This window comes from Microcoleus sp. MON2_D5 (genome assembly GCF_036701905.1).
Lineage (GTDB): Bacteria > Cyanobacteriota > Cyanobacteriia > Cyanobacteriales > Microcoleaceae > Microcoleus.
In genome coordinates, this window is record NZ_JAUBRM010000067.1 from 1 (window position 1) to 40452 (window position 40452).

30 protein-coding genes, 1 tRNA gene and 1 pseudogene are annotated in these 40452 nt (G+C 44.3%); 18 read left to right on the forward strand and 14 right to left on the reverse strand.

Annotation, left to right across the window (positions count from 1 at the left end; translation table 11 throughout):
* From QUA47_RS22205 to QUA47_RS22225, 5 genes and pseudogenes are all read left to right on the forward strand, one after another.
* A pseudogene (locus QUA47_RS22205) lies at positions 1-181 on the forward strand (ISAs1-like element ISPlr1 family transposase); the annotation flags it as partial.
* A 420-nt stretch (positions 182-601) separates the two neighbouring features.
* Positions 602-988, forward strand: coding sequence for a hypothetical protein (locus QUA47_RS22210; protein ID WP_333432349.1), 387 nt, complete (start codon positions 602-604; stop codon positions 986-988).
* Positions 989-1066: 78 nt separating this feature from the next.
* Positions 1067-1285, forward strand: a complete 219-nt coding sequence (locus tag QUA47_RS22215) for an EAL domain-containing protein (RefSeq protein ID WP_333432365.1) — start codon at positions 1067-1069, stop codon at positions 1283-1285.
* Between the two features lie 119 nt (positions 1286-1404).
* Entirely contained in the window at positions 1405-2283 is an 879-nt protein-coding gene (locus QUA47_RS22220) for an alpha/beta hydrolase (RefSeq protein WP_333432350.1), read from the forward strand.
* A 14-nt stretch (positions 2284-2297) separates the two neighbouring features.
* Positions 2298-3905 carry a diguanylate cyclase domain-containing protein gene (locus QUA47_RS22225; protein ID WP_333432351.1) on the forward strand — a complete coding sequence of 536 codons (1608 nt, stop codon included), beginning with the start codon at positions 2298-2300 and terminating at the stop codon, positions 3903-3905.
* A gap of 70 nt (positions 3906-3975) precedes the next feature.
* Here QUA47_RS22225 and QUA47_RS22230 read toward each other — a convergent pair.
* Positions 3976-4048: transfer RNA gene (locus QUA47_RS22230), tRNA-Arg, on the reverse strand.
* 368 nt (positions 4049-4416) lie between these two features.
* Here QUA47_RS22230 and QUA47_RS22235 point away from each other — a divergent pair.
* From QUA47_RS22235 to QUA47_RS22250, 4 genes are all read left to right on the forward strand, one after another.
* Positions 4417-7284, forward strand: a complete 2868-nt coding sequence (locus QUA47_RS22235; protein ID WP_333432352.1) for an ATP-binding protein — start codon at positions 4417-4419, stop codon at positions 7282-7284.
* On the forward strand, positions 7277-8713 hold the full coding sequence (locus tag QUA47_RS22240; RefSeq protein WP_333432353.1) for a response regulator: 1437 nt from the start codon (positions 7277-7279) through the stop codon (positions 8711-8713). Before QUA47_RS22235 ends, QUA47_RS22240 begins: the two co-directional genes overlap by 8 nt.
* Positions 8714-8840: 127 nt before the next feature.
* Positions 8841-9236, forward strand: coding sequence for a response regulator (locus QUA47_RS22245; protein WP_333432354.1), 396 nt, complete (start codon positions 8841-8843; stop codon positions 9234-9236).
* Positions 9233-11839 (forward strand): PAS domain S-box protein, encoded by a 2607-nt coding sequence (locus QUA47_RS22250; RefSeq protein ID WP_333432355.1) that lies wholly within the window; start codon positions 9233-9235, stop codon positions 11837-11839. Before QUA47_RS22245 ends, QUA47_RS22250 begins: the two co-directional genes overlap by 4 nt.
* A gap of 102 nt (positions 11840-11941) precedes the next feature.
* Here the strand turns inward: QUA47_RS22250 and QUA47_RS22255 are convergent, their stop codons facing one another.
* From QUA47_RS22255 to tkt, 6 genes are all read right to left on the reverse strand, one after another.
* The gene (locus QUA47_RS22255; protein WP_333432356.1) at positions 11942-13030 is read right to left on the reverse strand and encodes a response regulator; all 1089 of its coding nucleotides are present in this window, start codon (positions 13028-13030) and stop codon (positions 11942-11944) included.
* Between the two features lie 124 nt (positions 13031-13154).
* Positions 13155-14657 (reverse strand): ATP-binding protein, encoded by a 1503-nt coding sequence (locus tag QUA47_RS22260; protein WP_333432357.1) that lies wholly within the window; start codon positions 14655-14657, stop codon positions 13155-13157.
* A 91-nt stretch (positions 14658-14748) separates the two neighbouring features.
* On the reverse strand, positions 14749-14898 hold the full coding sequence (locus QUA47_RS22265) for a hypothetical protein (protein ID WP_333062812.1): 150 nt from the start codon (positions 14896-14898) through the stop codon (positions 14749-14751).
* 305 nt (positions 14899-15203) lie between these two features.
* Complete coding sequence (locus QUA47_RS22270; RefSeq protein WP_190660988.1) at positions 15204-15650, reverse strand: response regulator; 447 nt, start codon at positions 15648-15650, stop codon at positions 15204-15206.
* A gap of 48 nt (positions 15651-15698) precedes the next feature.
* On the reverse strand, positions 15699-18497 hold the full coding sequence (locus QUA47_RS22275; RefSeq protein ID WP_333432358.1) for a PAS domain S-box protein: 2799 nt from the start codon (positions 18495-18497) through the stop codon (positions 15699-15701).
* Between the two features lie 506 nt (positions 18498-19003).
* On the reverse strand, positions 19004-21019 hold the full coding sequence (tkt, locus tag QUA47_RS22280; protein ID WP_333432359.1) for a transketolase: 2016 nt from the start codon (positions 21017-21019) through the stop codon (positions 19004-19006).
* Between the two features lie 34 nt (positions 21020-21053).
* Between tkt and QUA47_RS22285 the strand changes: the two genes are divergently transcribed.
* Both QUA47_RS22285 and lysS read left to right on the forward strand, forming a co-directional pair.
* Positions 21054-21191 (forward strand): hypothetical protein, encoded by a 138-nt coding sequence (locus QUA47_RS22285; protein ID WP_333405778.1) that lies wholly within the window; start codon positions 21054-21056, stop codon positions 21189-21191.
* Between the two features lie 318 nt (positions 21192-21509).
* Entirely contained in the window at positions 21510-23063 is a 1554-nt protein-coding gene (lysS, locus tag QUA47_RS22290; RefSeq protein WP_333432360.1) for a lysine--tRNA ligase, read from the forward strand.
* 144 nt (positions 23064-23207) lie between these two features.
* On the opposite strand, the gene QUA47_RS22295 is transcribed toward lysS, so the two are convergent.
* From QUA47_RS22295 to QUA47_RS22320, 6 genes are all read right to left on the reverse strand, one after another.
* On the reverse strand, positions 23208-23807 hold the full coding sequence (locus QUA47_RS22295) for a TerD family protein (protein ID WP_333432361.1): 600 nt from the start codon (positions 23805-23807) through the stop codon (positions 23208-23210).
* Positions 23808-23888: 81 nt separating this feature from the next.
* Positions 23889-25343, reverse strand: a complete 1455-nt coding sequence (locus QUA47_RS22300) for a TerD family protein (RefSeq protein ID WP_333432362.1) — start codon at positions 25341-25343, stop codon at positions 23889-23891.
* 99 nt (positions 25344-25442) lie between these two features.
* Positions 25443-26015, reverse strand: coding sequence for a TerD family protein (locus tag QUA47_RS22305; RefSeq protein WP_190660974.1), 573 nt, complete (start codon positions 26013-26015; stop codon positions 25443-25445).
* A gap of 187 nt (positions 26016-26202) precedes the next feature.
* Complete coding sequence (gene def / locus QUA47_RS22310; RefSeq protein ID WP_190660972.1) at positions 26203-26736, reverse strand: peptide deformylase; 534 nt, start codon at positions 26734-26736, stop codon at positions 26203-26205.
* Between the two features lie 94 nt (positions 26737-26830).
* Positions 26831-28072 (reverse strand): HhoA/HhoB/HtrA family serine endopeptidase, encoded by a 1242-nt coding sequence (locus QUA47_RS22315; RefSeq protein WP_333282830.1) that lies wholly within the window; start codon positions 28070-28072, stop codon positions 26831-26833.
* 149 nt (positions 28073-28221) lie between these two features.
* The gene (locus QUA47_RS22320; protein ID WP_333282826.1) at positions 28222-29322 is read right to left on the reverse strand and encodes an RNA-guided endonuclease TnpB family protein; all 1101 of its coding nucleotides are present in this window, start codon (positions 29320-29322) and stop codon (positions 28222-28224) included.
* A gap of 211 nt (positions 29323-29533) precedes the next feature.
* On the opposite strand from QUA47_RS22320, the gene dnaA reads away from it, so the two are divergent.
* The 3 genes from dnaA (at position 29534) to dnaN (ending at position 32769) form a co-directional block, all read left to right on the forward strand.
* The gene (gene dnaA, locus QUA47_RS22325; RefSeq protein WP_333282823.1) at positions 29534-30901 is read left to right on the forward strand and encodes a chromosomal replication initiator protein DnaA; all 1368 of its coding nucleotides are present in this window, start codon (positions 29534-29536) and stop codon (positions 30899-30901) included.
* A 316-nt stretch (positions 30902-31217) separates the two neighbouring features.
* The gene (locus QUA47_RS22330) at positions 31218-31391 is read left to right on the forward strand and encodes a hypothetical protein (RefSeq protein ID WP_190734896.1); all 174 of its coding nucleotides are present in this window, start codon (positions 31218-31220) and stop codon (positions 31389-31391) included.
* A 238-nt stretch (positions 31392-31629) separates the two neighbouring features.
* On the forward strand, positions 31630-32769 hold the full coding sequence (gene dnaN, locus QUA47_RS22335; protein WP_190660964.1) for a DNA polymerase III subunit beta: 1140 nt from the start codon (positions 31630-31632) through the stop codon (positions 32767-32769).
* A gap of 108 nt (positions 32770-32877) precedes the next feature.
* Here dnaN and QUA47_RS22340 read toward each other — a convergent pair whose 3' ends face one another.
* Positions 32878-34317: an ATP-binding protein gene (locus QUA47_RS22340; protein WP_333432363.1), complete on the reverse strand. Its 1440-nt coding sequence runs from the start codon at positions 34315-34317 to the stop codon at positions 32878-32880.
* Between the two features lie 1115 nt (positions 34318-35432).
* Here QUA47_RS22340 and QUA47_RS22345 point away from each other — a divergent pair.
* The 4 genes from QUA47_RS22345 (at position 35433) to QUA47_RS22360 (ending at position 40056) form a co-directional block, all read left to right on the forward strand.
* A complete protein-coding gene (locus QUA47_RS22345; protein ID WP_190660960.1) occupies positions 35433-36512 on the forward strand; it encodes a permease in 1080 nt (359 codons plus the stop codon).
* 186 nt (positions 36513-36698) lie between these two features.
* Positions 36699-37487 carry a TIGR03943 family putative permease subunit gene (locus tag QUA47_RS22350; protein WP_333432364.1) on the forward strand — a complete coding sequence of 263 codons (789 nt, stop codon included), beginning with the start codon at positions 36699-36701 and terminating at the stop codon, positions 37485-37487.
* 185 nt (positions 37488-37672) lie between these two features.
* Entirely contained in the window at positions 37673-39049 is a 1377-nt protein-coding gene (locus QUA47_RS22355) for an oligosaccharide flippase family protein (RefSeq protein WP_333405768.1), read from the forward strand.
* 20 nt (positions 39050-39069) lie between these two features.
* The gene (locus tag QUA47_RS22360; protein WP_333405767.1) at positions 39070-40056 is read left to right on the forward strand and encodes a hypothetical protein; all 987 of its coding nucleotides are present in this window, start codon (positions 39070-39072) and stop codon (positions 40054-40056) included.
* Positions 40057-40452: the final 396 nt, after the last annotated feature.

The following is a 40452-nucleotide window of genomic DNA, read 5'->3' on the forward strand; positions in this document are numbered from 1 at the left end:
AAAGGATGTAATTTTTCGAGAAGATATGTGGCCGAGACACAATTATAAAGCCGTCACTAACTTATCGATTTTAAGTACGATAGCCCTCAATTTTTACCGAGTTTTAGGCTTTTTGTCACTAAAAACAGGACAACGATGGTTGGGTTATAACTTATCCAAGCTGATACTTATCAGCATTTAACACAGTATTCGAGCGGTTTATTGTCGATCTAATTTACAACATTTTATCAGTTAAACCGTTGCTCGGCAAGGCAGACGGTTAATTTTCATATTAAATATGAGCGAGTTTTGAGGGAGCGCAAAAATCTGGGCGTTCCCTAAACTTAATGATGTCCCATTCTCAAATTTTAGCGCTGCTAAAATTTGAGAATGAAACCGCCCTGCTAGATTAGGGAAACTAGGGGGGATTACCTCTACAAAAATATTAAAAATAATTTTCTTCTCAAAAATCATTATTTACACCTCATCACCAGTATAGGCGTGTCCCTAGATCCACAAGATGAAATGAAGTTCGATAGCTTGCTCAAAAATGCAGATATTTCCCTATATTACGTTAAGAAATCGGGCCCAATACCTATAGTTTTTACACAGCCACAATACCTTGGGCGAAATCCAATACCCTGGCGATCGCAAATCTCTTGAATTGTGCTTGGAAAGCCAATACTTGCTGTACGATAAACCTCAGCTCGATTGGCAAACAGGTAGCCTTGCTGGTGTTAAAGTTCTAGTAGGAGGATATTCTCCTGAACTAGGTTGGATTCATCGCCATCGATGTATTCCCATCGCCGAAAAAACTGGATTGATTTTACCCGAAGAGCAAATGGATTTTAGAGCAAGCTGGCTGGAATATCAGCAGTGGCTAGCAGCAAAACTAATTCTTCCTAATATCGGGGTGAATCTGTCGGCACGTCAACTCAGCCAACCGACTTTAATCGCTAAGAGCGATCGCCTCCTTGAGCGCACCGATATGAAGCCAAAATATCCATAGCTAGAGATTACGGGAACGGCAATAATGCTTAATGTTGACATTACCTACAATCTTTTGAGGCAATGATCGGAGCATAATATTGAGATTTATGTCGATGATTTTGCGACTGCCTATGCTGCTTTCAACAACCTGAAAAATTTTCTGGTGAAGTCGCTCAAAATTGATCGCTCATTTGTCCGCGATTTAGCCAACGCTCCGATCGCTCGCGGAATTGCCCAACCCATAGTTGTAATCCCACATGGCTTAAATGTGAGCACAATTGCCGAAGGAATTGAAACCCCAGCGCAATTGCAATAGTTACAAGCGATCGATCGCGTGTGAAATTGGGCAGGGTTATATGTTTAGCCAGCCTGTTAGTGCTGAGGTTGCCACTCAATTAATCCGACATCCTAAATTGTTGTCTACCACTATTTGGGATGAGCAATCCTCATAAAAGCGCGCAAAAGTCTTATAATCAATTTAATCCTCGTGTCGAGCAAATGACTCATAAAATTTTACGACGGAATAATATAAAAATGTTTGGACAAGGCACCCAGACGATGATGTTTGCTCATGGATTTGGGTGCGATCAAAATATGTGGCGTTTCGTAACACCGGCCTTCGAGAAGGACTACAAAATCATCCTATTTGATTATGTAGGTTCTGGACAGTCTGATATTAGTGCCTACAGTTATGAACGGTACAGCGACCTCAATGGCTATGTTCAGGATGTCCTCGATATCTGTCAAGAATTGGCGTTGACAAATGTGATTTTTGTCGGTCATTCGGTCAGCACTATGATCGGCCTTCTGTCCTCTATTCAAGCTCCTAATTACTTTGATCGCCTGATTTTCGTAGCACCTTCACCCTGCTACATCAATGATTTACCAAATTATTACGGAGGGTTTGAGCGCAAAGATATTGAGGATCTCCTCGATATCATGGATAAAAATTACATTGGTTGGGCAAGCTTTCTGGCGCCAATGGTGATGCAGAATCAGGATCGTCCTGAGTTAAGTGAGGAACTTGAGACAAGTTTTTGCTCCACCGATCCGGTGGTTGCAAGTCGCTTTGCCGAGGTGACTTTTTACTCTGACAATCGCACTGATTTAGCGAATGCCTCAGTACCTTCACTGATATTGCAATGCACTGATGACATGGTAGCTCCCACCGAGGTAGGGCATTATCTCCACCGCCACCTGCCTAAAAGTACGCTACGGCTGATGAAAGCTACGGGACATTGCCCGCACCTGAGTCATCCACAAGAGACGATCGACCTGATTAAGGAGTATTTGAGTGAACCTCATACTACCTGATTTGTATGGCAAATATGACCTACCAGATAGACGAGCTACTCAACAATTCACCCTGTGGATTCCTCTCGTTTGCTGACGATGGTACGATCCTAATGGTCAACGCCACCTTACTGCAATTACTCGGATACGAAACCGATGAACTGCGGGAACGGAAAATGGACTTTATTCTGCCAATGGCCAGCCGGATTTTTTTTCAAACCCATTTCTTCCCCCTGTTGAAGCTTGACGGTAAAGTAGAGGAAATTTACTTCTCATTAAGGTCAAAGCCGGGTAGTGATATACCTATGCTGATCAACGCTGTGCGTCGGGAGAAGGGAGGAAGCTCCGTCAACGATTGCATCTTGCTCTGTATCCGCCAGCGTATCCTGTACGAAAGTGAAATTATTAAAGCAAAAAAAGCAGCAGAGGCAGCTATTATCGCCCAAAAGCAAGCGGAAATAGCTCTGCGGAAACAGTACGACAAGGCGATATTACTTCAAGAAATTACTCTACACATTCGTCAATCTCTTGATTTGTCTACAATTTTTGAGATTGCTTCGCAGGAGATTCGCCTGTTTCTTGATGCCGAGCGCGTCGGCATATTTAAGTTCGCTCCTGACAGTAAATTTGGATATGGTGAGTTTGTTTCAGAATCCGTAGGCGAAGGATGTAAATTGGTAAGCAGAAATCAATTTAACGACCCATGTGCTGGTGAACAAGCTCCTGATTCATATCAAGAAGGGAGAATGCAGGTAGTTCAAGATATCAATAAGATTGACCTTCAACACTGTTACCGCGCTCTTTGGAAACAATTTCCTGTTCGAGCTAATTTAGTTGCGCCGTTGCTCAATGGACAAGATTTGTGGGGGTTGTTATGTATTCATCAATGTTCTGCTCCTCGGCAATGGGAAGAATTTGAAATTGACCTTGTTAAACAGATTGCTAATCAGTTAGCGATCGCCATTAAACAAGCGGATATTTTTCATAAGTTGCAGAAGGAATTGGCAGAAAGGCAGCAGGCCCAAGCGCGAATGAGAGAAATTAATCAACAACTTGCACTCTCTAACGAAGAACTAGCTCGCGCTACTCACCTCTTAGAACAAGTGGTCAATATTGATGGATTAACTCAAATTGCTAATCGCCGCTGTTTTAATGACCGCTTAGAGCATGAATGGCAGCGGCTATACCGGGAACAAAAACCTCTTTCTCTTTTGTTGTTTGATGTGGATTATTTCAAACGTTATAATGATTGCTACGGTCATCTAATGGGGGATGATTGTCTGTTCAAACTTGCTCAGACTGTGCAAGAGGTAGTGTACCGTCCGGCGGATTTGGTGGCGCGTTACGGCGGAGAAGAATTTGCCATCATTTTGCCTAATACTGATATTGAAGGAGCGAGTTCGGTGGCCCAACGGATTCACGCTGCTATTAAAGCTTTACATATTCCTCACAAAACCTCTGATGTGAGTGATGTAGTTACTATTAGTATGGGTATCGCCAACTTGATTCCGATTTCGGAACTATCATCGGCTGACTTGATTGCGATCGCCGATCGTTCACTATACCGGGCCAAGCAACAGGGGCGCAATCAGTCTGCGATATGCGAGTACAGTGGCGATTCGATTTTTGACACTGACGCTTAAATCACAATAATTAAGACCGAGGACAAAAATTTGTCCTCGGTCTCAAAGTCAGTCATTCACTAAATTTCAATGAGCACGGAGGGATTTGAACCCCCGACCCTCAGGACCGGAACCTGATGCTCTATCCACTGAGCTACGTGCCCTCGACTGTTTACAGTATAACACGTCTTGCGGAAAATGGCGAGTGCCGATCGCAAATTTCCTGACCAGCCTCCAAACCGCTTGACCCCTGCGGGTTCAACTCGCCCGCGCGATCAAATATCAGGCTGTTCTCGAACCCAGAGACTGCAACTTTTACCTAAATGGTAACAATAATACGACAATGGATAAAATAATAGATTTTAATCGAGTAAACATTAGGTGCACATTCGATCGGGATCGAGCATCTACCACAGCTAAAATAGCCCGCATCAATTCCCCCTACCTAAGCGGGAGTAAATAAATGGTGCTGCTATTAAGACCGGTGGTGCAAATACGGTTCTAGACTAAGTTCACCAAACCTCTCAATCTTATGGTTTCTAAACTTTTAGACAAATTACCGCTGCGAACTGTTCTCATATTTCCATTTGTACTGCAAATCGTGGGAGCCGTGGGACTCGTAGGATATCTGTCTTTTAGAAACGGACAAAAAGCAGTTAATAACCTTGCCAGTCAGTTAATGAGCGAGGTGAGTTTGCGTGTCGAGCAAAACCTGCAAGTTTACCTGACAACTCCCCATCTAATCAATCAAACCAAGCTGGATGCTGTCAAGCTCGGCTTGTTAAAGATGGAGAACTTATCAGCTTGGGAGAAATATCTTTGGCGACAAGTACAATTATATCCCTATATCAATTTTACCTCGGTTGGCAACGAGAAGGGAGATTATAGATCGGGTGAACAACTTTCTAACGGCTCCCGCACGATGAATGTGATAGAAAAATCTACTGGGTTAAATTTTTATTCTTACAACACGAACGAGCGAGGCGATCGGACTACAGTTGCCACCGTTGTCAAAAACTTTGACAATCGGCAAAATACTGCGTACAAAAAAGCCGTAAAAGTCGGTCAACCTACTTGGAGTTCGGTTTATATTTCCTTACTAGAGCCGACCTTAATTATCAGCGCTCTCCAACCCGTATACAGCGACAAAAATCAGCTAGAAGGAGGATTATTTGCTGCCTTGCGTCTCGACCATCTTGGAATATTTCTCCACAGTCTCAAAGTCGGCAAATCCGGTCAAACATTTATTATAGATCGCCAGGGTACTTTGTTAGCAACTTCCACCCCAGAAAAACCGTTTCGCACTAAAGGTAATGAAAGGCAATTGTTTAAAGTGGAAGAAAGCAGCAACCCTTTTACTCGATCTACAGCTAAATATTTAACTGCACAGTATCAAAAATTCGACCTAATTAAAAAATCGGAGTTATTGAGCTTTGAAATAAATCACAAGCGACACTTTTTAAAAGTCCTGCCGTTCCAAGACGGCAAAGGTTTAGACTGGCTGATTGTCGTAGTTGTTCCCGAAGCTGATTTCACCGCAGAAATTGATGCCAATACTCGCACAGCGGTTTTGCTTTGTTTCGCAGCTTTAGGAGTAGCGGTGGCCATCGGCATTCTGACTTCTCGGTGGGTAACAAACCCTATTTTGCGCTTAAATGCAGCCGCAAAAAATATTGCTAAAGGTGAATGGGACACAACCGTAGAAAGTGAACGCTCCGACGAATTGGGGGAATTAGCCAAGTCATTTAACAGCATGGCTCAACAACTGCAACAATCTTTTGAAACTTTAGAAAACCGAGTGCAAGAGCGGACGGCAGAATTGGCTGTAGCTAAAGACAAAGCAGAGGTAGCGAATCAAGCTAAAAGCACATTTCTTGCTAACATGAGCCACGAATTGCGATCGCCTCTCAATGCAATTCTGGGCTTTTCCCAACTCATGACTCGCAGCCGAACTCTATCCCCAGAACATCAAGAAAACATTAGCATAATTAGCAGCAGCGGAGAACACCTGCTCACCCTGATTAATAACGTACTCGATTTATCTAAAATTGAATCCGGGCGTACCACCCTCAATCCCAAAAAATTTGACCTCTATCGCCTGCTAAACGACTTGGAAGATATGTTTGAACTCAAAGCAGATGACAAGCAGTTGCAGTTAGTTTTTGACCGCAGTCCCGACGTGCCGCAATATGTAGAAGCCGACGACGTAAAGTTGCGACAAATCTTAATTAATCTGCTCAACAACTCTCTTAAATTTACCCATGAGGGGAGTGTAGCCGTCAGAGTTAGCAAGCAGTCATTAGGCAGAAATCAGCAGGTAGAAGGAGGAAAATTTGCTCACTCCGAAGTATCACAAAATACAGAAATTCCAGCAATTTATGGTCTTAAAATATCTCAACTCAGTCACTCGAACAACCAGATTATTGCCACGCCAAGTGACGATTCAGCGTCTGCCTTTTCCTTCTTCCTTCATTTTGAAGTCGAAGATACTGGTTCCGGTATTGCTACCAATGAATTAGACGCTATTTTTGAACCTTTCGTGCAAACCAAGACAGGGAAAGATTCGCAAGAAGGTACCGGCTTGGGATTGCCAATCAGCCGCAAATTTGTGGAATTAATGGGCGGCAAAATGAGCGTCTATTCTGCTGTGGACAAGGGAACTAATTTTAAGTTTGACATTCAAGTTATTGCGGTCAATGCGGCTGATATTGAAAGCCCAAAACCCAGCCGGAATGTTATTGCACTGGTTCCCAACCAACACACCTATCGAATTTTGATAGTAGACGATAAACCGCTCAACCGCCAACTGTTAATTAAAATCCTCTATCCTCTGGGTTTTGAACTAAAAGAAGCTACTAACGGTCAAGAAGCTATTGAGATTTGGAATAGTTGGGAACCGCATCTAATTTGGATGGACATGAGAATGCCTGTGATGGACGGCTACGAAGCTACGCAATACATTAAAGGTACTATTAAAGGTCAAGCTACTGCGATTATTGCGCTGACAGCGAGCGTTTTGGAGGAAGAACGGGCAGTTATTTTATCGGCGGGTTGCGATGCTTTTATGAGGAAGCCTTTCCGGGAAGCCGATATTTTTGATGCTATGCACAAACATATCGGAGTGCGCTATATTTATGAAGATCCGGGTCAAACTAATTTATCGGCAATCAAAGAGGGCGATCGCGCACTGACTGCGGCTGATTTCGTGAGATTGCCTGAGTCGCTGGTAGCAGATTTAAAGCTGGCTATACTAAATGCAGATATGGATGTAATTGATAGCTCGATCGAGCAAATTCGCTTAAAGGATGCAGTAACGGCTGGTGCGATCGCCAATTGTATAGAAAATTTCGAGTACGACAAAATTTTAAAGTTAATATCTCAAGCAATATCACATGAATAACGACCTTGCTAGCACCGATCGCGGTAATATTTTAGTAGTTGACGACACCCCAGCTAATTTGCGACTGCTAGCCGGAATTTTGAATGGCAAGGGCTATAAAGTCCGCCCCGTACCTAGCGGTGAGTTAGCGCTTTCTGCGGCAAAAGGTATGCCTCCTGATTTGATTTTGCTGGATATTATGATGCCCGAAATGAATGGGTATGAAGTTTGCGAAAAAATCAAAGCTGATGAACGCACTCGCGACATTCCGGTGATTTTTATTAGCGCGATTAATGACGTACTAGATAAGGTCAAAGCCTTTGCGGTGGGCGGCGTAGATTATATTACCAAGCCCTTTCAGGTGGAAGAGGTTCTAGTTAGGGTAGAAACCCATTTAGCAATGTGCCAGTTGCAAAAAAAACTCCAACAGAAAAACAATGAACTTACAGTTACTTTAGACCAACTGCAAGCTACTCAGAATCAATTAGTGCAATCAGAAAAAATGGCGGCATTAGGGCAACTGATTGCGGGCATTGCTCACGAAATTAATACGCCCTTGGGCGCGATTCGGTCGTCAATTGGAAATATTACCAGCTTTTTGGATAACAATCTCGAAAGTTTGCCAGTTTTTTTTAAAGAACTGTCAGCAGAACGCGAGCACGATTTCTTGCGTTTGATGTACAGTTCCAGCCAACAAACTTACTCTTTATCTACGCGAGAAAAACGGGGATTGAAAAAAACCGTGAAGCAGCAACTAGAGTCGGAAGAGATTGACAATGCTGACAGCCTTGCTAGCATTTTAGTCAATATCGGATTGCAGGGAAATTTGCAAGAATTCTTGCCGTTGCTCAAAGACCCGGACTGCGAAAATATTATAAAAACAGCCTACGACTTTGCTAGCATTCACAGAAGCGCCCGAACCATCGCTACCGCTACTGAACGCGCTGCCAAAGTCGTCTTTGCCCTGAAAAATTATGCGCGTTACGATGTAAATGGGGAAAAAATACAGGGGAAGATTACGGAGGGAATTGAAACTGTATTAACTCTTTATCAAAACCAAATCAAGCAGGGTGTGGAAGTGGTCAGAAATTATCAAGATCAATTGCCTGTGGTACTGTGTTATCCCGACGAACTCAATCAAGTTTGGACAAATTTAATTCACAATGCCTTACAAGCGATGGACAATCAAGGAACTTTAACAATTGACGCGGTACAACAAGATACCAGCGTCTTGGTAAAAATTACTGACAGCGGTAAGGGGATTCAACCGGAGATTATTCCCAAAATTTTTGAGCCTTTTTTTACTACTAAACCTGCGGGAGAAGGCAGCGGGTTGGGATTGGATATTGTCAAAAAAATAATTGAAAAACATCAGGGTAAAATTGATGTGGAGTCAGCACCCGGTAATACAGTATTTACAGTTTCTTTGCCGATTAATTTAACTGAGTAGGTAAAGCGTCGCAGACTGAAGTCGGGGGCTAAAAATTTGCAGTCTACCCGCGCGGAATGTAGAATTTGGAAAACGGTGTGCTTACCCATCGGGCTTCACCCTCCCAAACTAAAGAAGGAAACTAGCGATGTCTAAACCAGCAATTTTGTGTGTTGACGATGAAGTAGGGGTGTTGCAAAGTCTGGAAATTGAACTGCAACAGGCTTTTAACGGTAAATATCTTTGGGAATTTGCTGAAAGTGCTGCCGAAGCCCTAGAGATTATTGAAGAGCTATCTGAAGCTGAGGTTAAGATTCTAGTGATTGTCTCTGATTGGTTGATGCCCGGAATGAAAGGAGATGAGTTGCTAATTAAAATTCATCAAAAATATCCGCAAATTGTGACAGTGATGCTGACGGGACAAGCAGACCAAGAAGCCATCGAACGAACAAAAATTCAAGCAAATCTTCATGCTTTCATAGAAAAACCCTGGCAAAATCAAGAACTAATTGAAGCGATTAAGTCTGGTCTAGGAAATTTATGAAAAAACCAGTCATTATTTGTGTCGATGATGAGCAGACTATACTCGATAGTCTGGAAATAGACCTGCTAAAAGCTTTTGAAGATAAATATTTAATTGAAACGGCCCAAAGTGGCGAAGAAGCTTTAGAGTTGCTGTCCGAACTTTTAGCAGAACAGTATGAAGTTCCTTTGGTTATTTCGGATCATATCATGCCTAGTATGAAAGGAGACGAACTATTAAGGAGCGTTCATGCTATCTCGCCGAACACTCTCAAGATTATGCTGACGGGGCAGGCAGATTTGGAGGCGGTAGCCAATGCTATTAACTATGCTAAATTGTACCGATATATACCTAAACCTTGGCAATCTGATGACTTAAAGTTAACTGTTACTGAGGCAATCTATAGATATTTTCAAGATAAAGAGTTAGTTCAAAAACAAATAGAACTTCAGGAAATGAATCAGGAGTTGGTAAAATTAAACCGCAAGCAGGCAATGCTGATTGCCAAACTCCATGAAAACGAAAGTCGCTTGACCCAATATCTAGAAGCTATGCCATTGGGCGTATGTGTACTTGATGCAAACGGGCAATCTTTCTACGCTAACCAGAAGGCGCGAGATGTATTTGGCAAAGGCACTGTGCCGCATATTAATTCAGAGCAAAAAGCAGCAATTTATCAATTCTATAAAGCCGGAACTAATCAGAGATGCCCCGTGGAAGAATTGCCAATTATGCGGGCGCTTCGGGGCGAAAATGTGCGGACTGAAAGTGTAGAAATTCGTACAGCTAATAAGATTATTCCTGTAGAGAGTTGGGCCACTCCAATTTATGATTCTACAGGCGACATTTCCTATGCGATTATTGCTTTTAGTGACATAACTGAACGCAAGGAATCTGAAGCGGCGCTAATTCAAGCTGAAGAGAAGTATCGCGGGATATTTGAAAATGCTCTAGAAGGTATTTTTCAGACGACGCCGGACGGACATTTTATCAGTGCGAATCCTGCTCTGGCGGAAATTTACGGCTACGATTCTGCGTCAGAATTGATAGAAAGTATGAATAATACTCAGCAGCAATTGTACGTCCAACCCAACCGCCGTCAAGAGTTTCTGGCGCTGATGAAACAGCACGGTACTCTGTGTGAGTTTGAGTCTCAGGTTTACTGTCGAGATCGCAGCATTATCTGGATTTCTGAGTATGCACGCACAGTTTATGATGCTAACGGTGAAGTGCTTTACTATCAGGGTTTTGCTAAGGATATTAGTTTGCAAAGACACGTGGAAGTGGAACGAATCAGGTTTACTAATGATTTAGAAAAAGCTTTGGCAGCCCAAGAAAAGTTAAATGAGGCACTGTTAGAAAACGAAAGCCGATTGACTCAATTCCTGGAAGCGATGCCCGTGGGAATATTTGTTGTCGATGGTAAGGGTAAACCTTTTTACATGAATTCTTGGGGGGAAAGGATACTAGCCCAAGGTTTAATTTTTGATGGGGGTACTGACGAATTTCCGGAAGCTTATCATTTTTACGACGCTGGAACTAATCAATTGTATCCGAGGGATAGCCAACCGATTGTTCGGGCGTTGCGGGGAGAATTTGTGCGTATGGACGATCTAGAAATTCATGGCTCGGATCGGATTGTGCCGATCGAGGTTTGGGCGACTCCAATCTACGACGAACGGAAAAACATAGTTTACGCGATCGCAGCTTTTCAAGACATCACAGAGCGTCAAGAGGTAGAAACCGAGCGCCGGCAATTCACAGACGAGTTACAAAAAGCTTTAGCAGCGGAAGAAAAATTAACAGATGCTTACGGGCGGTTTGTGCCGCACGAATTTCTCCACTTTCTGGGATATGAAAGTATTGTGGAAGTAAAATTAGGGGATCAGGTACAGAAAGAAATGTCGGTGCTGTTTTCAGATATTCGCGATTTTACTTCGGTTTCTGAAACGATGAGTCCCGAAGAAAATTTTCAATTTATTAATGCTTATTTGTCGCGGATGGAACCGGCAATTACTAACAATTTTGGTTTTATTGATAAATACATTGGCGATGCGATTATGGCGCTGTTTGATGGCAGTGCGGACGATGCTGTGAAAGCTGGAATTGCTATGCTAGAACAGCTTAACGAGTATAATATTAGTCGGCATCAACCCGATCGCCCGCCGCTGCAAATTGGCATTGGAATCAATACGGGTTCTTTGATGTTAGGCACGGTGGGCGGCCAAAGTCGGATGGACAGCACGGTGATTAGCGATGCGGTAAACTTAGCCTCCCGCGTGGAAACTTTGACGAAAGAGTATGAAGTTTCGATGTTAATTACTCACAATACTTTTATACAGTTAAACGATATTTATGATTTGAGGTTGATCGATCGCGTAGCAGTTAAAGGCAAATCGCGAATGGTAACACTTTATGAAGTATTTGCGGCCGATCCGCCAGAGTTACGACAGAAAAAGTTAGAGACAAAGACAATGTTTGAGCAAGCTTTGGTACTCTACAATAGTGACAAGTGTGGCGAAGCTATAAGATTGTTTTCCGCCTGCTTGGAAATCAACCCTAATGATAAGGTAGCTCAAATTTATCTGCAGCGGTGTCTGAAAGGAGCGATCGCTCCTGCATAATACAATTTTAAATTTTAGAGTTTAGAATTGGGAATGATTTATTCCATAACGGTTGGGAGTTTGCCTACAGTTACATTTTTTTGAAACTGGTATAATCATTGTTTAGACAGGCAGGGAAACGCAAACTATGGTTTCTTGCTGCGGCAAACTTTCTATTTTAAATTCTCCTCCGTGCAATTCGACCAGGCGTTGAACAATAGCCAGGCCCAATCCCAAACCTGCTTGTTGGTAAAGTTTGCGATCGAACTGCCTGTAAGCTTCTAGCTGTGCAATCTGATCGGTAGTCAGGCCGCGGCCTTTGTCTTTGACAGACAGAATAAAAGTCTGATTTTCGACGAAAGTGCTTAATAAAACCGGCGTTCCTTCTAATGAAAATTTGAAGGCATTGTCCAAGAGTTCTTCAACAATTTTTGCGAGTCTGACAGAATCCATAGCTACCGACGAATCTTGCAAGTTTAATTCTAAATCTTCTGTTCTACTCGCGTGTTTTGCTTGCTGCCGCGCTTTTTGACTCAGCAAAGATTTTACACAGCTAAATTCGCTATTTCGCATCTCCTTTAGCAGTTCGGGATTTGTGGCTGCTATCTCCAGTTCTGCATACAGCAAAAAGTTCTGAATCAGTCGATACAAGCGATGACCGGAAGTTTGAATTTGACCGATCATCTCTAAGATATCTGATTCCTCTAAGACGTGATATTCTGACAAAATCAGCTCAGAAAAACCTAGAATTGCATTCAAAGGAGTCCGCAATTCGTGGGGCAGCGACATACTAATATTAGTGCGTAATTCGTCTAACGTCTTTTGAGATTGTCGGCTAATTGTTTTTTGTTTTTCAAGTCTAATAGCAATGGCTTTTAGCAGTTCTTGGGGCGTACACGGCTTAGTAATGTAATCGTCAGCTCCCAGTTCCATGCCCGTGCGAACGTCAACTTTATCGGCTTTGGCTGTGAGGAAAATAAACGGAATTGTGGCAGTCAAGGGTTCGGAGCGCAAAGCTTTGATGACGCCGTGACCGTCTACTTCCGGCATCATCATGTCGCACAAAATTAAATCCGGGATTTTTTCGATCGCCAATTTGATGCCCACTTTGCCGTTAATCGCTCCTATTCCTTCAAAATTCTCGGCTTCCAGCAACTCTAAAATATTCTCTCTAATCGCTTCTTCGTCTTCTATTACCAAAATCTTAGCCACGGTGATAGCTCCTTTTAGTCAGTAGTTTGTTGGAAAATTCTGGGTTCAGACACTTGATAAGTTTGTTTGTTATGCGCTTAATTAATCGTTAAGTAGCGGATATGTATAGTTGATAATTCAGTTGTTATTGATTGGGAGGGCAAATTAGAGGCAAGGTAATAGTGAAAGTTGTGCCTTTTCCTTCTTGACTGTCGATCGCGAGTTGGCCGCCGTGAAGTTCCACAGCCCTCTTCACAATTGCTAAACCGAGACCTGTTCCCGAAATATTGCCGACATTTGTAGCTCGGTAAAAAGTTTCTAATATCCGCTCTCGATCGGCTTGGGGAATGCCGATGCCCTGGTCTTGAACTTGGAAAACAGCTTCTTTGTTTGGACAGTTGAGGTGCAAGGAAACTGTACTGCCGACCGGGGAATATTTGATGGCATTTGAGAGGACATTTCCCAAGATTTGCTGCAGCAGTTTTTCATCCATTTGAGCCTCGCAGTTGCCGCCTTCATATTGAAAGGCGATCGGGTGTTGGTTGCTGTCGTTGAGCTGCTGCTCTTCTACCAGTTGACGGCAAAATTTTTCGAGGTTTAAGGAAACCGGTTGAAACTGCAAGGTATTGGCTTCGATTTTGCCAATTACGAGGATATCTTCTAATAACTCTGTCATGCGTTTAATTGCTAATTGAATCCGCACAAAATGAGTAGATTTTTTATCTTGGGACCACTGAGAACTGTAATCTTGCAGCAATCCAGCGGAAAATTGGATGGTTGTCAAAGGTGTGCGGAACTCGTGGGAAACCATTGTGACAAATTTAGCTCGCAGTTCTGAAAGTTCTTTTTCTCGTGCAAGGGCTTTGAGAATTTCCGCTTCTGCTCGTTTGCGATCGCTAATGTCACGGGCTTCCGCAATCAGCAGCAAAACTTGTCCTGTTTCATTTTTAACAGGTTTCAGTGAGAAATCAACTGTCATAATTTGGCCACTTTTGCCTAACAAGTCGATTTCGCTGCGGAAAAACTCGCCGCGACTTGCTTTGCCGATCGCGCACTGCAATTGTTCAGAAACCTGTGGCGACTGGGCCCAAATCGCCATTTCCCACATCGGGCGGCCCACAATACCCTCCGATCGCAATCCGGCAAAATCGAGGGTTGTCTCGTTCACTTCCAGCACAATTCCTTCGGGAGTCAGCAGCTTGGTTAGCTGAAATGATGAGTCAAAAATCGCCCGAAAGCGGCGCTCGCTTTCCCGCAGCATTTGAAAGGTTTGAGAACGTTCGATCGCGTAGCGGATCGTCCGCACTAATAATTGAGTAGTAATTTGACCTTTAACAATATAGTCTTGAGCTCCCAAGCGAACTGATTCTAGGGCGATCGCCTCATCGTCCAAGCCTGTCATTACCACCATTGGCACATCAGGAGCAACTTCTCGCAGGCGAGTTAGGGTTTCCAAACCGCGGCTGTCGGGCAAAGAAAGGTCGAGCAAAACTACATCAAAGGATTGTTTGCACAGTTGTGCGATCGCCTCATACAGGAACTCAACAGACACCAGTTCCCACTCGACACCCACAGATACTTCTAACAGTTCTGCAAGCAAATCAGCATCAGCAGGATTGTCTTCTACTAACAGAATCTTAATCCACATAGCTTAGACGTTTTTGACTGTAAAATTTTTACTCTACCAATCTTAGGTTAAACTTTTCCGCTTTCCCATGCCATTTTAAACTTGAAAATTATTATTTGGGAACTATCACCACCAGCCACCAATCCTTAATCGATCTCACCAGCTTAGCGACTTGACTAAAATCGATAAGCTTAGTGATGTAGCACCGGGCTGACAGGGCATAAAACTTGAGCATCTCTTCATCGACTGCTGAGGTTGTCATAATTACCACCGGAATCATTTTTAACTTGAGTGCTGAGTTGATTTATATCAATATTTTCTACTGTTTTTTTTAGGCCTAATCAAGTTAAGCAGAATTAAATTAGGACGAGACTGCGAACAGAAAAGCCTGCTTATTCAATAAAATTCTTGCCTATACCATATCTTATACTATTTGCAAATGGTTAAAAATTGGCTGGTCGCCCGCTTTTATAAAGTCCATTCAGCCTCGCTGAGCAAATCATCCACCAGCAGAATTTTCATAGGTTAAAAGTTTTTAGAAGGCTCATAAGCAAACCATCTGTTCGTTTAATTTAGAGGAAGTTTGACGACTGCCAGCCAGAATTCCTCAATTAACCTGACTACTTTAGTAAATTCTACGAAGTCTACCGGCTTGGTTATGTAACAGTTGGCGTGGAGCGAGTAGGACTTAAAAATATCTTCTGGAGCTGCTGAAGTGCTGAGAATCACTACAGGAATTAATTTTAAGGTTGGGTCAGTTTTAATTTCTTCTAGCACTTCAATACCGCTTTTTTTGGGCAGATGCAAATCGAGCAAAATCAAATCGGGACGAGGTACCCTAAGATAGGGTTCTTTTCGGCGCAAAAACTTGATTGCTTCGACTCCATCCTCCACAAAATGCAAGTTATTCAATATTTTACCCTGATTGAGGACTTCTATTGCCAAATCGGCATCGCTGGGAGAATCCTCAATCAGCAGAATCTCTATAGGTCTAACAGTGCTTCGATCGCTCATAACCGGCGTATCCTTTAAAGTATAAAAACAAAATTGAACTTTGAGGCTTCAGGTACTAATTATAGGAATAGTGAAGTAAAAAGTCGCTCCTTTTCCCTCCTGAGATTCCACCCAAATCCGACCGCCGTGGCGTTCAACAATGCGCTTGCACATCGCCAAACCTATACCAGTACCGGAATATTGGCGGCGGGAGTGCAGGCGCGCAAAAATGATAAAAATGCGATCGGCATACTGCGGATCGATGCCAATGCCGTTATCGCGGACACTGAACACCCATTCACTCTCTTGCCTGCAGGCAGCGATATGAATCAACGGGATATCTTGGCGACAAAATTTGATGCTGTTGGCGAGCAAATTTTGGAATAATTGCACCAGTTGAAATTCATCCGCCATCACGGTTGGCATCGCGTCGCAGGTGATTACAGCTTTTGTTTCGGCGATCGCAATTTGCAAATTGCACATAGTTTGCTTAACCACAGCGTGGCAGTCCGCCTGCTCAAACTCCTGACCCCTCGTTCCCAGGCGCGAATACGCCAACAAATCGTTAATTAACTGCTGCATTCTGGTGGCGCCATCGACAATATAATTAATATACTTATCTGCGCGATCGTCCAAATTTCCTTGATAGCGCTGGGCCAGCAATTGAGTGTAACTGGTAACGGCTCGGAGCGGTTCTTGCAAATCGTGGGAAGCCACATAAGCAAATTGTTCTAATTCCTCGTTGGAACGCTTCAAATCTTCTGTAAGTTGCAGCATTTGCTGCTCTGCTTCTTTGCGGTCTGTAATGTTGTAAACCAAGGCGCAACAAGACAGCAGATTACCCTGAGAGTCCATGACTGGACTGGTAGACATATGAGTCCAAATATCTTTGCCGTCCTTGCTTTTGAATCTAAATTCGTGTTGTTGACCAATACCTTGCTTGCGCCGATCGACATTATCAAGAGCTTGTGGTTTTTCCGGTTCGTCCATGAAATCAAAAAGCGACCGCCCGAACATTTCTACTTCACTATAGCCGAGCATTCGCGCCATTGCATGGTTCACGTAAGTAGTGAGGCCATTTCTGTCAATTACCCAAATACCTTCTTCTGCTAATTCAACTATTTGCCTGTACTTGAATTCGCTTTCCTGCAAAGCTGTTTCCGTTAGTTTGCGCTCGGTGATATCTTTCATAAAACAGTGGTGGCCGTTAAATATCCCTTGTGCGTCGCAAGCTTTTACCATCGTTAATTGCTTGTAAAAAAACGAGCCATTTTTCCGAACGCCTCTAGCTTCAACTTCTACTTTGCCAGAAATTAGCATTTCCTGATAAGCTGAGATCATCATCTCAAGATCGCTCGGATGTACGGTGGGCTGCCATTCCATGCCAAGCATTTCTTCCGGTTCGTAACCGCATTTATGAGCGTAAGCTCGGTTAACCTTCACGTAGCGTCCCTCAATGTCCAGCCGCGAAATGCCTTCCACCGCATTTTGCATGGCACTGGTTAGGTCGCGCAGCTCTTTTTCAGCTTGTTTGCGATCGCTAATATCCTGACCGATACCCAAAAAACCGTTAATATTTCCGTTACTGTCAAATAAGGCAGTCACCGACAGCAGTACCGGAAACCGCGAACCATCTTTGCGAATGTAAGTCCATTCATTTTCGTCAGCGATTTTCCGGGACGGCAAGGCAAAAAACGCTTCCATCCCCGGCTCTATTTTCACTCCCAATTCTTGAGAAAGAACTTCAGCTCTTTTAGCGACCTCCAGAGGATCGTGAATTATTGCTACCGTGACTTTCCCCACCACTTCTTCTTGCGAATAACCTAAAAGTTGCTCTGCCGCCCGATTAAATGTTTTAATTGTACCGTCGGGATCTGTAGAAATAATTGTGTAGTTAGCGCTATTAAGAATTGCATTTTGCAGTTGCGTCAATTCCAACAAAGTGAGTGCTATTTTTTCGCGGTAGGCTATTTCTTTTTGCAATGTCTGGTTAGAAATTTCAATTTGAGCAGTGCGCTCAGCAACTCGATGCTCCAGAGTTTCATTGAGCCGTCGATTTTCCTCTTCTACCTGCTTGCGTTCTGTAATATCAGTAATAGTACACACATAACTTTTAACCTCCCCATTTTCTCCGATTTGACCGACAGCTTGACCGAATACCCAAATGATTTGAGAGTGATTAATGCCTTGGAAGCGGTACTCAGATTTAAACGGCAATTTCTCCTGCGTGGGGCTATACCATTCAGTAAAAACCCGCTCGCGGTCGTCTGGATGAATGCCTTGCAACCACCCTTTGCCCAAAGCTTCATCGCAGGTAATTCCCGAAATTTGACACCAGCGCTCGTTGACATACAAGCAGTCTCCTACAGCATCTGCATAAAATATTCCCACCGGCGAAGCTTCAGTTAAAGTTTGATAGCGAGCTTCCGTTTCTCGGCGCTCCATAATTTCTTTTTGCAGTATTGAATCGATCATCCCTAATTGAGTTGGACTGAGGAGAGTTAATGCTTGGGGAACTAAAGGAATTAATGCAAAAGCGGTGTAAGCAGAAATCGCGGCGGTAATAATTTTCAGACTGCCAGAAACCCAATAAACAGGATGCCAAAGCGTCCAAACTTCCATTATATGAGTAGTGCCGCAAGAGATAATAAACGCTGCAAGCAGCCAAAAGATGTTACGGAAGGGCAAGTCTTTTCGCTGACCGATAAAATAAATTAGGGATAGCGGTATTGAATAGTAGGCCAGGGCAATTATAGAGTCTGACACTATGTGGAGCGCGACTAGCTCTCGCTGCCAAAGGTAACAGTAGCCTTGAGGAATATAATTCCCGGTGAATAACAGGTGATTTAAAAATTTCCAAATCATCATAAATGGAATGGGTAATCGAGAATTGGTAATTGGTAATTGGTAATTGGTAATTGGTAATTAGTAATTTAACCCAATGACTTATAACCTATCTCAAATTTTTGAAAGATACAGTCTTGAACGCACCGGGGGCTAAAAACCCGGTTTCTGGTTAGATGCCTTGTTGCCAAACCGAATATTGTCGTAGAAACTGGTTTTTCTTCCGTAACTCTTAATATAGCAATTCTCAATGATGCGCGAGCTGTAGCGAGCTCTAGGTTGGGTAGAACGAAGCGAAACCCAATATTCCCATTTTAGATTTTAGATTTTAGCTTTTCCTTCCTTCTTCCTTATCTTCTAGATAACTAAAGCCTTCTCTCCTAGATAACTAAAGCCTTCTCTCCTAGATAACTAAAGCCTTCTTCCATCCATCTGTTACATCTGTTACATCCGTTGCCGAACTTCTTCCTTCTTCTATAAAAAATGGGGCGAGCCAGAAGCCCGCCCCACCAAAAATTATGCTGCTGCTATTAACCCAACAGCGCCTGAGCCTTAGCTACCACATTATCAACGGTGTAGCCAAACTTTTCTAAAGCAACGGGGCCCGGTGCAGAAGCGCCGAATGTGTCGATGCTGATGCTGTCGCCTTCGGAACCTAAATAACGTCCCCAGCCGAAGCTACAAGCTGCTTCAACTGCCAACCGTTTAGTAACAGCTTTCGGCAGTACAGATTCGCGGTAAGCGGCATCTTGTAAGTCAAACAATTCCCAGCAAGGCATCGAAACTACGCGCACTTTATTGCCGGCGGCGCGCAATTTTTCAGCGGCATCAACGCAGAGGTATGTTTCGCCGCCGGTGCCGATTAAAATGATGTCAGGAGTGCCGCCGTCGTCAGACAAAACGTAAGCGCCTTTGGCAGTTCCTTCGATCGAGCTTCCAGCCAAGTTAGGCAAGTTTTGGCGCGACAAAGCCATTAAAGTTGGGCGAGTGCGGCTTTCAACTGCCACTTTGTAAGCGCCGGATGTTTCATTACCATCCGCAGGGCGCATTACCAACAAGTCGGGAATTACTCGCAGAGAAGCGATGGTTTCCACGGGTTGGTGAGTGGGGCCGTCTTCGCCCAAGGCTACGGAGTCGTGAGTCATTACGTAAATAACTCCAGCTTCCGATAGTGCAGAGAGGCGAATTGCTCCCCGCATATAGTCAGCAAATACCAAGAAAGTGGCGCAGTAAGGAATTAAACCGCCGTGCAGAAGCATACCGTTGGCGATCGCACCCATGCCGTGTTCCCGCACACCAAAGCGCAGGTTACGTCCTTCGTACTGACCTTTTTGGAAGTCTTTTTCACCCTTGAGCAAAGTCATGTTAGAAGATGCCAAGTCAGCGGAACCGCCGATCAATTCAGGTAGGACACCTGCCAAAGCATTCAAACATTTTCCAGAATGATTCCGAGTTGAATCGGCCTTATCTTCCGGCTTGTATGTCGGCAAAACTTTATCCCAACCTTCGGGCAGTTTGCCGGCCACCGTGCGCTCATATTCTGCAGCTTCTGCAGGATATGCTGCTTTATAAGCATCAAAAGCTTTCTGCCATTCTTGCTCAGCTTGAGCACCGCGATCGACTGCTTTGCGGAAGTGTGACAAAGCATCCTCAGGAATCTCAAACGGTGCGTGTTCCCACTTCAAGAAATCGCGAGTTGCTTGCACTTCATCGGTACCCAAAGCAGCACCGTGAGCGCTGTAGGAATTGCGCTTGTTTGGAGAACCGTAACCAATGACGGTGCGGACTTTAATCATGGACGGTTTGTCCGTGACTTTTTTGGCTTCTTCAATAGCTTTGTGAACTGCTTCTAGGTTAGTATCTTCGTCTAGAGCGGTATTGTCTACTGTAATAACGTGCCAGTTGTAAGCTTCAAAACGCTTGCCCACATCTTCAGTAAAGGCCAAGCTTGTGTCGCCTTCAATAGAAATGTGATTGTCATCGTACAAGGCAATTAATTTGCCGAGTCCGAGGTGTCCGGCCAAAGAACAAGCTTCGGCAGAAACACCTTCCATGTGGCAGCCGTCACCCAAAATTACATAGGTGTAGTGGTCAACTATTGTGTGGTCGGGCTTGTTAAACTTAGCAGCGAGGTGAGCTTCTGCCATTGCCAAACCGACGCCATTAGCAATTCCTTGTCCCAGGGGGCCGGTGGTAACTTCTACGCCTTCGGTCATGAAGTTTTCGGGGTGTCCGGGGGTTCTGGATTCCCACTGGCGAAATTGCTTGATGTCGTCGATGGTGACGCTATCGTAGCCGGTCAAATACAGGAGGGCGTACTGTAGCATACAGCCGTGGCCGGCGGAGAGGACGAAGCGATCGCGATTAAACCACTTGGGGTTTTTGGGGTTGAACCGCATGAACCGATCCCACAGCACAAAGGCCATAGGGGCAGCGCCCATCGGCAGTCCCGGGTGTCCTGATTTTGCTTTTTCTACCGCATCGATGGCCAAAAAGCGGATAGAGTTGATGCAGAGTTCTTCGAGTGATTGGGTTGCAACAGCCATAATTCTGGTTTTTATACGTTAAGAGAGAGTGTGTGTGGTCGATTCTGACAGAGGTGCGATGAGCCGAATTCGATCGCTCGCGTTTCTGCTGTTCAGTTTCTATGGAACTGCCGTGAGGCTGCACTACATATCATCTCACCAGTTGCGATCGACAGACAACTTAATTTTTTAATGTTTCGGTCGCTTTGTGCACTCGATCGCAAATTGTTATCGGAGATATTTCTGGGGCGAGTGCGGCTCTGTGCGATCGGGTTACGAGAGGGTGTAACTTATTATTTGGCAAATTGGCTCTCAAAACCACCCTGTTATGATAGAGTTTGGTGTTTCTGACATCTTGCAGCTTTGTCACGAACAGGCAAGATGCCTGTTCCACAAAGAGTGAATTTTCTTGTGGGGAGTAGGGGTTGGGCTCTTCTAGCCCACCCGATCGCACGATCGCCAGAATAGTGCAAGATGTCAGATATTTGTAATTTTAATCAGGCAATAACTAATGACTCTCAGTGAAGCCGAAGTCCGCAGTCAAAAAGTAGACGAACTGCGATCGCAAGGCATAGAACCGTATCCCAGTGAATCCTACGCGCGATCGCACACAGCCAAGCAAGTTCGCGAAATATTTAGTCAGCCGGGAAAAGAACTCGAAAACGGAGAAAGCGACCCCGAAGAAATTCCCCTGCGATTAGCCGGCCGCATCACTTCCAAACGAGACAGCGGCAAAATTGGTTTCATCGATTTAAAAGACGCCACAGACAAGATTCAACTCAAAATCGAGAAAGCAATCGTCACCGGCGAAGTCGGTTTGAGCTTTGAACAAATTAAAAAATTGCTCGATGTCGGCGATTTTGTCGGCGTCGAAGGTATCGGCTGCCGCACCCCCAGGGGAGAACTTTCTATTTTAGTGAGGGAATTAAAGCTTTTATCAAAAGCTACCATTCAATTTCCCGATGCTTATTACGGAATTAACGACCCCGAAGTTTGCCGCCGTCACCGCGAAATGGATTTGGCAAGCAACCAAGATGCGCTCAACCGTTTTATGCTTCGCAGTCGCATCGTTCAAAGCATCCGTTCCTATCTCTGGCAAGCCAATTTTTACGAAATAGAAACGCCAACACTGCAAGCTATTTACGGCGGTGCTGCTGCTAAGCCCTTCATCACTCACCACAATGCTTTGGATGTGGATTTGTATTTGCGAGTTGCTCCCGAATTATTCTTAAAGCGGGCAATTTGTGGCGGTTTCGAGCGAGTATTTGAACTAGGGAAAGCATTTAGAAATGAGGGAATTGACAGCACCCACAATCCCGAGTTTACCTCCTTAGAAGTTTACCAAGCTTATGCTGATGTTTTCGACATTTTAACAGTTGTCGAAGATGTGATATGTTTCGCAGCGGCGGCGGTATTTGGGGATGTCAAAGAAATTGAAAATCAGGGGGAAACGATTAGTTTAGAACGCAAGTTCGACTACAGCGAAAAATATCCCGGTTTTAGCGGCAAACACTGGCAAGTGAAAACGATGGTAGAAGCTGTCAGAGACGAGTTTGAGCTGGATTTTGACAGTTTGGACTTGGAAAGTGCGCTCGCCTCTGCAACCAAGCTAGAATTGCACCTGTCTAAGTTAGAACAACAGAGCTTAGGCTACGTGCTGTATGCAGTTTTTGACAAATTAGTTGTTCCCAAACTAATTCAACCTACATTCATCATCGACTATCCTGTCGAAGTCAGTCCCTTAGCAAAAGGACATCGCAGCAAGCCGGGATTTGTAGAACGTTTCGAGCTATTTATCAACGGTACAGAATACTCGAACGGCTTCTCAGAATTGAACGATCCGAAGGAGCAAAGAAAGCGGTTTGAGGAACAGTTAGCGCAGAAAAATGCCGGCGATGACGAAGCGCATCCAATGGATGAAGACTTTATTCAAGCGCTATCTTTGGGAATGCCTAACTGTGCGGGAATGGGCATCGGCGTAGACAGATTGGTGATGCTTTTAACTAATACTCAAAGCATCCGCGATGCGGTAATGTTCCCGACAATGCGGCCGATTAAAGATTGATTGGAGTAGCTTTTTTGCAGATGTCTAATAAGTAAATGGGGATTTGTTAACCACAGATATCAGCGGAGTAACACAGATAAACGCAGATGGAATTTCATCGGCGTTTATCTGCGGTTATCTGCGGTTAAAAAAACATTTTTGATATCACCGCATAAACGAACCGACAACACCGTTTAAATCTTCAGCCAAAGGATTTCCCAAAGCCTTAAACTTCCACTCGCCGCCTTCTCGATAAACTTCTCCCATCAACATATTTAATTTTCCTTCATAAGAAGGGTCATTTGACAAGCGATAACGAGCGATTTCTTTCCCAGTCGCATCTACAGCCCTCACAAAAGCATTTTCTACCAGGCCAAAATGCTGTTTTCTCTCTTTCCCATCGTAAATATTCACGCCCAAAATTATTTTGTGATATTGTTCTGGCAAAGAGCTCAGTTTTACCAAAATTTGTTCGTCGTCTCCATCTCCAGCCCCCGTGAGATTGTCGCCTGAGTGAACAACTGTTTTGTCCTTTGACTCCAAATGAGAGTAATAAATTACATCTTCTTTGTAGTTCTTTAATTTGCCATTTTCTCCCAGCAGCAGAGCGTAGGAATCTAAGTCAAAATTTGCACCGCTGCTGCGGCCGAAAAGACCTTTTTTAGCTTGCGCTACATCCCAGCCCAAAGCCATTGTTAATCGGGATAAGTCGTATTCGCTTTTGCTGAGAACGATCGATTGTCCTTTTGTCAAGTTGATAGCCATAGTTTTGTGATTGTGTAAGGTTTATTGTGAAGTTGAATGATTGCCCTAAGCTAGCATTTTGTTGGCCGGCCAAAGCTGTTTCTAGGGTAAGAGATTTTTGATTCGTGCTGATTTTACCCAATGCGGATATTCGGCGGTCAACAAATCGTATAATTCCTCATCGGCAATATGTTCCGGGTCTTCTAAACTGAAGAAATCGGCGTTGTCTAGGTAGCGAGCGCCCATTTCGTCAAGCTGTTCTAAAAAGCTAAAATCGCTGGCTACGGATCTTGCTAACCACCCTCGAACTCCCTTACTTTTGACATCTTTCTGCGACGTGCCGATCGCCATAAACTGCCAAAATATCGGCTCATAGGACGACCATTGTAGCTGCTGCTTGCTTTCCGACTCGTCAGCCGTTTCTCCATCAGTTACAAACATCACGTAGACAGGTCGATCGGCTTTAATAGCTGCGTAGCGCCTGCTACCGCGACCATCTGGAAAATAGAACTTTCTAATTTCCTTCATCACTTTACCGTAGTAAGTACCTCCTTCTAAAGGATACTGTTGCAGTATATGGTGAATGAAGTTTGAGAAATTGTCGATCGACATTTCACCGGGATTGTGGGGGTTGACTCCAAACAGAAATATGTCGATCGATCCGTTGTCATCAAACCGACATCCCAAAGCCAAAATCTTCTCTGCCAAACGCTGAATTTTTCCTGAACGGTATAGGGAAGACATAGAAGCAGAAATATCGAGGCAAAGCGCTACTTGAGCATCGTGATTTGTGAGATTTGCCTTTTTTAGCGAGATATCGGCTTTCTTAGCAAGATTGAAAATGTGCGGCGCTTTCTCCTGAAGCTTTTTGTCTAATGCTATAGCTTTCTGACTTTTGTGGCTATCTTCAATAACTGGTAATTTAGGCAGTTCTACTGTAATTTTTGCTGGCTTTTCTTGCTGTTGAATCTCAGAATGATACTTGTCAACAAAACTCTGCAACCCTGCTTTATATCCTTGTCCTACGGCCTGAAATCTCCAAGCTGCATCTTTTTTATACAACCGTCCGAACTCGACTGCTGTTTCTTCAGAAAAACCTTCTGTTAAATCATAGCGGGCTAGTTCGCTGCCGGTTTGGCGATCGTACAATCGGATAAAAGCATTTCTGATTTGGCTAAAATTTTGATGTTTAGCTTGTGCGTCGTGAATCGTGACCACAAAAACCATTTCCTCAACAGCAGCCGTTACTTTTTCTAAGTCTACATAAATTGTCTCGTCATCCCCTTGAGTTTGACCAGTTTGATTATCTCCCGAATGGGCGATCGCTCCGTCCGGCGACTGCGAGTTATTGTAAAATACAAAGTATCTTTCATCGGGAATTTTGCCGTCCGAACCTAATGCAAAAACCGAGGCATCGATATCGCAGCTTTGCTGGTTTGAGTCCGATAAACTTCGTTCAGTTGCTATTTCCCATCCCAGGGCGATCGCAACTTTTGTTAAAGTTGGAGATGTTTTAGAAAGATTAAATCTTTCGCCCTTCTTTAATTGAATTCCCATCTGGTTTATCACCTCATGAGTCTGATTGCTTAAAATCGAGGGAAACATTCCTGCTTCCGAATTTCCCCTCGATTTATTTAGCTAGGAGCGATCGCCTTTTTATGCGGCATACTTGTCTACAAAGCTTTGCAAGCCGGAATTGTAGCCTTGTCCTACAGCTTGGAACCTCCACTCACCGTCTTTCTTGTAAAGTCTGCCAAACTCTACCGCTGTCTCCCTAGAAAAATCCTCGTCCAAATCGTACTTCGTTACCTCTGTATTAGTAGTAGTGTCGTAAATCCTGATAAAAGCATTCCGCACTTGACCGAAGTTTTGCCTTCTCGATTCTGCTTCGTGGATAGTTACCACAAACACAATTTCTTCCACCGCCGGATCGACTTTAGTTAAATCGACGGTAACTGTTTCATCATCGCCAAATCCTTCTCCGGTTCTGCTATCTCCCAGATGTATTACAGAAGTGTCCGGCGACTCCTTGTTGTTGTAGAAAACAAAGTATTTTTCGCCAGGAATTTTGCCAGTAGCCCCCAACATAAACACGGAAGCATCTAAGTCAAATGCTGCGCCTGTGTCTGTAGCATTGGTATCCCATCCCAAACCAATCCCGGCATTTTTCAGCCCGGGTGCTTCTTTAGAGAGATTGATTCTCCCGCCTTTTTCCAAATTGATAGACATTCGCCCTCCTGCGTGCAAAATCTGTAATATTACTGATAACAATTATACAAACTGTCTGAGCAGCTTGACAAATTGCTGCTGGTAATCGTCCTCGGTCAATCGATTTTAGATTTTGGATTTTAGATTGGATAATTGAAAAATTGGCCCTGCGGATGAATCCGGGGGCTTGTACGCTGGATGCTTTTGCTTAGAGTAGCTTGACAAATTGTTGCTGGTACTCATCTTCTGTCATCAGTTCGTGGGTACTTTCCACTCTGTCTAAAAACACGATTCCATCTAAATGGTCGTGTTCGTGTTGAAAAATTCGAGCCACAAAGTCTGTCAATTCTTGTCGGTGAAGTTTGCCGTCTCTACTGGTGTATTCTATCTCGATCGCCCTACTTCTGGGCACCAATCCCCGAATCCCTGGAATGCTCAAACAGCCTTCCCAGTCTTTGACTGTCTCTGTTGATGCAGCCACAATCCGGGGATTAATCATCGCTGTGGGTTCCATGTGGGGTGCTTGGGGATACCGCAGGTTGGGACGGGATGCGACGATGAACAGGCGATCGGACTGAGCCGCTTGAGGAGCGGCAATCCCCACTCCGTTTGCCTGCTGTACTGTAAAGATTAAGCTGTCAATCAACTGTTGAATGCGATCGTCCTTAATATTCTCGACAACTTGCGACTGGCGGCGCAGTACAGGATTTCCTAATTGTGAGATTTGTAAGAGTTCTGCCATAGTTATTGGTTAGTCGTTATTGGTTAGTCGTTAACTACTGACAAATTATTATTTCCTTCTTCCTTCTTCCTTCTTCCTTCTTCCTTCTTCCTTCTTATCTAACTTTTTGAACCGGCAAACTCCCCGTTTTAACAGTCAAATTAACTATTTGCCCGTTGCGGTTGATTTCCATTTGCAACAGCCCGCCAACCTTAGCATTTTGCACGAACTCCTGAACAGCTTCCGACTGAATAATTGGCTGATTGCTAATTTTTTGAATCACATCTCCAGCCCGCAAACCGGCTGCTGCTGCCGGAGAATTAGGAACAACGCTAACAATAGCCACACCCCGATCGACTGCAACTCGCAGGCTGCTGTTAGCGTTGCTGTTAATTTGCTCCTTAACATCGGGAGTCAGCGTCGCCATTTCAATTCCCAAATAAGCGTGTTCGACTTTCCCCGTCGCAATCAGTTCCTTCGCCACCTCTTGCGCCGCCTGAATGGGGATCGCAAAGCCCAATCCTTGAGCACCTTGAATAATCGCCGTATTCATACCAATAACTTGGCCCGAAGCATTCAGCAGCGGGCCGCCGGAATTCCCCGGATTAATTGCAGCGTCTGTTTGAATAAAACCGACCCGCTTGTCGGGTACGCCCACATCAGAGCTCGATCGCCCCGTAGCGCTAATAATCCCCGCAGTTACGGAATTGTCCAAACCCAAAGGATTGCCGATGGCGATCGCCCATTCCCCAGACAACAGCTTATCCGAATTGCCGATCGCCACCACAGGCAAATTATTCGCCTCAATCTTCACCACAGCCACATCCGTTACCTTATCCGCCCCCAACACCCGCCCCTGATAGCTGCGGCCGTCCTTGAGAGTTACATTTACCGTATCGGCTCCCTCTACAACGTGAGCGTTAGTGAGAATCACGCCGTCGGCACCGATGACAAAACCCGAACCAGTGCCCCGTTCGATCCCGCCCCGGCCACCCGAATTCGGTTCTATGCCAAAAAAATCTTCCGGCGACAGGCCTCTATTTCCCGGTTTCACCGGGCGCGAAGCATCGATCCGAACCACTGCAGGGCCAACTTTTGCCACGGCAGCCACAATAAAATTCACATTAGTCCCGTCGCCCGACAAGGAAGCCGGCGGCAAGACTTTGCTAACTCGATCCTTTGTATTAGGAGGCAGTTGCAATTTAGGTTCCAGCGCCCTTTGTCCCGAATCGCCAGAATTTGCACGAAATTGAGAAACCGTCAGACGATCGCCCAACATGGCGGCCCCGGCTCCCGTTACCAGCAGCAATATGTAAATTGCCGGTTGCTTCCAAAATTTGCCAGTAGAACTCTTCATTGCCATGTTTTAAGGCTTTCCTGCCAAATCTAAATATTTGCCGAGCAGCTGCTGCGTAAAACTTACCTAAACTTATCTAAAGCCATCTTTAGTTCATCCGAGTTTACTTCCTACGCTATTGGGTAGTCGGCTATCCCAAGATCAGTAGGCTATCCCCCTCCAGCCGAGGGTTCCCATTTTAAAATGTTCAGGCTCGCATTTAAATCTCGGTCGATAGATATTCCACAAACCGGACAATCATAAATCCGAACGCTTAGCGGCATATCTTTTTTGCTGCCACAATTAGAGCAAGTTTTAGAACTGGGAAACCACTGGTCTACCAAGACTAAAGTTGCTCCATACATAAGACATTTGTAATTGAGTTGACGTTTAAACTCATAAAACCCAAGGTCGGATATTGCGCCCGCCAGCTTGTGATTTGCCATCATCCCTAAAACATTCAAATTTTCAATCTTGATTAACTTGAATGTTTTGGCTAAGTAAGTTGTTAACTTGTGCAGGAAATCTTTACGAATACAAGCTATTTGGGCGTGAAGCCGGCTAATTTTATTGTAGGTTTTGCGCTGGTTATTGGAGCCTTTTACCTGCTGGGACGCTTTTCGCTGTAAAGTAGCAAGTTTGGTTTTCGCTTGCTGCAGCGGTTTTGGTGCCTCAAAAACTTGCTGGTTTGACAGGGTTGCCGCATATTTAATACCTACATCGATTCCTACAGAGCTTTTGGGCTGTTGAACTGGTAAACGTTCTGCATCAACACAGAATGAAATAAACCAGCGACTTCCTTCTTTTGAGATAGTGAAAGTTTGAGACACGTAACCACATTCTAGTGGCTCATCAAGCCGAAACGTTCCCAATGTAGGAATCTTAATGGTTTTGCCAGCACTTAGCAGAACTTTCCCATGGGATGAATCTACTGTAAAAGATTGACCATTGCGACGGCTAGCGAATTTTGGATGACCTGCTTTCCCGGCACGATATCGACTAAACGCATCTTTCAAGTCAATTAAAGCGTTTTGGTAGACTCGGCTAGACAACTGGTTCATCCAAGCGAATTCAGGTTGCTTCTTGACGTGGTTGGTGAGAACTTTTTTAACTTCGTTGATCACCTTCGAGTCCGAAAGCTTGCCCTCACTATACATTTGAGTCCGCAAGCTTAACCCGAAATTGAAGACGACCCGCCGAAATCCTGCGTGTTTTGCCATCAAGGTCGCTTCGTTGTTATTCAATTTTAGCGCTCGTTTGACGGCAAACATAGTTAAGCTTACTTAGAGTTTATTGTTTGGTGAATTATAGACAAGTTTAGCCAACTATTTGGCGATTTAGTCTAACTCCCCGATACCTGGTTTGGGCTGCAGAGCCGCAAAAATTTTGGCGATCGGCAGACTCCCTTAAACTTTAGCATCTGAGGACTAAACTCTCTAGAGTAGAATTAATATCTTGAATGCCGATCGGCAGAGGTGAGCAGTGGACATTCCCCTCGAAAGTCTGTGGAATCAGATACTTGAACGTCTCCAGGTACAACTGAGCAGACCTAGCTTTGAGACGTGGATCAAAACTGCCAGGGCGGAACAGCTCGAAAATAACTGTTTGATTGTCAGCGCCCCCAACCCCTTTGCTCGCAATTGGTTGCAAAAATATTACGTCAAAACCATTGCCGATGCAGTCTACGAAATTCTCGGCTATCCCGTGGACATTTACTTGACCATTGCCGGAGGAAACGAAACAGGCGGCAGCAGCGATTCCGCCATGATTTGGCCCTCCCCCATCGCCGATATGGAAAGCCACTCGCTTCACCCCCCCAAACCGGCCAATTTAAACCCGAAATACGTATTTTCCCGCTTTGTCGTCGGTTCCAACAACCGCATGGCCCACGCAGCCTCCCTCGCCGTAGCCGAGTCTCCGGGCCGAGAATTCAATCCCCTATTTTTGTGCGGTGGCGTCGGTTTGGGCAAAACTCATTTGATGCAGGCGATCGGTCATTATCGCTTGGAAATTGACCCCAACGCCAAGATTTTTTACGTTTCTACTGAGAAATTTACTAACGATTTAATCGCCGCCATTAGGAAAGATAGTATGCAAACTTTCCGCGATCATTATCGAGCAGCCGATGTTTTGTTAATAGATGATATCCAATTTATTGAAGGCAAAGAATACACTCAAGAAGAATTTTTCCATACTTTTAATACTTTGCACGAAGCCGGGAATCAAGTAGTTTTAGCTTCCGATCGCCCGCCGCAGCAAATCCCACGCCTGCAAGAGCGTTTGTGTTCCCGATTTTCCATGGGATTAATTGCCGACATTCAATTGCCCGACTTGGAAACTAGGATGGCAATTTTGCAGAAAAAAGCCGAGTATGAAAATATGCGGCTGCCGCGAGATGTCATTGAATACATTGCTTCTAGTTACACTTCCAACGTTCGGGAATTGGAAGGTGCTTTGATTCGGGCGGTAGCATATCTTTCAATTACCGGTTTGCCGATGACCGTGGAGAATATCGCCCCGGTTTTGAACCAGCAAACTGAAAGCTTAGAGGCGACGCCAGATGCAGTAATTGCAGTTGTGGCTGAGGAGTTTGATGTTTCTGTTGAAGATTTGAAAGGCATTTCTCGCAGGCGAGAAATTAGTCTGGCCCGTCAAGTAGGGATGTATTTAATTAGGCAGCATACTGGTTTGAGTTTGCCAAAAGTTGGCGAAGTGTTCGGCGGCAAAGATCACACGACTGTGCTTTACAGTTGCGACAAAATTGCTCAGTTGCGGAACACTGACCCGAATTTGGCTCAAACTTTGCGTCAGTTGAGCGATCGAATTAATGTTGTCAGTCGCAAAACTTGAGAAGAAGTCAATCGATTTTAGATTTTAGATTTTAGATTTTAGATTAAAGAATTGAAGCATTGACCCCACGGATAAATTCGGGGGGCAAGTTTCATCGGATACAGGTTTTTTATTTCTCCACGGATGAATCCGGGGGCTTGTATCCTGGATGCTTTCGGTCAGTTGTCAGTCAGTTGTCAGTCAGTTGTCACACCAATGACTCTATGCAGCGATTTCAAGATCCGCATCATCGAAGGGGTTACTCTCCGATAACAGACAATCTCTATGCGTAGCAGCTTGCCTGTGGAAAAACCTGTGGAAAAGTTGCCCTCGGTTTGTGGAAAACTTTACTCGATCGCCCGAAACAGTTTGTGCACAAAAATGGGCGGGCGATCGACCGCAACAGCTTTTCCACAAGTTTTCCACAGGTATTTATTACCTAGAGGTGATGCCCAGCCAGCAGTTAGCTGTTTTTTCCACAGTTTCCACAGGGCGATCGATACAAAAATAGTTCAATAAATTAAAAAAAACAGGCGATCCCTGCGTACCCTACACAGATAGTTCGCCACGCGCGCTGACATCAGAAACCCGGTTTCTACGAAGATTTCTCGTTTTTACAGACACAATTTTGCGTAGAAACCGGGAATAAGCGCCCCATGCTTAAGCCCTACACACAGAAAAACCGACCCGCTGGCTTTCTGTGATACGATTTGTTTCTGTTTCAAATCCGGTTAATTAACCTTCCTACCATGAAATTGGTTTGCACCCAAAGTGACCTCAACGCCAACCTCTCGTTGGTAAGTCGGGCCGTTCCCTCCCGCCCGACACATCCGGTACTAGCCAACGTGCTCTTAGTAGCCGATGAGGAAAATCAGCGGGTTAGCTTGACAGCTTTCGATCTCAGTTTGGGCATCCGTACCAGCTTCGCAGCAGAAGTGAGTGGCGGCGGCAGTTTTACAATACCCGCTAAATTGCTTAACGATATTGTTTCGAGACTCCCGGATGGAGAGATTACTTTAGAAGACGAAGCGGGGGACACCGTAGCATATCTCACTTGCAGTTCTGGCAGCTACCAAGTTAGAGGCATGGGCCCGGAAGAATTCCCAGAATTGCCCGCAATCGAAGCCGGAACAATCCTAAAATTGCCGCCGGAAGCCTTGATAGAAGGACTCAAAGGAACTTTATTTGCTACTAGCCCCGACGAGGCAAAACAGGTACTTGCAGGCGTGCATTTAAAGGTATTGCAAGATTGCTTGGAGTTTGCAGCTACAGACGGCCACAGATTGGCAGTAGTTCAAACTGCAAATGAAAAAGCTGAAGGCGAAGAAACCCAAGAAGAATTTGAGGTGACAGTCCCCGCTAAAGCATTGCGGGAAGTAGAAAGAATGCTGGTGATGCGCCAGTGGACTGAACCTGTCACCCTGCATTTTGAACACGGTCAAGTAGTGTTTGAATGGGCAGACCAGCGGCTGACAACCCGCACCTTGGAAGGGCAGTATCCCGCATATCGGCAGTTGATTCCGCCCTCCTTTGAGCGACAAATTACTTTAGAAAGGCGATCGTTCTTAGCCGCAGTAGAAAGAATTGCCGTTTTTGCAGACCAAAAAAATAATATTCTCAAATGCAGCATCGACGAGGAGAATCAGGAAATTACTTTGTCTGTAGATGCTAAAGATGTCGGCTGCGGTAAAGAGTCAATGCCCGCACAAATTTCTGGAGACAGCATAGATATTGCTTTCAACGTGAAATATCTGATTGATATTTTAAAAACGGCTCAATCCCCAGAAATTCAACTGCAATTAAACGGTGCTTTAGCCCCCGTAATTTTCCAGCCTTTGGGTGGAGTCAATGCTACATTCTTGGTGATGCCAGTTCAGCTTCGAGCGTAACCGATTAATAGGGGCGGGTTTTACAAACAATCTCCGCCTAAAATTGCTCGTCTAAGAAACCCGCCCCCGCTTGAACGGTAAATCGATATCGACCAGTCCCCCAGACCTTCAAATCAATGGCAACAAAATTTCAAATTCCGTACCCGTACCGGGAGTTGAATGCAAATTTAACTTGCCTTTATGTTTTTCCGTAACAATTTGATGGGTAATTGCCAACCCCAAACCGGTACCTTTGCCGGCGGGTTTAGTAGTAAAAAACGTCTCAAAAATCCGCCGCTGAATTTCTGGCGGAATTCCCGGCCCGTTATCGGCAATCCTGATGGCTATCCAAGCGTTATTTTGATTTTTTTCGCCTGCTTCGGGGCTAAAGCCGGCATTTTGGGTGGCGCAGGATAGCTGTTTTGAATTTTGTCGATCGCCCATAACATAATTTTGAATTAATTCCGAATTCACGCAGTCTCCGTCAGAACTGTCTATTACCTCGGTTTCAATAGTAATCGCAGGCACAAAATCTTTTTCTTCTTTTACCTCTTCCAAAGCGTCGATCGCATTGCTGATGATATTCATAAATACCTGGCTCAACTGACCCGAGTAACACTTGACTAAAGGCAAATCACCATAGCTTTTAACTACTTCTATTTGGTACTTGAGACGGTTTTTCATAATTAGCAGCGTACTGTCAATACATTCATGGATGTTAGCTTGTTTCAAGTGGGTTTCGTCCATGTGAGAAAAGGTGTGGAGGCTGGTAACGAGTTCGGTCAGCCTCTGTGATGAAACTTTCATACTTTTGATAATTTCCACCCAATCTTCTTGCAAAAAATCAAATTCTATGTGTTTTTTGAGTTGGTTAATTTTTTCGTTTTCACCCACAATGTGTTCGTAAGCAGACAGCAAGTCCATGATGTCTTTCGAGTAGTTTGACAAAAAGCCTAGATTTCCGCTGATGCAGGTGACGGGATTTCTAATTTCGTGGGCGACTCCAGCTACCATCTGCCCCAAACTGGCTAGTTTTTCGGTTTGAATTAGTTGAGATTGAGTTTGCTGCCTCAGCAATTTTGTCGCTAGTTCGTGAATGTGGGATTGGGCTACTAACAGTTCGTGTACATCTAGCAAAGTATAAGTTTGAGGCGACACTTGAACTACAATCGGTTCGTAAAGCAGTTCTTTCGATCGCAACAGCGACTTCCTGGCTGCATCCACGATTAAAGTATTGCTGGGAAAAATTAAACTCTCAGTTTCGGCAAAGCGGTACAAAGCCCTCACAGGTCGCTTTAAAAATAATTCTCGCCCAAAAGGACGGCTGATAAATTCTAAAAATCTCCGCCGGGAAATCATACCAGCAAATTCACCTTGATGGGTCACAATGACTCCCGGTAACAGCGGATTAGCTTCTAACATCTGAGAAATTCGCATTCCCCAATCCGTAGCCTCTACATGAAAATCGTAAAGCGACAATTCTTGGAGAGTAGAGTCTAAACAAAGTGCTCCTAGGTCAGCCTCGGAGATGGGTGGAACTGGTCTTTCTACGCAGGAGGTATTCAACATAAATTCATCAGTACGCTTTTTTGGGGTTATATTGGCTAGCAGACATTCAGCTACCAAAGGTCAGCAGGTAAGTTGCTGAGTGCTTTGACCGGGATCATCCTGACAAACTGCTTTTTTAATTACACAAAAAACTGACTGTAGTAAATGGGATTTTACCACTTAAAGTATGAGGCAATATTAAGTATCACCGAAATAAATGCGCCCTGGCTATGCCTGACTTTATTTTAGACTGACTTGAGGGGTATTAACGCTTGGTTCGACTATTTAATTATTCATTAACCTTGAGTTATTTTTTTAACCTTGTGTTAATAAAATTATTAAGCTGAAAAATATAATTAATGGACAAGAGAGGAAAATCGGAATTGCCCGATCCCCCACCCGATGCACCCCGTCAGGAGACAAGTTAAAAGCAGAAATAGGGGCGATCGCGTCCCGGAGTTTTAGCTTGCAATCGCGATGGCGGGACGCCTTGCAAGCTAGGGCATTTGAGGCGATTTCATCCCATCTCCCCGATCCGGTACTCGCAACCCCCCGTAACGTTCAGCCAGCGACACACCTGCCAGTGCGCCCCCTATAGGTTTGTAGTGAAAACTAAAGTGATCGCTACAAACCAATTTTATAGCAATCGTTATATAAAACAGTTAGGGAGCATCTCATATTTGTAAAAACACTTCTTCTGCCTCCTTCCTTCTGACTCTTTCCTCCTGGCTCCTGGCTGCTGGCTCCTAACTCCAATTTTGGGCGGGGCTGCTTTCATTGAGATGTTCCCAAAAGTTACCCTCGCCCGCAATCTGCAAAATCTGCCTTGGCATTTGTTCTACAATCAATTATTGTTAACCGAAAGATCCATCAAATCTGCGACGGTTTGCAGAGTCAATTATTGATTGGCTGTACGAGGCGGATATGAATAAAATTCATTCAAATTCAAACAAGTTTAACCCGTCCAAATCACTCAAGGCATCAGCATTGATTAAATTAGAAGATCTACAAAATCCAGGAAAAAAAAGGCTAAAAAAAATTAACTGGCTGTTAACTTAGTGCTATGCTTTGGTATGATCTACAAGGAGTTCTACCAAAGACGTATAACTAAATAGCAATCTACCAGTAGGTGATCGATGCAACCCGCCCTCACGAACCAGTTAAACAATGCTTTTACCCTTTTTCTCAGCTTGTTAGTAGAAGCAATACCTTTTCTGCTGCTGGGAGTTTTATTCTCAGGTTTGCTGCTGGGGTTTGTAGACGAACGCAAACTCGTATCCCGCATCCCGCGAAACCCGCTACTGGGGGCTTTGATGGGCAGTTCGATCGGCTTTTTGTTTCCCGTGTGCGAGTGCGGTAACGTGCCCGTAGCCCGCAGGTTACTGATGCAGGGAGTGCCCGCACCAGCCGCGATCGGCTTTTTGCTCGCGGCCCCCACCATCAACCCCGTGGTAATTTGGGCGACTTGGACGGCATTTCGCGATCAGCCAGAAATTGTAGTTTTGCGGGTGGTATTTTCCCTAATCACAGCCACAATTATCGGCTGGGTGTTCAGCGCCCAAAAAGACTTGCGGCCTCTGCTGCAACCCTCTGTAGCCCGCGCTATCCCCCTGCCAAAACCAGAGTTTTCCGAAAAAAAACTCGTCCAAGCCAACACTCCGCTGCTGTTGCAGTCGGGAACTTTTATGCTGGGTCAGCCGGGTGGAGCGGTGCCGATCGAATCCTTGCTACAAGACGACTGGAAGCCATTACAAACAGACCAAACAGAAAAAACCTCGAAACGTTCCTCCATGTTCCACCGCGTTTCTAAAGAGCGTCTGCGCCTGCTTTTAGATACTATGGTACAGGAGTTGCGCGAATTGGGAGGAGTGTTGGTAATCGGAAGTGCGATCGCAGCCATCATTCAAGTTGGCGCCCCCCGCGAACTAATTCTCAACCTCGGCCAAGGCCCCGTTTCCTCGATTCTAGCCATGCTGCTCTTAGGCGCAGTCGTATCGATTTGTTCTACAGTAGATGCCTTTTTTGCCCTGTCTTTTGCTGCCACATTTACCAGCGGTTCGCTGTTAGCATTTCTCGTTTTCGGCCCGATGATTGACCTCAAAGGCATCGGTTTAATGCTGTCAATTTTTAAAAGTAGAGCCGTAGTTTACATCATTGTCTTGGCAGCTCAGTTAACCTTTTTAATGACCCTCGCTGTAAACTTGCATTTAGGTTAATAAATTAGCTGGGACAGACAACTAATACCCTTTTCGATTGGCGATTTTTAATTATTTTGAGACACGACACGGAAATCGATATACAGATAGCTATTTTTCCCTTCTTCCTTGTTCCTTATTTCCTCTTCTTCTTCCTTTTCTCTTCCTGCAACGTTCTAGTTTCCAATTCTCAATGACTCTTAAAAAATGAATCTTAAAAAACTTAGCCCCTGGCTGGACGCCCTAGCTATCTTAGCGTGGGGAATACTGCTTCTTAAATATTGGATTACCGGCAAATTAAGCATTCTCATTCACCCCCATTACTTTGGGTTGACTTTAGCTGGAGGAATCGGCTTAATGGTTATTGGGGGTTTAAAAACTTGGGAACTCTTAAAACTCGATCGCACCACAAAGCAATCGCGGACATCACCAGCAAATAACTCTCTCAGAATTACAGAAGTTGAACACGTTACTTTGTTTCCCCCCAGCATCGGCAGCACCTTAATGTTGAGCGTCGCATTAATAGGTTTACTAACAACGCCACGCACTTTTACCAGCCAGACAGCATTAGAACGAGGCCTCACCGAATCTCTGCCAATCACCAGACTGCAACCCCAAGAATTTCGCAATACTACAAAACCCGAACAGCGATCGCTCGTCGAATGGGTGCGGCTGTTAAATTTCAACCCCGAACCGGATACATACAGAGGTCAAAAAGTCAAAGTTCAAGGATTTGTAATTCATCCCCCTAACCTAGCAGAACAATATATGTGGATCGGGCGTTTTATCATTACCTGCTGCGCGGCAGACGCCTATCCGATCGGGTTGCCAGTAAAATTACCGCTCGGTCAAAGCCGCACCGCCTTGACCCCAGACAGTTGGCTAGAAATAGAAGGAGAAACGATAGTAGAAGAACTGCAAGGCAAGCGCAAATTAATCATTCAAGCATCATCCCTCCAACCAATTCCCGAACCAAAAAACCCTTATGATTATTAAAGCCGGAGCAAGCTGGAGATTAAATTTTACCTTTCTGATTTTGGGATGGGCATTCCGGGCCCGTCTTCGGTATGCAAATTAAGATACAGTAAAATTAGCTATAAAAGTGGCAGCAGCATCCTGTAACAGTTGCCAAGCGCAAATTCAGCAACTAGACTCGTAATTAGGAAATAAGTTCTGAGTATATGTCATCAGAAAAAAAATTAGCTATCAAAGGTGCAGCCTGGACGATCGCCAGCTATGGAAGCAGTCAAATTATCCGATTTGGCAGTAACTTAATCCTGACGCGTCTGCTTTTGCCCGAATTATTTGGTCTGGTAGGTCTAGCCTACGTTTTCATCACAGGGATTAACTTATTCTCAGACATAGGCCTGGGCCCAAGCATAATCCAGAATAAGCGTGGGGAAGATCCTCAATTTCTCAACACCGCTTGGACACTGCAAGTTATTCGCAGCTTGTTCATTTTCATGTGTTTGATTATAATTGCCCAGCCCGTTGCTAGTTTTTATAAAGATCCCCGTCTTCTGTGGTTGATTCCAATAATAGGTATAAATTCCCTAATAGGAGGGTTTAAATCCACCGCCACATGCAGCCTAGAACGCAAAATGGCAGTGAAGAAAGTAGTAATTTTTGAGTTGGGCATACAGATTGTTTCTACAACAGTGATGATTGTTTGGGCATGGTTCGATCGCAGCATCTGGGCGATCGTTGCAGGCGGCTTGACTGGAGCTTTAATGGAGGTAGTATGGAGCCATTTTTTGATTCCCGGCAAGTCAAACCGCTTTGCTTGGGATAAAGAAGCAGCTAAAGAAATATTTTCTTATGGCAAATGGATCTTTGTGTCTACGGCTTTGTTTTTCTTGTGTTCTCAAGCCGATAGACTCATCCTCGGGAAAATATTTACTTTAACAATGTTGGGCATTTACGGAATCGCTTTTACCCTGGGGGATATGCCGCGCCAAGTCATCATCGCAATTAGTGGTCGGGTGATTTTTCCCTCAATTTCTATGCTGGCCGAGTTGCCGCGGGAGGAGTTGCGCGCCAAGATACTCAAGAACCGCAAGCTAATTCTAATACCATTAGCCGTAGGTTTAGCAATTTTTGTGAGCTTTGGAGATCAGTTAATTTTAATACTGTATCGGAAAGAGTATGAGGCTGCATCTTGGATGATGCCAATCTTGGCGTTAGGTATCTGGCACACCACCCTGCACAATATAATGGGTTCTTGTCTGCTAGCCGTAGGAAAGTCTCAGTACCCAGCTATAGGCAATCTGCTGACTTTTGTGAATCTATGTATAAGTATACCGCTGGGATACCACTTAAAAGGTAATTTAGGTGCCGTGATTGCTGTAGCTCTCGGCGACCTTCCTACCTATGCAGTAACTAACTACGGTTTGTGGAAAGAAGGACTAAGTTGTTTTTGGCAGGATATTCAATTAACAGGGCTGTTTGTAGGGGTGCTGGCCACTCTACTTTGGTGTAGAGTCGCTTTTGGTTGGAACCTCCCAATCGATAAAATATCACCGATGGATTTAGTTCCAATCAATCAACTGTTTCAGTAAACAAAAAGGAGATTGTCTATATGTCAGGCGAACACAATACAAGAAGAAAAGTAATGCACTTTATCTTTTTACAAATGGCTCTCTTACAAGAAATATCGCGAGTAGCCACGAGGTATACTAAACTGATGTTTTTTTATCAAAGAAATCGCATCATAAATTTATTCAAAGAAATAGAAGCCCCCAAAAAAGAACGCCCCAAAGTCTTTGCCGCTGTCGCACACATTACATCAGTTGAAGAATCTAACAATCCAGAAAAAGGCGCAGAAAAAATAGAGAGACTCAGGCAAACAATAGATGGACTGTTGACGAGTTTTGCTCATTGCGACCTGACAATTACTATCCAAACTCTACCGAACAGGCACATTACAGCCTACTTACCTGAATATCAAATTAAGTGCATTCAGATACAAGAAGGCCCTGAATGCGACCCCATGTTTGTAGAGTTTAGACTTCAGGAAGAATTTGTCGAAAGAGTAGAAAATTTTGACTGGTTTTTATTCATAGAAGATGACATTGTTTTGTACGATGCTTTCATTCTAGAAAAATTAGAAAGTTTTAACCGACAAAGCGGGTATGAAAATGCTATTCTTTACCCAAACCGTTTTGAAATGTATCAAGGAACCAAGAGATACATTGATTTGACAATTGATACGGAGCTATCATGGAATCAGCTATCTAGTGTAGAGATAGAAGGTGTAAAATTTGCTGAGTTTAGCAATCCTCATTCAGCATTTTACTGTTTGTCAAGAAAGCAGATGAAAGAGTGGATGAAATCAGGTCGCCTCTTCAAAAATCAAGTAGTGAATGTCGGGCCTTTAGAGAGTGCAGCAACTTTTTGTCTTTTGGAATGTTTCTCGCTATATAAGCCTCACCCGTCAAACTTAAACTATTTTGAGATCAGGCATTACGATAGCAAATATTCTAAGCTACATCCCGAACCGGAATCTCCGTATACACTATCAGCGGTTAATAATAATTCCCACACACCAATCCTCAAGGGTTCGTGAAAGGGATCTAAGTAGGGGTCATGATTCTTAGTAGGATGGGTAGATCGCCAGGGTTACCCCTCAACCTATTAAAGAATTAGCGATTTGAGGTTTGAGATTAAATTAAAAATCTAAAATCTCAAACAGTCTTGGACACAACTGGCACAAGGGTAGGGTGCTCTACTTTCCTCAAAGCCTCTCTCGATCGAGCAATTTTTAGCTCTGAGGCATCATAAAAGGTAAAATCTATAATTTCACATCTCCACTCGGTTGATACTGTTAGAAGTGCCGCATAGTCGACGGATTTAACCCTCTTTTGTCACTCTACGCAGAGGAAAAGTGGAAATAAGGGATATTGAGGTTTTGAAAAATTGAACGAGTTAAATTATTAACAAGCATTTGAAGTTTAAAAAAGCC

Excerpts from the sequence above, each read along its gene's own strand:
- QUA47_RS22220 (WP_333432350.1), top strand. The coding sequence starts at position 1,405 with ATGAGCAATCCTCATAAAAGCGCGCAAAAGTCTTATAATCAATTTAAT.
- QUA47_RS22225 (WP_333432351.1), top strand. The coding sequence starts at position 2,298 with ATGACCTACCAGATAGACGAGCTACTCAACAATTCACCCTGTGGATTC.
- QUA47_RS22235 (WP_333432352.1), top strand. The coding sequence starts at position 4,417 with ATGGTTTCTAAACTTTTAGACAAATTACCGCTGCGAACTGTTCTCATA.
- QUA47_RS22240 (WP_333432353.1), top strand. The coding sequence starts at position 7,277 with ATGAATAACGACCTTGCTAGCACCGATCGCGGTAATATTTTAGTAGTT.
- QUA47_RS22245 (WP_333432354.1), top strand. The coding sequence starts at position 8,841 with ATGTCTAAACCAGCAATTTTGTGTGTTGACGATGAAGTAGGGGTGTTG.
- QUA47_RS22250 (WP_333432355.1), top strand. The coding sequence starts at position 9,233 with ATGAAAAAACCAGTCATTATTTGTGTCGATGATGAGCAGACTATACTC.
- QUA47_RS22260 (WP_333432357.1), bottom strand. The coding sequence starts at position 14,657 with ATGTGGATTAAGATTCTGTTAGTAGAAGACAATCCTGCTGATGCTGAT.
- QUA47_RS22265 (WP_333062812.1), bottom strand. The coding sequence starts at position 14,898 with ATGACAACCTCAGCAGTCGATGAAGAGATGCTCAAGTTTTATGCCCTG.
- QUA47_RS22270 (WP_190660988.1), bottom strand. The coding sequence starts at position 15,650 with ATGAGCGATCGAAGCACTGTTAGACCTATAGAGATTCTGCTGATTGAG.
- QUA47_RS22275 (WP_333432358.1), bottom strand. The coding sequence starts at position 18,497 with ATGATGATTTGGAAATTTTTAAATCACCTGTTATTCACCGGGAATTAT.
- tkt (WP_333432359.1), bottom strand. The coding sequence starts at position 21,019 with ATGGCTGTTGCAACCCAATCACTCGAAGAACTCTGCATCAACTCTATC.
- lysS (WP_333432360.1), top strand. The coding sequence starts at position 21,510 with ATGACTCTCAGTGAAGCCGAAGTCCGCAGTCAAAAAGTAGACGAACTG.
- QUA47_RS22295 (WP_333432361.1), bottom strand. The coding sequence starts at position 23,807 with ATGGCTATCAACTTGACAAAAGGACAATCGATCGTTCTCAGCAAAAGC.
- QUA47_RS22300 (WP_333432362.1), bottom strand. The coding sequence starts at position 25,343 with ATGGGAATTCAATTAAAGAAGGGCGAAAGATTTAATCTTTCTAAAACA.
- QUA47_RS22305 (WP_190660974.1), bottom strand. The coding sequence starts at position 26,015 with ATGTCTATCAATTTGGAAAAAGGCGGGAGAATCAATCTCTCTAAAGAA.
- def (WP_190660972.1), bottom strand. The coding sequence starts at position 26,736 with ATGGCAGAACTCTTACAAATCTCACAATTAGGAAATCCTGTACTGCGC.
- QUA47_RS22315 (WP_333282830.1), bottom strand. The coding sequence starts at position 28,072 with ATGAAGAGTTCTACTGGCAAATTTTGGAAGCAACCGGCAATTTACATA.
- QUA47_RS22320 (WP_333282826.1), bottom strand. The coding sequence starts at position 29,322 with ATGTTTGCCGTCAAACGAGCGCTAAAATTGAATAACAACGAAGCGACC.
- dnaN (WP_190660964.1), top strand. The coding sequence starts at position 31,630 with ATGAAATTGGTTTGCACCCAAAGTGACCTCAACGCCAACCTCTCGTTG.
- QUA47_RS22340 (WP_333432363.1), bottom strand. The coding sequence starts at position 34,317 with ATGTTGAATACCTCCTGCGTAGAAAGACCAGTTCCACCCATCTCCGAG.
- QUA47_RS22345 (WP_190660960.1), top strand. The coding sequence starts at position 35,433 with ATGCAACCCGCCCTCACGAACCAGTTAAACAATGCTTTTACCCTTTTT.
- QUA47_RS22350 (WP_333432364.1), top strand. The coding sequence starts at position 36,699 with ATGAATCTTAAAAAACTTAGCCCCTGGCTGGACGCCCTAGCTATCTTA.
- QUA47_RS22355 (WP_333405768.1), top strand. The coding sequence starts at position 37,673 with ATGTCATCAGAAAAAAAATTAGCTATCAAAGGTGCAGCCTGGACGATC.
- QUA47_RS22360 (WP_333405767.1), top strand. The coding sequence starts at position 39,070 with ATGTCAGGCGAACACAATACAAGAAGAAAAGTAATGCACTTTATCTTT.